Source organism: Leifsonia sp. C5G2, from assembly GCF_013359685.1.
Classification (GTDB): Bacteria; Actinomycetota; Actinomycetes; order Actinomycetales; family Microbacteriaceae; genus Leifsonia.
Genome location: NZ_JABFMV010000019.1, coordinates 1 through 55,463, shown reverse-complemented (window position 1 = coordinate 55,463; position 55,463 = coordinate 1). Strand labels below are relative to the sequence as shown.

Here is a 55,463-nt window from a genome sequence, read left to right as displayed (position 1 = left end):
ACAAGCCCTACGGCGAAACCGCCATCTACTGGCTCTCCCCCTCCTGACCCGCTTTCCCGCCCCGCCCCGCCCCGCCACCGAGTCCTCGAAGAGTGCAGGCGACACGCCGTGCGGGCGTGGAGTCTTCGAGGACTCGATGGCGGGGGTCAGCCGGCGCGGCCGGACCAGTCCTGGTAGGGGTCCCAGCCGCCGCGGTCCGTGAAGGGGCGGCCGTCGATGAGGAGGAGGCCGTCGCCTTCGCGGACCTCGCCGACTCGGCGGAAGCCGCCGGGCAGGGCAGTGCCCGGCGGGAACGCGGCGAGCAGGCCGTGGTCCTCTCCCCCGGTCAGCGCTGTGCGCAGGTCCGGGCCGAGAGTGGATGTGTCGAGGTCGATGGCGACGCCGCTCGCCTCGGCGACCCGGCGGGCGTCGAGGGCCAGACCGTCGCTGAGGTCGAGCATGGCCGTGGCGCCCGCCTCTGCGGCGAGCGGGCCGTCGGCGATCGGGGGACGCGGGCGCAGCTGTGCGCGGACGAGTTCCGGATGCTCGGCGACGACGGCGGCGAAGCGTTCCGCGTCCGGCTCGCCCGCCGCATCCACCGCCCGGCCGAACAGCAGGCCGAGCCCGGCCGCCGCGGCCCCGAGCGGCCCGGACACCGCCACGACATCGCCCGGGCGCGCGCCGCTGCGCAGCACGGGCGCGCGGCCCTCCAGATCGCCGAACGCCGTCACGGCGAAGGTCAGCGTGGCCGACACGGACAGGTCGCCGCCGACGACGCCGCAGCCCGGCTGCAGGGCCTCGCAGGCCAGCCGGAAGCCGTCGGCGACCGCCTCCAGCCACGCCACCGGCGTCTCGGGCGGCGCGGCGATCGCCACCACGAGCGCCGTCGGGACGGCGCCCATGGCGGCCACGTCGGAGAGGTTCGTCACCGCGGCCTTCCAGCCGAGGTCCTCCGGGCCCGACCAGGCGAGCCGGAAGTCCGGGCCGTGCACCATCATGTCCGTCGTCACCACGAACCGGCCGTCGGGCGCCGCCAGGACCGCGGCATCGTCCCCGGGGCCGACCAGGGTCGCGCGCGACTCCGGGAGCCGGGGGAAGATGCGCCGCAGCGCCTCCCGCTCCGACGCCTCGCCGATGGTGAGGCCGGACCCGTCGCTCCCAGAGATTCCCATGTACTGAAACGGTAGCCTGAATCCGATGAAGTCCCGTCGCGCCCTCCCGGTCGTCCTGCTCGCCTCCGCCGCCGTCCTGCTCGCGGGGTGCGCCCCGACCGTGTCCCTCGACCCGGCCGCGAACGCCAACGCCCCCGGCTGCGCCGAGATCAGCGTGCGCCTGCCCGACTCGGTCGCCGACAAGGCGAAGCGGGAGACGGACGCGCAGGCGACGGGCGCGTGGGGCGACCCGGCCGTGGTCATCCTGCGCTGCGGGGTGCCGCCGATCGGCCCGACAACGAAACCGTGCGTCAACGTGAACGGGGTCGACTGGGTGCTGATGACCGACCCGGCGGCCAAGACGATCGTCTACCAGACCTTCGGTCGGACGCCGGCGACCGAGGTCATCATCGACCACGTCTCCGGGGTCTCCGACTCCTCGGTGCTGCCGGAGTTCGCCAGCGCGGTGTCGACCGTGAAGCAGACGCAGAAGTGCCTCTCGACGCTCGACACCGACCCGACGGCCGCACCCACTCCGACGCCGAGCCCCTGACCGCCGAGCCCCTGACCGCCCAGTGGTGACATCTTGTCGCCACTCGGCCACGGGTGGCGACAAGATGTCACCACTCAGCGCGAGTCAGGCGGCGGCGCGCGCCAGGGCGACCTGGATGAGCTCGTCGATCAGCGCGGGATACGGGAGGCCGCTCTCCTGCCAGCAGCGCGGGAACATCGAGATCGGCGTGAAGCCGGGCATCGTGTTGATCTCGTTGATGACGAACCCGTGGTCGGTCAGGAAGAAGTCGACCCTGGCGAGACCCTCGCCCCCGATCGCGTCGAAGCCGCGGATCGCCAGGTCGGCCATCTCGGCCAGCTGCGCCTCGGAGAGGTCGGCCGGGCAGACCAGGTCGATGCCCGGCGCGTCGAGGTACTTCGCCGCGAAGTCGTAGAAGTCGCGGCCGCTGACCACGATCTCCCCCGCGACGGACGCCCGAGCGGGCTCGCCCGGCCGGCCGCCGAGCACGGCGATCTCGACCTCGCGGCCGGTCACCATCGACTCGATGAGCACGCGGTCGTCCTCTGCCAAGGCGGTCTCCATCGCGGCGCCGAGCTCCGACCAGTCCTTCACCTTGGTGACGCCGACGCTCGATCCGGCCCGGGCGGGCTTCACGAAGGCGGGGAGCCCGAGGTCGGCGGCGGCGGTGCGGACCGCGTCCGCATCCTGCCGCCACTCGTACGCCGTCACCGTGCGCCACGGCGCGACCGGGATGCCCGCCTGCTGCAGCACGGTCTTCGTGAAGTGCTTGTCCATGCCGAGCGCGCTCGCCAGCACGCCGCTTCCGACGTACGGGAGGCCGACGAGCTCGAGCAGGCCCTGCAGGGTGCCGTCCTCGCCCCAGGGGCCGTGCAGGATCGGGAACACGATGTCGACCTCGCCGAGCGACCGGCGGCCGCCGTCGGCGTCCACGACGGTCAGCTCGCGCGTGGCGACGCTGTCCGGCCACAGCACGCGCGTGCCGTTGTCCTCGACCTCCGGGAGGTGCTCGGCGTCCAGCGCGAAGCGTGCCGCGTCGTCCGGCTGCAGTGTGAACGCGCCGTCGTGCGCGATCCCGATCGGGATGACGTCGTACCGGTCGCGGTCGATCGCCTCAAGGACGCCGGCCGCCGTCGCGCAGCTGATCGAATGCTCGCTTGAGCGACCCCCAAACAGAAGTGCGACCGTGACCTTGTCCGTCATCCGTTGTCCTTTCGCCCTGCGGCTCGTCCGAATCCGTCGTGAGATGCGGAGCGATGTCTTTCGGATCGAGCGTACCGGCGAGCACCTGGCTCACCTGACGGACGATCGGCATGTCCACCCCACGTGCCTCGGCGAGGCTCAGGATGGGCGCGACGGAGGCGAGACCCTCCGCCGTCTGGTTCATCTGCTTCACCACGTCGTGGAAGCCGTAGCCCTGGCCGAGCAGGCGCCCGGCGGTGTTGTTGCGGCTGAGCGAGGACTCGCAGGTGGCGATGAGGTCGCCGAGCCCGGCCAGCCCGGACAGCGTCTCGGCCTGCGCGCCGTACGCCACCGCGAAGTCGGTCATCTCGACCAGCCCGCGAGTGATGATCGAGGCCTTCGTGTTCTCGCCGTAGCCGACGCCGTCGACGATGCCGATCGCGACGGCGATGAGGTTCTTCAGGACGCCGCCGAACTCGGTGCCGATGACGTCGGTGTTGACGAAGCTCCGGAAGTAGCGGTTCGTCGCCGAGATCGCGACCGCCTGTGCGGTCTCCAGGCTCGCCGACGAGACGACGGCGGCGGTCGGCTGCTCCCGGGCGATCTCGAGCGCGAGGTTGGGCCCGGAGGCGACGGCGATGCGCTCCTGCTCGATCGGGAGGCCCTGGGCGATCACCTCGCTCATCCGCAGGCCGGTGCCCTTCTCGACGCCCTTCATGAGGCTGACGACGATCGTCTCCGGCCCGAGGAACGGGATCATCGCCTCCAGGTTCGAGCGGAGGGTCTGGCTCGGGATCGACACGAACACCTGCTCCGCGTCCCGCATCGCCTCACCGAGCCGGGAGGTCGCGCGCAGGTTGCGCGGGAGGTTGATGCCCTCCAGGTAGTCGCTGTTGCGCTTGACCTCGTTGATCTCGCGCGCCAGCTCCGGGCGCCGCGCCCACAGGACGACGTCGGAGCCGCCGTCGGCGAGGATCTTCGCGAACGTCGTGCCCCAGCTGCCCGCGCCGAGCACGGCGATCCGGCGGGGACGCGGGACGGGAGCCTTCACTGCCTTAGCCATCGAAGCGTCCGGTCTCCTTCTGGTTGTGCTGCGTCGGGTCCCACCGCTCGGCGGGGGCCTTCTCGCCGCGCAGGTCCTCGAGCAGGCGCGTGATCGCGTCCATGATCACCGCCGTCGCCTCCGTGAGGGTCGCGTTGTCGAGCGGGCGGTCCCGGAACGCCGACAGGTCGACCGGGTCGCCGACCTTCACGTCGATGGTCTTCCGCGGGAACCAGCTGATCTTCTTGGAGTAGCGGGCCATGACCTGCTGCGTGCCCCAGTGGGCGATCGGGATGACGGGGAGCCCGTTCTCCAGGGCCATGCGGGCGGCGCCGGTCTTGCCGCGCATCGGCCACATGTCGGGGTCGCGGGTCAGCGAGCCCTCCGGGTAGATGATGACGATGCGGCCCTCTTCTGCGATCTTGCGCGCCGCGTCGAGGGGCGCTGCTCCGCGGGCGCTGCCGCCGCGGGAGACGGGCACCTGACCGGACCGGCGAAGGAACCAGCCGAGGACCGGGACAGAGAACAGGCTCTCCTTGGCGAGGAACCGTGGCAGCCGGCCGAGCTTCCAGGAGACCATCCCCATCATGACGGGGTCGATCTCGCTGTAGTGGTTGGGCGTCAGGATGAAGGCGCCGGTGCGCGGGAGCTTGCCGGCGTCCACCACCCGGAACCGGGCGAGCAGGGACCCGATCGGGATCACGAGGGCCGCCAGCACCCAGAACACCGACGGACGGCTCTTCTCGGATCGCTGCTTCTTCACGGGCGAGGTCGAATCGGGCACCGTCCCATTATCCGCGACCCGGGATGGTGCACGGCGCATACGCGCGGGGTCACGCCGACCGGCCGACCACGGAGACCGGCCGCAGGTCGAGCCCGGGGATGCCGTCGAAGTCGGACGGGTTGCACGTGTACAGCGGGAGGTCGCGTGAGATCGCCGTCGCCGCGATGAGGGCGTCGAACGCGCGCGCAGACGGCTTCCGCCCCGCCTCGCGCAGCGACTGGGCGACCCGGCCGAAGGCGCGGGCGGCCGCCGAATCGAACGGGATCGGGTCGAAGTCGGCCTCGGCCAGCTGGAGGTGCGCCTGACGCGCCGCCTGCTCCTCGGCCGAGCGCGCGACCAGAGGGCCGACCGTCAATTCAGCCATGGTGACCGCGCTGATCGACGGGATGTCGGGCAGCTGGGCCGGATCGGCGACCCGGCCCAGCAGGATCAGCGTCGACGTGTCGAGCAGGCCGGGCCGCATCACCATGACGGGTCGACGATCTCGTCGATGTCGGCGCGCAGCGCGTGCGGGTCGACGGCCGGGATCGCACGCCGCGCCTCGAGCAGCACGGACAGGGCGCGCCCGGGGGGCGACAGTGGCGACAGCTCGGCCACCGCCGCCCCATCACGCGTGATGGTCAGGTGTTCTCCGCGGGCCACCCTGTCGAGGATGTCGCCGCCGTGGTTGCGTAGATCTCTCACGCTGACAGTCTCCATGAAGGGACTGTATCACGGGTGAGACACCGGTGGATCTGTGGATAAGTCGGGTTCAGCTCTCGAGGACGAAGTCGGCACCGAGCAGCTGCAGCTTGGTGATGAAGTTCTCGTAGCCGCGGCTGATGATGCCCACGTTGCTCACGGTCGAACGGCCCTCGGCGGTCAGCGCCGCGATGAGGTGGCTGAAGCCGCCGCGCAGGTCCGGGACCTCGATGTCGGCGCCCTTCAGCTCGGTCGGGCCCATGATGACCGCCGAATGGTTGAAGTTGCGCTGGCCGAAGCGGCACGGGTGGCCGCCGAGGCACTCCTTGTGCACCTGGATCTTCGCGCCCATGTCGTTGAGCGCCTCCGTGAAGCCGAAACGCTGCTCGTAGACCGTCTCATGCACGATCGACACTCCCTCGGCCTTGGCGAGGGCGACGACGAGCGGCTGCTGCCAGTCGGTCATGAAGCCGGGGTGCACGTCGGTCTCGATGATGACCGGCTTGAGGGGGCCGCCCGGGTGGTAGAACCGGATGCCGTCGTCGTGGATCTCGAACGCGCCGCCGACCTTGCGGAAGACGTTGAGGAAGGTCAGCATCTCGGGCTGGCGTGCGCCGCCGACGTAGATGTCGCCGCCGGTCGCGAGCGCGGCAGCGGCCCAGCTCGCGGCCTCGTTGCGGTCGAACAGCGCGGTGTGGCTGTAGCCGACCAGCTTGTCGACACCCTCGATGCGGATCACGCGGTCGGTGTCGACCGAGATGATCGCGCCCATCTTCTGGAGCACGTTGATGAGATCCATGATCTCCGGCTCGATGGCCGCACCCTTGAGCTCGGTGATGCCCTCGGCTCGCACGGCGGTGAGGAGCACCTGCTCGGTGGCTCCGACGCTCGGGTACGGCAGCTCCAGCTTGGCGCCCTTGAGGCGGCTCGGGGCCGTGATGCGGATGCCGCTCGGCAGCTTGTCGACGACGGCGCCGAACTTGCGCAGCACCTCGAGGTGGTAGTCGATCGGGCGGTCGCCGATGCGGCAGCCGCCGAGGTCGGGGATGAAGGCCTCGCCCAGCCGGTGCAGCAGCGGCCCGCAGAACAGGATCGGGATGCGGCTCGAGCCCGCATGCGCGTCGATGTCGGCCATGTGGGCCGACTCGACCGCGCTCGGGTCGAGGAGCAGCTCGCCTTCCTCCGCGCCGTCGGTCACCTTGACGCCGTGCACCTCCAGGAGCCCGCGCACCACGCGGACGTCGGAGATGTCCGGCACGTTCCGGAGGACGCTCGGGCTCTCACCGAGGATGGCCGCGACCATGGCCTTGGTGACGAAGTTCTTGGCGCCGCGGACCTCGATGCGGCCCTGGAGCGGGCGGCCGCCGTTGATCGTGATGCGGTCGCCCTTGAGGCCCACGCGGGCTCCTGCTGCCTGTGCGTCCTGAAGAAGTGAGTTCAAAGTTTCACCGGGAGGGTCGTGGGCCGCCAGCTCGCGCGGCCCGATTCGTATTCTGAGATGCGCGCCTCATCGCGCAGGGTCAGGGCGATGTCGTCCAGCCCTTCGAGCAAACGCCAGCGAGTGTAGTCGTCGATGTCGAAAGACACCTGGACCTCACCGACGGTCGCAGTCTTGGCAACCAGATCGACGGTCGCCGCTATTCCCGGCTGCGCCTCGATCGCCTCCCAGAGCCGCTCGGCGTCCTCCTCGGAGACGACGCCCGTCAGCAGCCCCTGCTTGCCCGAGTTCCCTCGGAAGATGTCGGCGAACCGGGGGCTCAGCACCACCCGGAAACCGTAGTCGCGGAGCGCCCAGACGGCATGTTCGCGTGACGAACCCGTGCCGAAATCGGGGCCCGCGACCAGCACGGTCGCCCCCTGGTACTCGGGACGGTTGAGGATGAAGTCGGGGTCCTGGCGCCACGCGTGGAACAGCGCGTCGTCGAAGCCCGTCTTGGTGACGCGCTTGAGGAACACCGCCGGGATGATCTGGTCGGTGTCCACGTTGGAGCGGCGGAACGGCACGGCCGTCCCCGTCACGGTCTCGAACTTCTCCATCAGGCGCCCACCTTCTCCCCGATCCGGGTGTCCGTGCCGCCATCGCGCGGCGTGTCGTCGCCTTCGTGCTCCAGGTCCCACGGGCTGGACAGCGTTCCGCGGATCGCGGTCGCGGCCGCCACGAGTGGAGAGACCAGGTGCGTCCGGCCGCCCTTGCCCTGGCGTCCCTCGAAGTTGCGGTTCGAGGTGGAGGCGCAGCGCTCCCCCGGCGCCAGCTGGTCCGGGTTCATTCCGAGGCACATCGAGCAGCCGGCGAAGCGCCACTCGGCGCCGAACTCCTCGACGATCTTGTCGATGCCCTCCGCCTCGGCCTCGATGCGCACGCGCGCCGAGCCGGGGACGACCATGACGCGGACGCCGTCCGCCTTCTTGCGCCCCTTGATGATGGAGGCGAAGGCGCGGAGGTCCTCGATGCGGCTGTTCGTGCACGACCCCATGAACACGGCGTCTACAGGGATGCTCTTCATCGGAGTGCCCGGCGCGAGGTCCATGTACTCCAGCGCCCGCTCTGCGGCGGCCCGCTGGTTGGGGTCGGCGATGGCGGCGGGGTCGGGAACGGGCTGGCTCAGCGAGACGCCCTGGCCCGGGTTGGTGCCCCAGGTGACGAACGGCTCGATGTCGGCCGCGTCGAGGTACACCTCGGCGTCGAACACCGCGTCGTCGTCGGTCTGGAGGGTCTTCCAGTAGGCGACGGCCTCATCCCAGTCGGCGCCCTCCGGCGCGTGCGGGCGGCCCTTCAGGTAGGCGAAGGTGGTCTCGTCCGGTGCGACCATGCCGGCGCGGGCGCCCGCCTCGATCGACATGTTGCAGATCGTCATCCGGCCCTCCATGGAGAGCGAGCGGATGGCGCTGCCGCGGTACTCGAGGACGTAGCCCTGCCCGCCGCCCGTGCCGATCTTGGCGATCACGGCGAGGATGATGTCCTTCGCGGTCACGCCGGGCCGCAGCTCGCCCTCGACGGTGATCGCCATCGTCTTGAACGGCTTGAGCGGCAGCGTCTGGGTGGCGAGCACGTGCTCCACCTCGCTGGTGCCGATGCCGAACGCCATCGCGCCGAAGGCGCCGTGCGTGGAGGTGTGCGAGTCGCCGCAGACGACGGTGATGCCCGGCATGGTGAGGCCGAGCTGCGGGCCGACGACGTGGACGATGCCCTGCTCGACGTCGCCGAGGGAGTGCAGGCGGATGCCGAACTCCTCCGCGTTCCGCCGGAGCGTCTCGATCTGCGTGCGGCTGGTCAGATCGGCGATCGGCTTGTCGATGCCGATCGTCGGCGTGTTGTGGTCCTCCGTCGCGATCGTCAGATCGGGTCGGCGGACCGGACGGCCGGCCATGCGCAGGCCGTCGAAGGCCTGGGGGCTGGTCACCTCGTGCACCAGGTGCAGGTCGATGTAGATGAGGTCGGGCGAGCCGTCCTCGCCCTTGGCGACCAGGTGGTCGTTCCAGACCTTCTCGGCGAGGGTCAGCGGACCGGCCGGATTCTGGGAAATCGGGGTGCTCATTCTCTTACGAACTCCTTAGCGTGTGAACGGATCAGCCGTCGACGGACTCCGCGGCGAGGGTGGCCTGAGACTAGGACTCGCCGCGGCGGCTAAGGAGAAGAAGACCCGCGTACACGAAGGAAAGGGTATCACCCGGGCCCGGCGGCCCCGCGTCAGGAGAGCTCGACGTGGACGCGCAGGTCGCCCAGCCGGAGTTCGGAGCCGGCAGGGACCTCGGTCTCCACGCCCGGCTGCACCCGCTCGCCGCCGATCACGACACCGTTGGTGGAGTACAGGTCGGTCACCCGCAGCGCGTCGCCATCCGGGATCAGCACGGCGTGGGTCTTGGACACCGTCGAGGTCGGGTCTTCCAGCGCGATCGCGTCCGCATCGGCGGTGTGGGTGGACGGGGACGGATTCCGGCCCAGCAGCACCGGCCGGGTGACCGGGACGCCGCGCCCGCCGGGGAGCAGCAGTCGCCAGACCGGCCGGTACGGTGCGGCGGGACCCGCCGGCCCTGCGGGCGGCGTGAACGTGGGAAGGGGACGCACCGGCGCGGGCGCGTGCTCCCCCGAGCCGGCGTCCGCCGGCGGCCGGGAGGGGATGAGTCCGGGCGGCGGGACGATGAATCCGCTGTCGTCCATGCCGCCCACTATACGGACGCGGGTGACGGGACGCCGCTACCGGCGGGCGCGCCGGTAGCGGAACGCCGCCAGCCGGGCACGGAGCGGGCCCGCGGCCTTCGTCGCCTCGGCGAGGGTCTCGTCGGCGGTGCTCCAGGCGTGGGCGATCCGCTCCTCGGTGACCACGCTCCCGTCGAAGACGGCCGCGTCGACATGCCGGGCGAGGTCATGGAGGGTGTCCCCTGGGGCCGGCAGGTTCTGAGCCGCCGACTGCTGCGCCAGGGCGGACGCCGTCTGCAGCCGGGTCGCCCGGTCCGGCGGCGCCAGGCCCAGCTCGGCGTACCCGTCCGTGAGCTCATCCCACGCCCCGGCCGCCCGGCGGTCCGGAGGGCCGGTCGTCTCGCGCCTCTTCCGCCGCCGCCGTTTCAGGGCGCCGATCAGGAGCAGGGGCACGAAGTAGGCGATGAGCGGGATGCCGACCACACCGAGCACGACCCACGCCCACGCCGGCAGCTGGAAGGCCGCGGTCTTGTCCTTCGGGTCGTTGTCCTTGGTCTTGACCGGGGTGAGCAGGTCGTCCGCGCGCGGATCGGCGGGCGGCGGCTGGCGCACCTGGGGCTGGGGCTCCAGCTTCGGCTTGGTGGTCTGGTTCTTCGGCGCGTCGGTCTTCGTGGGCGTCGGGAAGAACGGCACCCAGCCGACGCCCTCGAAGGCGACCTCGTCCCACGCGGTCACGTCGTCGCCGGTGACCGTCGTCGTGCTGCCGGTGACCTTCGGGGCGAAGCCCATCACGACCCGGGTCGGGTAGCCGAGGCGGCGGGCCATCAGGGCGAAGGCGCTGGCGTACTGCTCCTGGTCGCCGACCATCGGCGACTTGGACAGCAGGTCGGTCATCCGGTCGGCTCCCTGGCCGGCTCGGGAGGGCACGGGATCGGACGCCCGCCCGTGGCTCAGATAGCCGAGGGACTTCAGCGAGCGCTCGATGTTCCTCAGCTTCTGGATGGCGGTGTCCGCCGACCCGGCGTACTCCTCCGCCTTCGCCGACACGACATCCGGGACGTTCGTGACCGGCGGGAGCGTGAGCTTCGCCGGAGGGACCTTCGCGAGCGAGCGGTCGTTCGGCACCTTCTGCGCCGTCGCGCCGACCGTGTACGACAGGCCGTCGCGCACACCGCTGGTGACGGCCGCGGTTCCCGTGGCGGTGTTGACCCGGACCGTGCTCCGGGGGTCCTGGCCGTGGAAGGAGTCGAAGGTCAGCGTGCTGGTGTAGCCGAGGGTGGGCAGCCACACGTCCGAGTAGCCGAGGACGTCGATCGACGCGGTCGAGGTCCCACCAGCGGTGAACAGCGGAGGCCGCGGGATGGTGCTGCCGAGGAGCTCGAACGCGCCGGAGGCGTCCGTGTCCGTGCCCGGTGCCGCGACCGACCAGACGATGCCGTCGTAGCTGTCCATCGTGGCCAGCCGGACGACCTGGCCCTGCTTGAGGCCGGTGACGGCGAAGAGCTTGGTCTTCTGCAGGTCCTTCGTATACTTGCGGAACCCGGCGAGCGGGCTCGGATAGTCGAGCGGATCGAACGGCGGCGTGATCTCGTCGCGCACGACGAAGCGGGAGGCGGCGGGCGGCGCGAGCAGCGAGCCGGCCAGCGCGCCGACGACGACCGCGCCGAGGACGACGGCCGCGCCTCCCAGCAGTCGCCTCCGCCGCACGCCGGCGTCGGTCTCCACGCGATCGCGGGCGAACCGTCCCCGGCGCCAGGAGAGCCAGACGAGCGCGACGCCCGCGAACAGCACACCGCGAACGCCCGCGAAGAACGGATCGCGCGTGCCGAGCAGGATCGCCGCGAGCAGCAGTGCCGCGGGCCCCGCCAGCAGCACGGCGGCCCGGCCGGCGGAGCGGCGCCGCAGCCACGGCAGCCACCGGACCGCGAGCGTCACCGAGACGAGCGAGACCAGCCAGCCCGCGACGTAGGGGACGACGGCGACGTACGGGGGCGCCTCCAGCGGAGCCTGCAGGGTCACGGCATCCGACCAGCCGAACACCGCCCCCAGCACGAGTCCGGAGAGGCTGTCGAGCGTGGGGAGCACCCCGTAGAGCGCCTGCCCGGGGAGCGCGAGCGGCGTCCCGAGCAGGAAGTAGGCGGCGAGGGCGAGGACGACCGTGAGCGGCCAGGAGAGCCGGAACAGCCTGCCGAGCAGGGCGACTCCCCCGCCGACGACGATGCCGCCGACGGCCGCCGCGGCGAAGGCGTAGTGGCCGAACGCCGGTTCGAACCCGGCGACGGCGACGAGGCTCAGGGCGGTCAGCACGGCGACGTCGACCCACGTGGTGGCGCTCAGCCGGTCGAACAGCGGCGCGGCGGTGGCGGCGGCGCGGCGGCCGGTCCCCCCGGTCGCCCCCGTCGCGGCGGTCATCGCCCCGCCCGCTTCAGCAGGGCCGGCAGCTCCGGCAGAGCGGACACGGTCAGGAGCATGGACCGGCCGAGGCGGGTCAGCCGCGGCTCGGCCGCCTCGTCCACGCGGATGACGATGGTCTCGGTGTCGAGGCCCCAGAGCGCCGCCGCTCCGCGCAGCTCGGCCGGGTCGACCTGCGAGCCGACGACCGTGACGGCGAGGCTGGGCGCTGCGATCCGGAGGGTCGCCTGCCGCAGGAACTCGCGCAGGGTCGGGTTCGCGCCCTCCACCGGCTGGATGCGGCAGGAGTCGTCGAGCAGGGCCGTCGGAGTGGTGACGCGCATCGGGCCGCCCTGCCAGAGCGCGCGGATCTCGGTCTCCTCGCGGATCACCTGGCAGCCGACCGACGCCAGGACGGACACGCCGAGCTCGAACTCCTCGTCGGAGGCGAAGTGCGAGCGCTCCGCGTCGAACGCGAGCAGCAGCTGCGAGCGCCGGGTCTCCTGGTACTGCCGGACCATCAGCTGCCCGGTGCGTGCCGACGTGCGCCAGTGCACGTTCCGGATGTCGTCTCCCGGCTCGTAGGTGCGGAGCGCGTGGAACGCCAGGTCGCTGTCGGTGATGACCTTGGTGGTCTGGCCCTCGAGGTCGCGCACGAGGCCACGCGCCGTGGCGGCGAGCCGCGCCGTCTTGGGGTGCACGAACAGCTCGATCTGGTCGGTCCAGCGGTGGGTGCGGCGGAGCAGGCCGAGCTGGTCGCCGCGCACCGACAGCGCGGGCCCGGCGAGGATGAGGGCGCGCCGCGCGGTCGGCACCGCGAAGAGCTCCTCGGTCTCGGCGCCGGGGGCGAGCCGCGGGATGGTGAAGTCGGCCTGGCCGTCGCCGACCGGGAGCTCCATCCGGGTCGGGAGCACCGGCCGAGAGCCGCTGTTGGCGACCGTGAGGCGGCCGAGGGCCCGATCGCCGGCGACGACGCGCCGCGGGTTGAGCTCGATCCCGACCCGATAGGTGGAGCGGCCGAAGACGAAGCCGGCCGCGATCGCCAGCGCGGCGATCAGCGTCGCGGCGACGAAGGCGAACTCCGCCCAGCCGAGCCAGACGGCGAGCACCAGCGACACGACGGACGAGGCCAGCACGATCCAGCCCAGGGTGCTCACCACGCGGACGACGGGAGCGACGCGCGCGAGGACGGCCCGGCCGGCGGGCGCGACCCGCGCGCCGATGCGTCGGGACGCCCCCGCGACGGCACCGCCGACGAGACCGACGGCGATGCGCGCCTGGTCGCCGGCGGACACGCGCCTGCGCCGTCCGCGAGCGGGGCTGTCGGTGGTCATCGGGGATCCTGTCGGTCGGGTCGGCGGGAGGACGTAGCGGGCGGGCTCAGGCCGCGCGGTAGGCCGGCGGGTTCGCCGAGGCGACCGCCCGCTCCACGATGTCGGTGGCCGTCACGCCCGCGAACTCCGACTCCGGGTCCACGATCACGCGGTGGGCGAGCACCGGCTGGGCGAGGTCGCGCACGTCGTCCGGCGTGACGAAGGTGCGCCCGGCGGCGATGGCCCACGTCTTGGCCGCGCGGGCGAGCGCCAGTGCGCCGCGGATGCTCACGCCGAGCGCCGAATCCCTGTCGTCGCGCGTCGCCGTGACGATCTCGCTCAGGTATCCCATGACGCTCGCGTCGGTGTGCACCTCCGACGCCAGCTGCGCGAGCGTCGACACCGAGTCGGAGGCGATGATCGGCCGCACGGTCGACGCCCGCGACCGGTTGGACGAATCGAGCAGCAGGTCGACGGTGGTCGCGTGGTCCGGGTAGCCGAGCGAGGTCTTGATCAGGAAGCGGTCGAGCTGCGCCTCCGGCAGCGAGTAGGTGCCCGCCTGCTCCACCGGGTTCTGGGTGGCGATGACGACGAACGGCGTGCCCACCGGGTGCCCGACGCCGTCGACCGTGACCACGCCCTCCTCCATGACCTCGAGCAGGGCGGACTGCGTCTTCGGGCTGGCGCGGTTGATCTCGTCGGCAAGGACCACCGAGGCGAAGATCGGGCCGGGGTGGAACTCGAACCGCCCGCTCGACTGGTCGTAGATCGTCACGCCGGTGACGTCGGAGGGCAGCAGGTCGGGCGTGAACTGGATGCGCGACTGGGTGCCCTCGATGGTGTTGGCGAGCGCCTTGGCGAGCACGGTCTTGCCCGTACCCGGCACATCCTCGAGCAGGACGTGCCCGCCGGAGAGCATCGCGGTGATGACCAGGCGGATGCTGTGCTCCTTGCCCAGGATCGCCTTGTCCACGTTCGCCACCAGCTGCGAGAACGCCCCGGCGAACCAGTCCGCCTGCTCCTGTGTCACTGCCACTGCTGCTTCTCCCTCATCGTTACTTGGACCAGTCCTGCACGCTGCTCTGCACGCCGTTCACGACCACGTACGCGCCCGGGTACCCGCACCACGGATCGAGGTCGCTGTTCGGGTTGCCGCGGTAGTGGCCGTAGCCGTTCCCGTCGGTCGAGATCGACTTCGACGACAACGTCCCTCCATTGCAGTGCACCTGCATCGTGAAGGGCTTGTTCGCCGGGAAGTCGTGGAGAGTCACGTCGTACGTGTAGCTGTGGACCCATCCCGGCTTCAGGTCGCCCTTGTTCAGGTCGATCGAGGGCGACGGGGGCGGCGGGTCGTTCACCTGCACCGACCCGGAGCTCGCGGTCGGGCCCTGGTTGCCGCCCGGGTTGGTGGCGTACACGTCGAACGAGTACGTCCCCTTCCCCACGTTGCCCTGGCTCGCGCTGGTGCCGGTCGTCGTCTTCCACGCGCCGTTGTTGAGGCGGTAGTGATAGGTGGCCTTGCCGCCGCCCGTCCCGCTCGGGTCGGACAAGGCGTCCCAGCTCATCGTGATGGTGCTCGGTGCGTTGCCGCTGCTGCGGATGGTCGCTCCGCCCACCCGCGCCGGCGTGCCGTACGGGATGACGCTCTGGCTCGCCGCCGACGTCTCGGACCAGCCGTCCGCGTTGTGCGCGGCGACCGTGAACGAGTACGACTTGCCGTTCGTCAGCCCGGTGATCGTCACGGTCCCGATGCTCGACGTCGTGACATCGTTCGGGCCGCCGCTGACGCGGTACTGGTCGATGCGCTTGCCGTTGTCGGCAGGCGCCTTGATGGTGACCGTCGCCTGACCGTCCGTGGCCTTCGCGTTCGACGGAGCGCTCGGCTTCGACGGCACATCGTGGATGGTGACCTGCAGCTGGCCGACGGCCGCCGCCGTCCGCTTCGGGTCCTTCGTGGCGTCCTCCACGTGGTAGACGACGTTGACCGTCCCGATCGCGGCGCCGGAGGCGGCGCTCACGCTGATGGACGAGCCGGTGTGCGTGACCGTCACGCCCGACGGCGCGGTCTGCGCCCTGGCGTCGACGATCGTCAGCGGCTGGCCGGGGAACGGGTTGACCCACTGCGCGTCGCTGGAGGCGCCTTCCAGGGTGGCCGTGCTGCCGCGCTTGACCTCGTCCTTCTGGGGCGGGTTCTTCTGCGTCGCCACCGGACGGCTCGAGCTCACCACCTGCACGTTCACGGTGCCCTGGACGGTGTGCGTGCCGGAGCTGATGGTCACCGGGATCGCGGCCGACTCCCCCGCCTGGACGCCGAGCGGCGCCGACAGCGTGAGGGTCGAACCGCTCAGCGACGACTGGATCTTCGGGTTCGGCGAGGTGCCGCCCGAGTAGGTGAGAGCGTTCAGGATCGCCGGGTTGGGGTGGAAGCTCGACGCCCGCAGGTCGACGGTCAGGGCGGCCTCCCCGGGCTCGATCTTCTCGCTCGGGGAGGTGAACGTGGGCGCGACGTCCGACTGGTCGGGCTCGCCGACCGTGATCGGAAGCACCAGAGTGGTGACCCGGTCGGAGTCCTGGCCCGCGTCCCTGCCGTCGTTGACCTTGAACGTGATCGCGGCCGGCCCCCGGTAGCCCTTCGCGGCGGTGAAGGTGAGCGTCTGGTCGTCGCCGTAGGGCGACGCGCCCGAGCTGTTGGTCGCGCTGACGCCGGAGGCTCCGGTGAGCTTCACGCCGCGTCCGGACGGGACGGTCAGGATGTCGGACAGCTTCCAGCTCTTGGAGCCGTCCGCCTGCACGATCTGCTGCGGCAGCCCGTCCTTGATCCGCGGCGGGGCGGTCGCGTCGCCCTTCGGCGGGACCACGATGAACGCGGTCCCGGTGAGGCCGGTCACGCTGTCGGTGAGCCGGTAGGCGATGGCGACCCGGCGCTCCCCCGGCTTCACGGTGACCGTGCCGTCCTGGCCGACGTCGGCGAGCGACGCGTTCGGGCCCGTGACGTCGACCTTCAGGTCGTCGGCGAGGCCGGACGGGTTGGTGGCGCCCTGGAGCGCGTTCACCTTCACCGCGGTCCTGTTCGCGACCTCGTCCGGCTCGAGCACGTGGTCGATCGCGGTCGGCGGCACATCCTTGGCATTCGGCGTCACGGTCACCTGGATGAAGGCGCTGGCGACACCGCCCTGCCCGTTCGTGATCTGGTAGCGCACCACGAACGAGCCCTCGGTCTTCGGCGCCGTGACGAGCACGATCTTGCCGTGGACGGAGGCCTTCAGCCCGTCGTCCACCTGGAGGAGCTTGCGCTGCAGCGCGATCGCGTACCCGTTCGGGTCGGAGTCGTTGTCGAGCACCGGCACGGCGATGGTCCGCCCCGGTTTCACCTGCACCGGATCGTTGACGGCGATCGGCGGCCGCACCTGGCCCGGGCGCGGGATGACGGCGATCGACACCGTGCCGGTCGCGGCCTTCCCGTAGGTGTCCTTCACCTGGTACGTGAAGGTGTCGGTGCCGGCCGAGTCGGGGTACGCCTCGTAGGTGAAGGACCGGCTGGTCGAGTCGGAGATCCGCCCGAGCGTCGGCTGGGTGGCGAGGCCCGACAGGGTGACCGAGTCGCCGTCCGGGTCGATGCCGTCGAGCGGCACTTCCACGGGGACCGACGATCCGGCGAAGGCCCTGACCGTCAGGGGCTGCGGCTGCGGCGCACGATCGGAGCCCTTGTCGGGCGCTCCGACGACGAAGGTCACGGTCGCCTGGGCCTTCTGCCCGTACTTGTCGGTGATGCCGTAGACGACGTTGTACTGGCCCGGCGCGCTCGGCGCCTGGTAGCGGACCGTCTCGCCGCTGACGAACGCGGTCGCGCCGTCGCCGGCCGCGCTCGTGTCTCGGAGCTGCGGGTCCAGCGTGAAGGGCGCGTTGTCGGGCGAGTAGTCGTTGGCCAGCACGCTGACGGTCGCCACATCGCCCGCTCGCACCGGAACCTGGTCGTCGACCGCGATCGGCGGCTGGTGCTGCACGAGCGGCGGGACGGGGACGACGGTGATGCCCGCCGTCGCCTCCGCGATGCCGTCGGACACCACGTAGCTGAGCTGCACCTGCTGGGTAAGGACGGTCGGCGCGGTGATCTTCACGACCGCGTTGTCGAGCACCTCCACATTGAGGTCCTCTGCGCCCTTCCCGACCGTGACCGAGCGCACCGCGAGCACCCGGCCCGACGGCGACACATCGTTGTCGAGCACGGCGACCGAGGTCGGCTCGCCCGGCCGCACGTACGCCTTGTCGGTCACCGCGATCGGCGGAGCGTCGCTCGCGCCCTGCGCCGCGATGTCGACGCGGGCGAGGCCGGTCGTCGTCTTCGGGCCGGCTCCGAGCGTGTACGCGATGTAGTACGCCCCCGGGGAGTTGCTCTTGACGGTGATGGTGGCGCGCGTCGCATCCGCGGCGACCTGCGCGCCCCCGCTCCCGCCGTCGAGGTTCGCGCCGACCAGGGTCAGCGGCTCGCCCGAAGGAGACTGGTCGTTGTCGAGCGGGTGCAGCACCACCGGGCGGCCCGTGAAGCCGTCGCCGAAGTCGGTGACCGCGACCGGGTCGAGCGTTCCGGCGGGCTTCACGGTCACGATGAGGGTGCCGGTGGTCGAGGCGCGGCCGTCCGAGACGGTGACCCGCACCTCCTTCGAGCCGGCCTGGCCGGTCTTGCTGGTGAAGGTGACGTCGCCGTTCGGCTTGAACCGCACGTCGTCCTCGGTCGTCGCGGTCGCGGCGACCAGGCTCAGGTCGTCGCCGTCGGGGTCGGCCCAGTCGTTCAGCACGTTGTAGGTGACCGACTGCCCGACCTCGGTCTGGGCCGTGCTCGACCGGGTGGAGGCGGGGGCCGTGTTCTCCTGCGGCTGCTTCAGCGTCGCATCCACCTGGGCGGAGGCGGTGCCCCCGCGGCCGTCCTCCACCGAGTACCGGAAGGTGATCGTGCCGGAGAGGCCCTCCTTCGGAGTGAACTGCAGCGCACGGCCGCCCTCGACCGGCTGCAGCACGCCCTGATCCGCGGGGATCGCCGACACATCGGAGATGGTGAGCACGTCGCCGTCGGGGTCGGTGTCGTTCGACAGCACGTGCAGCACCGTGGAGCGGCCGGGACGGACGCCGTAGCTGTCGTTCACCGCGATCGGCGGCCGGTTCACCGGCGTGCGCTGCGCGAGCGTGTCCGCGAACGACTGCACGACCGGCTTCTCCTCGCCGGTGTCGCCCTGGACGGTCGTGTCGTTGGGCTTCAGCTGCGCCCAGTTTTGCACCAGCCGCATGTTCGACGAGACGACCCAGGCGTTGCCGTCGCGCAGGTTGTTGAGCGCGATGACGTCGTGGTTGACGCGGAACTCGAGGTCGTCGCCCTTCACCGGCTGGTCGATGTCGAGGGCGACCGGCTTCTTGCCGTCGCAGGCGTAGAGGTAGCGGGCGGAGCCGGACCAGGCGCCGTAGGAGCACGAGCCGAGGCGCACCGGCGCCGAGACCGAGCGGGTGCTTCCGTCGGACGTCGCGCCGGCCGGGGTGGAGGTGACGGTCCCGCCGCCGAGCGGCACGCTCAGCAGGCTGCTCGCCGTCGCCACGAGCGCAGCGCCGTCGTCCTGGCCGGGCTGCTGGAGCCTGATCCCCTTCGCCGGCAGATCGATCGCCTTCCCGTCGCCGGCCAGCAGGCGGTTGCGCTGCGTGTCGAGCACGACCGGCTGGTCGCCGACCGCGCTCACCTGGAAGGCCCCGGGCACCGGGAAGTCGCGCGTCTGCGGCGTCGCGCCCGGACGCTCGACCGTGACGAGGCGCTTGCCCTTCGGCGCGACCGCGAACGTCATCCCGGATTTCGCCACCGCCAGCTTCGCGCCCTGGCCGAGCTTGGCGACCGGCTTCGTCTTGGAGCGGTCGAAATCGAGCCGGCCGGAGGCGTCGAGCACCCACAGGGAGCCGTCCGGCGAGAGCACCGAGAGCGTGTTGCCGCCGTAGCCGACCTGGGAGTCCTGCGGCACCTGGATGCGGCCGCCGAGCGACACGAACGCCGGGTCGATCTTGTCGACCGTCCCGTGCGGGAGGTCGGTCAGGAAGTACGAGGAGCCGTCCTGCAGCACATCGAGGTCGGAGCTCGCGCCGGTCACCGCGGCATCCAGCTCATCGATCTGGTGGTTGAGACGGCCGCCGAGGAGCTTCTCGCCGTTGGTGACCCAGACGTCGCGGGTGTCGAGGTCGACCGCGTTGACGGGGAAGCCCTTGTGGAGCACCGCGATGGTCAGGGGGACGCCGGCGACGATCGCGAGTGCGGTGATCATCGCGACCGTCTTGCGTTCGCGGAACCACGTACTCATCGAAACCAAAATCCTGATATCCCCCGGGCCGGAAACGCGTCAACGCTAACACGACCCCCCGGCGGGGGTGGAATGGGGAGCACTCCCCATTCCCCGCCGGGCCACGCGCCACCGCGTCAGTCGTCCGCCCCACCATCGACTGGATCCGGGGTCTGGTCAAGGCGCGCAGCCACCCCCTCAAGGAGGGGCAGGTCCTCGACGCCGACCAGACGCGTGGTCACCGCGTACTCCACCAGCCGTGCCCGGCGGTTCGTCGCGAGCTTCCCCCGGCCGCCGCGCAGCCCGGCGACGCCGAGCTTGTCGAGCTTGTCGCAGACGTTGTCGAGCTTGCGGTTGAAGGTGGTCATGCTCCACCCCAGCCGCTCCGCGGCCTCCGCCGACGTCGGGATCGTGCCGCGCCCCGGCACCGCCTGGGTCAGCACGCCCTCCGCCAGCGCGACGATGAGCTGCCGCTGGCTGGTGGTGAGCGTGACCGGGAGCACCGTCGTCGAGCCGCCGGACGAGTCCACCTTGACGGTGGTGTCGAAGTAGTCCTCGTCGCTGGCGATGGTGAAGTCGTAGGTCGTCGCGCCCGCGCTGAACATGACGTGCATGGTCTGGAAGACGATCGGCAGCTTGGCGCCGGGAGCGAGCCAGGCCTGCATGGTCCCGGTCGCATCGGTCACGGTGGCGGTCAGGAGGGTGCCGACGTTGCTCAGCCACCACATCCCGAAGTCGCGGCTGACCGTGAGGAACCGGCGGTGCAGGTACGGGTTGTCGTCGATCGTCAGCTCGGCCTCGCGGCCGATGCCGAACTCGATATCGGGCTCCACCCGGTACAGCTCGCCGCAGTACTCCACGGTGAGCGGGGCCGCCGTGCCCTCGGTCGCGCCGGTCATGGGGCGCACGCCTTCAGCTGCTCGGACGTGCGGCCGGCCCGCACCGTCGCGACGTCGATGCACACCGGGGCGCCGGGGGCGATGCCCGTGACGGTGACCGTCGGCTGGTCGGTGACGGCCGGCCCGTTCGTCGTGCCCTCCTGCAGCCAGGTGAAGCGGTCGTCCTTGCGCGGGTCCTTCGTCTTCCAGGTGAAGGTGGCGCTCGTGCCGTCCGGCGCGCGGACGGCGGAGACCAGCACGGGAGGCGGCACGACGGTGACCGCGATGCCGCCGTCGCCGTCGCCTCCGCCGTTCCCGGCCTGCTGGGTGCCCGGGGTCTGGGCCGGTGCGAGGACACCGGCCAGGACGGCCGCACCGACGCCCAGCACGATGACGGCGGCGGCGCCTGCGCCGATCCAGCCGAGGAGGCGCCGGCGCGGGTCGCGGGCGGTCTCCGCGTCCGTCTCGGTCCCCTCGTCGTGCTCCTCGGCCGGCGCGGGACGCTGCCGGAGCAGGGTGTGCTCGGGGACGTCCGCTGCGGTGTCCGACGCCCGGGGCGTCACCGGCACCACGCCGCGGACGCGGGTCGGCTCCGGCGCGGGCGCGGACGGCGCGTCCGTCGCGTCGGGGACAGGAGCCGAGGGTGCGGGCGACGGCGGAGCCTCCGGGGCGGGCGCCTGGGCGCGGATGGTCGCCACGGACCGCGCGCGGGTCTCCTGCTCCCCGCCGCCGTCGGCCGCCGGCGCCGGGCGGGCGTCGCCGAGGCTCAGATTCGGGACGTCGATGCTGGTGGGCGCGAGGCCCAGCTCCAGCTCGACCCGCTGCAGGGCGCGGGCGAAGTCCACCGCCGACTGGTAGCGGTCCTCCCGCCGCGTCGCCATTCCCCGCCGCAGCGCCCCGGTGAGCGAGGCGGGCACGTCCGTGCGGTCGAGCGGGGTGATCATCCCGCGCTCGATGCGTCCCATCAGGTCGAGCGTGCCGTTGGAGCGGCCGGGGACCTCGAACGGCGTGCGCCCGGCGAGCAGCGTGTACACGGTCGCCGAGAGCGAGAAGATGTCGCTGCGCACATCCGGGTCGGGATCGTCGGAGAACATCTCCGGCGGCGACCACGGCACGCTCAGCCCGACGCTGCGGCTGCCGGAGGTTGCGGTGTCCGACGGCTCGCGGCGCAGCTCCGAGAGCGTCGTGGTGTGCACCGGGAGCTCCTCGAGCGCCGACGCGATGCCGAAGTCGGTGAGAGCGGGCCAGCCGAGCGCGTTCGTCAGCACGTTCGCCGGCTTGATGTCGCGGTGCAGGATGCCCGCGGCGTGGGCAGTGGCGACCGCGCTGGAGAGCCGCACTCCGGTGCGCAGCGCATCCTCCACGCCGATCCGCTCCCGCTTCAGGCGGTCGGCGAGCGACGGGCCGGAGCAGTACTCCATGACCAGGTACGGCCGGTCGTCGCCCGCCACCCCGGCGTGGAAGATCGTCACGATGTAGGGATGCGCGGAGAGCCGGGCCATCACGTTCGCCTCGGCGACGAACCGGGCGCGGGCGGTCTCGTCCACGCCGTCCGTCAGCAGCACCTTCACGGCGACGCTGCGCCGGGGCAGGTCCTGCTCGTAGAGGAAGACGTCGGAGAACCCGCCCGACCCGAGCAGGCGGATGAAGTGGAAGCCGCCGAGCTCGGGCGGCTGCGAGGCCATGCGCCTCATCCGGCTGCCTCGACGGTCAGCGTCGCGCCGCTCCCCAGGTCGATGACGGTGCCGAGCACCACGGTGGTCGGCTCGCCGCTGCGCAGCTTCTGCGGAGACTTGCCGGGCAGGACGATCATCGTGCCGTTGCGCGAGTGCAGGTCGGTGACGACCACGCTGTCGCCTTCGACGGCGACGGCCACATGCGATCGGGAGATGTCGTCCTCGGCGCTCGTCAGCGTGACCGGCCGGGCCCCGCGCAGCGACGGGACGGCCGTCACGCTCGGGGCGCGGCCGACGACGACCGGGGCGGACAGCGGCTCCCGCCGGCCGTCGGAGAGCAGGACCGAGAAGGCCTGCGGCGCCGGGACCGGCGCGACGTCGGGCTCGTCGGCTGCCGCGAACGCGGGACGCTCCGGGAGGTCGCCGCTCATCACGGTCAGGCCGTCGTGATCGCCGGCGAGGCGATTCGCAGCGGACGGGAACGAGTCGGTGATGAAGCCGGGGAGGTCGATCCGCGCCGGAGACGCCGCGTCCTCATCCGCGTCCGCCTCGGCGGGGCGGACCGCGGCCTCCTCGACGCTGCGGACCATGGTCGCGCCGAACAGGTGGTCGTACCCGGCCGGCTCCTCCTCTGCGCCCGGCGCGGCGCCCGCGGCGTCCGGGACATCCGCGATGGTGGCCTCCGGGATCCGCGTGTGCGGGTCGGGTTCGGCGGGAGCCTCCGGCTCCGGAAGGGGCGCGTCCGCGAAGGGCTCGACGGCGGGACCCGCCACGATCTCGACGGGCTCAGGCTCGGGCGCGGCCACCCGCGCTGCGGCGGCTGGAACGGCCTCCACGGGGCCGGTGTCGCGCTCGCGCTTCGGCGGCGCGGCGACGGTCGCGCCCACGTCCTCCGCCAGGGCCGCCGGCGCCCAGCTCAGGCTCGCCGACCGCACCACGCCCTCGGTCAGCGGCAGCGTGGCCGCAGTGGGCGCCGGCCCGAGGGTGGCGGACTCGACCCCGGGCAGCTGCAGCTCCACCCAGGACGACACCCCGGAAGCCGCGACGACCCGCTCCCGGCCGCCCTCGGAGACCGAGGCCAGGCCCGTCCCGCGGACGGCGAGCAGAGCGGTCTCGGCAGAGACGTCGATCAAGGCGAAGGACGGCGTGCGGCTCAGTCCGTGCGCCACCAGGGCGTCCAGGGTCTCGGCGAAACCTGCGCGCACCGCCGGGAGGAGGTCGCGGAGCCGTGCGGCATCCGTCTCGGCCACCAGGAGCGCCCGCCCGCCGCCCGCGACGACCGCCCACTCCCCTGCTGCCGGCTGCTGAACCTCGAACACGGACGAACTTCTCCCTCGGCTGCGTCTGTCCGACCCGCCGCCGTCGCACCTCGATGGCGCCCACGATCCGGTCGGAGTCTCTTCCCCGCCGACGATTCAACCACGTCCTGCGCCGGGAGGTCGACGCGTGGGCCTGCGGTCAGCCGCGCGGGCGGGTGTCCTCGAGGTCGCGGCGGCCGTCGTCGTCCGCCCGTTCGCGGGTGTCGACAGGCGGGGCCGCATCCTCCCCGGTGGTGGACTCCAGCACGATCACGGTGATGTTGTCGTGGCCGCCCGCCTCGTTCGCGGCGTCCACCAGGGCCGACGCGGGGTCGGCGGGGCTCGTGGCCAGGATCTCCGCGATGCGGCGGTCGTCCAGCTCGCGGGTGAGCCCGTCGGAGCAGACCAAGAAGATCTGCCGCCCCTCCTCCGGGAGGAGCGTGCTGTCGGTGTCGACGAAGTCCTCGGCGCCGAGGGCCCGCGTGATGACGTTCCGCTCGGGGTGCACGGCGGCCTGCGCCTCCGAGATGAGGCCCGCGTCCACCAGCTCCTGCACGGCCGAGTGGTCGACGGTGAGCTGACGGAGCTCGCGGCCGTCCCAGGAGTAGACGCGCGAGTCGCCGACGTTGACGACCATCCACTGCTCCGCCGCGAGCTCGGGAACCCGCACGCGGACGACTCCGGTGAGGGTCGTGCCGGCGACCGCCGCCCCCGACTCGTCGGCGCCGGAGAGCGCACGGACCGCCGCGTTGGCCTCGTCGATGGCCCTGATGACCTCGTCCGGGGTCGGGCGCGAGCCGGCCTGCAGCGTGCGGGCCAGGCTCTCGACGGCCGTGCGGCTCGCCAGGTCGCCCCGGGCGTGCCCGCCCATGCCGTCGGCCACCACGAACACCGGATCCTGCGCGAGAGCGCTGTCCTCGTTGACGTGCCGGACCGCGCCCGTGTCGCTGCGCACCGTCACGCCGACGAGAGAGCTCATGTTCGGGGGTCCTCCTGCGTGCCGTCGGCGGCCGCGTTCTCGGCCTCGACCTCATCCGGGTCATCGCCGTGGATGGCCTCGGCGACGCTGGTTCCGCTCATGCGCAGCTTCACCAGACTTGCAATCGTAGCGACAAGCATGGCACCCACGATGACGGCCAGCGACGTCCAGGTGCTGATATCGGGCGCCCACTCGATGTGCTGGCCGCCGTTGATGAACGGCAGCTCGTTCTCGTGCATGGCGTGGAAGATCAGCTTCACGCCGATGAACGCGAGGATGAAGGCGATGCCGTACTTGAGGTACACCAGCTTGTCCAGCAGGTGGCCCAGCAGGAAGTAGAGCTGCCGAAGGCCCATCAGGGCGAAGACGTTCGCGGTGAACACGATGAACGGGCTCTGCGTGATGCCGAAGATGGCCGGGATCGAGTCGAGCGCGAACAGCAGGTCGGTCGTCCCGAGCGCGAGGAACACGATGATCAGCGGCGTGAACATGCGCCGGCCGTCCACCGTCGTGCGCAACCGGTTGCCCTCGTACTGGCCCGACACCTTCAGGTGCTTGCGGGCGAACCGGATGAACCAGGAGTCCTCCTCGCCCTCGTCGTCGTGGCTGCGGAAGGCCTGGTTGAACGCCGTCCACAGCAGGAACGCGCCGAACAGGTAGAAGATCGAGCTGAAGCTGGCGATCAGTCCGGCGCCGAGCAGGATGAAGACGCCGCGGAAGATCAGCGCGAGGATGATGCCCACCATGAGCACCTCCTGCTGGTACTTCCTGGGCACCTGGAACCTCGCCATGATGATGACGAAGACGAAGAGGTTGTCGATGCTGAGGCTGTACTCGGTCAGCCAGCCGGCGAGGAACTGCCCGGCGTGCTCCGCATCCCCGATCAGCAGCATCAGCAGGGCGAACAGCAGCGCCAGCGCGATGTAGAACGTGACCCACAGCGCCGACTCCTTCGGGCTCGGGATGTGCGGCCGCTTGAAGATGATCAGAAGATCGAAGGCGAGGATCAGCAGCAGGACGACGAACGAGCCGATCTCGAACCAGAGGGGCAAAGCGACGGTCACGGAGGAACCTTTCGAAGGGCAGGGGGAACCGGCCGAAAGTCTCTCCCGCACCTCGCGGTGCCCCTGCGCCCGGGACCTCGCCGTTGGGATCCGTGATGACGTGCGCAGCGCCGGCCGTGATGCGGTCACCCGCAGCCGGCCGTCCGGGATACTCCCCTTCGCTTCCCACATCCTAGTCGCCCGCGGCGGCGCGGCCGGGACGGGTCTCATCCACGGGACGCGACACGCCGTGAGCGGGCGCCCGCGAGCGGCGTGTTGCGTCCCCTGGATCGGCGCGGCGTAGGGTGCGGGGGTGGAACGGGACGGATTCGCGAGCTCGGTGATCGCGTCGGCGGGCTACGACGCGGACGTGCAGACGCTCGAGGTCGAGTTCGTCTCCGGGGAGGTCTACCGGTACCTGCTCGTCCCGCGGCGGGTGTGGCGCGAACTGCGCGCGGCGGACTCGGCCGGAGCCTACTTCTCGGCGGAGATCCGCGGCCGCTACCCCGAGGAGTGGATGCCGCGCGGCGGCACCGTCTGAGCCGGTCCGGGCAAGCGAGAAGAGGCAAGCGAGAAGCCCTCCCGGACAGGTGTCTGGGAGGGCTTCTCGTGGTGTTGTGACCCCAGCGGGATTTGAACCCGCGTTACCGCCGTGAGAGGGCGACGTCCTAGGCCGCTAGACGATGGGGCCGTCTGGCAACTAGAAGATCATGCCACAGATGGGGGTCGGGTGCCAAAACGAGCCGTGCGCCCCGGGCGCGTCGTGGGACCCCCGTCACACGAGCACCCGGAGGACGCCGGGAGCGACGGCGACGTCGATCGGGAGCGGGCCGATCCGCTCGCCGTCGGCGTACGCGACGATCCCCTCCGCATCCACCCGCACCGCGCTGACGGGCAGGATCGTGACCTCCGGGAGGCCGGTGTGCTCGCCGCGGAAGACCGACGGGAAGACCCGCAGGAATCTGAGCCGCGACATCCGCCCGACGATGAACAGGTCGAGCAGGCCGTCGGAGAGGTCCGCGTCGGGCACGATCCGCATCCCGCCGCCCAGGGAGCGGTTGTTGGCGACCGACACCAGCATGGCGTCCACCTCGATCAGCCGGCCGTCGGCGTGGATGCGGTAGCGGCGCGCCTTCAGCGTCGCCAGCTCGCGCAGCAGGGCGACGACGTAGCGGCTGCGCCCGCGGGGCCGGGTCATCCGGTTGGCCCGTTCGTTGACGATCGCGTCGAAGCCGGCCGACACCACGCAGCCGAACCAGGTGGTGAGCTCGCCGTGCCGGATGGTGCCCGCGTCGATGACGCGTGGCTCGCGCTGCAGGGCGGCGAGCAGGAGGTCGATGGCGGCCTCGGTGTCGCGGATCGGGATCCCGAGGCCGTCGGCGAGGTCGTTCCCGGTCCCGCTGGGGACGATGCCGAGCGGGGTGCCGGTGCCTGCGACCAGGTCGATCCCCAGGTTGGCCATGCCGTCGCCGCCCACCACCACCAGCGCGTCGGGCCGGTCCCCGTCGTCGCTCAGGGCGCGGGCGGTCTCACGCCGCAGCAGCTCGATGTTGGCCTCGTCCATGGCGATGACGTGGTGCCCCGCCTCCCGCAGCCGTTCGACGACCCGGGGGCCGACGTCGCGGCGGTGCCCGAACGACGCCATGGGGTTGACCGCGACGACGACGGTCCGCGCAGCAGCGGTCACAGCCACGATGATGGCATACCCGCCGCCCGCCGCTGGACTTCTCAGAGGCGGAGGCGGCGGAGCAGCTGGGCGTTGAGGGCCACGACGATCGTGGAGACCGACATCAGGACGGCGCCGAACGCCGGGGAGACCACGATGCCGAGGCCGATCGCGACGCCCGCGGCGAGGGGCAGCGCGATGACGTTGTAGCCGGTCGCCCAGCCGAGGTTCTGGAGCATCTTGCGGTAGGTGGCGCGCGACAGGGTGATGACGGCCGCGACCCCGCGCGGATCGCTGGAGGCGAGGACGACGCCGGCGGACTCGATCGCCACGTCGGTTCCCGCGCCGATGGCGATGCCGACGTCCGCCTGCGCGAGGGCCGGGGCGTCGTTCACCCCGTCTCCCACCATGGCGACCCGGGAGCCGTCCGCCTGCAGGTTCGACACCGTCGTGGACTTGTCGCCGGGCAGGACCTCGGCGAACACCTCGGCGATGCCCAGCTCCGCCGCGACGGCGTCGGCCACCGCACGCGAGTCGCCGGTCAGCATGGCGACCCGGACGCCACGGTCGCGCAGCGACCGGACGGCCTCCTTCGACTCCGGCCGGATGACGTCGGCGAGTGCGATCGCCCCGGCGACGGCGTCGCCGCGGACGACGTAGACCACCGTCTGGCCGGCTGCGGCCGCACGCTCGGCGGCGTCCCGGATGCGCGGCGGCGCGGTCAGCGACCGTTCCGTCAGCAGGCGCGGCGCGCCGACGACGACCGTCTCGCCCGCGACCTCGGCGGACGCCCCGCGCCCTCCGAGCGCCTCGAAGCCGGACACGGGCTGCACCACGAGTCCGCGCTCCCGGGCGGCGCGCACGATGGCCGCTCCGATCGGGTGCTCGGCCGGAGCCTCCACGGCGGCGGCGAGCGCCAGCACCGCGTCGTCGTCGCCGTCGGTCGCGGCGACGGCGGCGACGCCCTGGCGCCCCTCGGTGAGCGTGCCGGTCTTGTCGAACAGGACAACGTCGACCCGGCGGGCGTCCTCCATGGCGTGGCGGTCGCGGATGAGGAGGCCGTTGCGCGCCCCGAGGGCGGTCGAGATCTGAGCGACGAGCGGGATGGCCAGGCCCAGTGCATGCGGGCAGGCGATGACCAGGACGGTGACCACGCGTTCGAGGACGAACCCGGGGTCGCCCGGACGGAGGATCGCCCAGACGATCAGCGTCAGGGTCGCGACGGCGAGCGCGACGTAGAAGAGCCACGCCGCCGCACGGTCGGCGAGCACCTGCGCGCCCGACTTGCTCGCCTGAGCATCGGCGACCAGCTTCATGATGCCGGCGAGGGCGGTGTCCCCGCCGGTGCGGCCGACGCGGACCACGAGCGACCCGCTTCCGGAGATGCTTCCGGCGACGACCGGCTCCCCCGGTCCGCGCGTGACCGGCTTCGACTCGCCGGTGAGGAGGGACTCGTCCAGCTCGCTCCGCCCGTCGACGATCTCGCCGTCCGCGGGCACGGCCGAGCCGGGACGCACCCGGACCAGGTCGTCGACGCGCAGGTCGGACACCGCAACGGTCTCCGGCTCGCCGTGCACGTCGGGCACCCGCTCCGCGGTGTCCGGCAGGAGCTTGGCCAGCTCGCCGAGCGCATCCTGTGCACCCATGACCGCGGACATCTCGATCCAGTGCCCGAGCAGCATGATCAGGATGAGGGTCGCCAGCTCCCACCAGAAGTCCATCCCGGGAAGTCCGAGCGTCACGGCGAGGCTGTACCCGAAGGCGACGACGATCGCCAGCGAGATCAGCGTCATCATGCCGGGCTGCTTGGCACGCAGCTCGTCGACCGCGCCGCGCAGGAAGACGAGGCCGCCGTAGAAGAAGATCGCGATGCCGAACGCCGCCGGGATGAACTGGCTGCCGGGGAACCGCGGGCCGGACAACCCCAGGATCTCCTGCAGCCCCGTCGAGAAGACCAGCGTCGGGATCGTCAGGGCGAGCGTCAGCCAGAACTTCCGCCGGAAGACCGCCGGGTCGTGCCCGGCGTGCCCCGAATGGTCGCCGTGGCCCGCGTGCCCGGCGTGCTCGGCGTGCTCGGCGTGCTGCGAATGGTCCGTGACCGCAGCCTGCTCTCCGTGGGTCGCGTGGTCGTGCGCCTCGGCGCCTCGGGCGGTGGTCGTCCGCTCTTCGTTCTCGTCCATATCGGCTGCAACAGTACCCCTAGGGGGTATATTCCGCAATGGCGCGCTGCTTGCATGTCGATCCCTTCCGGTATTTCCTAAGAGCCATGAGACTCACCAAGTTCGAGCACGCGGGCCTGCAGCTGGAGCAGGACGGACGGAAGCTGTTCATCGACCCGGGAAGCTTCACCTCGCCGCTCACCGATACCGCGAACACCGTCGCCGTCGTGATCACCCACGAGCACGCCGACCACTGGACCCCCGAGCAGCTCAGCCGGGTGCTCGACCTCTCCCCCGACGCCACGATCTACGGCCCGGAAGGCGTGGCCGCCGCAGCTGCCGACTTCGACATCCACGTCGTGCACCCCGGCGACAGCGTGGAGGCCGGCCCCTTCTCGCTGCGCTTCTTCGGCGGACGTCACGCGGTCATCCACGAGAGCATCCCGGTCGTCGACAACGTGGGCGTGCTCGTGAACGACACCCTGTACTACGCAGGCGACTCGTTCTCCATCCCGGACGGCGTGGAGGTGGACGTGCTCGCTGCCCCGGCCGGAGCTCCCTGGATGAAGGTCTCCGAGACCATGGACTACGTTCTCGCGGTGAAGCCGAAGCGCGCCTTCCCCATCCACGAGATGGTGCTCTCCCGCGCGGGCAAGGACATGTCGAACGGCCGCCTGCAGTGGTCGACGGAGCAGAACGGCGGCACCTTCTACCCGCTGGAGCCCGGCGACTCCCTCGATCTGTGAGCCCTCGATCCGCGAACGCTGAGAAGGGCGGAGCCGGCCCTGCGGTGGTGTGGTTCCGCGACGACCTGAGGATCGCCGACAACCCGGCGCTGTACGCCGCCTCGCGGTCGGGGGCGCCCGTGCTGTGCGTCTACGTCTGGGATGACGAAACTCCCGGCCTGCGCGCTCCTGGCGGGGCCGGACGGTGGTGGCTGCACCACAGCCTCACGGAGCTCGCGGCCTCTCTGGAGCGTCTCGGAGCCGCCCTCACCGTGCTGCGCGGCCGGAGCGAGAAGGTGATCGGCGACCTGCTGCGCGAGACGGACGCTTCTGCGATCTTCTGGAACCGCCGCTACGGCGGCCCGGAGCGGCGCATCGACGAGGCCATAAAGGCGAGCGCGCGGGAGGCGGAAGTCGAGGCGACCAGCTTCGGCGCCTCCCTGCTCTTCGAACCGTGGACCATCCGAACGGGCCAGGGCACCGCCTTCTCGGTCTACACCCCGTTCTGGCGCGCCTGCCTCGCGGCTCCCCCGCCGCGGACGCCCGGCCCCGCTCCGCGCTCCCTGAACGGCGCGCAGGCCCCGCGTTCTGCTCATGCGGTGACTCTCGACGAGCTCGGACTGCTGCCGACCCATCCCGACTGGGCCGGCGGCCTGCGCGAGGCGTGGGTGCCCGGCGAGGCCGCGGCGCACGAGCAGCTCGCTCGATTCGTCGAGGGCGACATCGCGTCGTACGCCGAGGACCGCGACATCCCCGGCGTGGACGCCACCTCGCGGCTGTCGCCGCGACTGCGCTGGGGCGAGCTGAGCCCGCACCAGGTGTGGCACGCCGCCCGCGAGAGGCGCGACCGCCACGCCGATCCGGCGACCGCCAAGAGCGCCACCACCTTCCTCAGTGAATTGGGCTGGCGCGAATTCGCCTACCACACGCTCTTCGAGCACCCCGACATCGCGACCGTGAACATCCATCGCCAGTACGACTCCTTTCCGTGGGCCCGCCTGCACCCGAGTGTGCTGGAGGCCTGGCAACAGGGTCGCACCGGCATCCCGCTCGTGGACGCGGGGATGCGAGAACTGTGGACAACCGGGGTTATGCACAACCGGGTGCGCATGGTCGCGGCGTCGTTCCTCATCAAGAACCTGCTCATCGACTGGCGCCGCGGCGAGCAGTGGTTCTGGGACACGCTGGTGGACGCCGATCCCGCGAACAACCCGTTCAACTGGCAGTGGGTCGCCGGGAGCGGCGCGGACGCCGCACCCTACTTCCGCGTCTTCAACCCCGAACTGCAGCGGGAGAAGTTCGATCCGCACGGCGATTACGTACGCCGCTGGGTGCCGGAGTGGGACACCGGGGAGTACCCGGAACCGCTGGTCGACCTCAAGGAGTCCCGGCAGGCCGCGCTCGCGGCCTACGACGTCGTCAAGGCGTCGCGCTAGCCGTCAGCGCCCGTGCTCCGCCAGGATCTGGTCCACGTCGATGCGGCGGAGCAGGGCCTCCCAGTCGAGGTCCCTCGCTACATCGGCCACCTCCTCCTCGGCGAACACGCGCCCGCTCCGCTCGACCACGACGCCGGACGGCAGCATCCGGTTGAGTTCGGCGAGGATGGCGTCGTCGACGGCCTCGGTGTCGAAGTCGGCGCCGACGCGGGCGAGGTAGTCGCCGGAGAGGGTGTAGGAGACGATCCCGGTTTCGATGCGGCTCATGTGCCGCATGGTAGTCCGTCGCCCGCCCACCTCGCACACGGCGGCCCGGCGCGTACAGTGCACGGCATGAGCGACCAACCGGATGACACCCCCGCACCCGACGCAGAGACGCCCGTCGCGGAGCCCCGCGACGCCGACGACCTCACCGCCGCCGTCAGCGACCTCGGCGAGACCGACACCGACCGGCTGGACGCCGTCCAGGAGCACAACGAGTCCCTCGAGGATCGCCTGCCGTCGCCGGACGACCTCCCGCGCACCCACGGGACCCCCGCCCAGGGGTAGTCGCCGCCGGCTGTCCCCGGCTGGGGACTGGGACGGGCCTCGCAGGCTCTGTACGGTTGCCGGGTGAGCGGAGAGCGGATGCGCGACCGGGCCCCCGGGGCAGCGGTGATGGAGCAGGTCGTGCGGCTGCAGGCGTCTTCGCCCCCGCGCTCTCCCCTGGCCAGGGCGTTCGGCGTCCGGCCGCTCGCGGACGAGGCCGAGTCGTGGTTCTCCGGCGCGCTGGGCGAGCGCGAGGTCGGAGCCGCCCTGGCGCGGCTGCCCGAGGGCTGGAGCGTGTTCCACGCTGTCCCGGTCGGCTCGGGCGAGGCGGATGTGGACCACCTCGTCGTCGGCCCGGGCGGCGTCTTCGTGATCAACACGAAGCGGCATCCGGGCGCCTCCCTCGCGATCTACGAGCGCGCCGTGCTGGTCAACGGCGTCAAGCAGCCGTACCTCCGCAACTCGGACCTGGAGGCGTCGCGGGTGCGCGGGCTGTTACTGCGCGCGGGCATCGAGGCGCCCGTCCACCCGGTGATCGCGGTGACCGGCGCGAAGGAGGTCCGCACCTACCACCAGCCTCTGCGTGCCGCGGTGCTGCGGGCCGAGACCCTGGTGCGCTGGCTGGCGCGCCGACCGGCCGTTCTGGATGCGGACACCGTCGAGCGGGCCGCCCGGCTGTTCGACGATCCCGCGACCTGGCGCCCGCTCCCCGCCCCGTCCGACACCGCCGAGCGCTTCGTGGAGATCGAGCGCGAGGTGCGCAGTGCGCGACTGGTGCGCGCCGGGTGGGCCCTCGCGGGCGGGCTCGGCGCGGTGGCGGTGGCGCTGCCGTTCGTGACCCGCTGACCCCACCCCGCCGCTCGCCGGGTCAGGCGCGCTCGGCCGTCGTGTGCATCGTGAGCACGAGCGCGCCGTCGGCGTCGGCGAGGTCGAGGCGCACGGTCACGCCGGCGAGCTCTCCGAGCGAACGCAGGTGCGTGCCGCCGCACGGGATCTCGACCGCCCCCTCCGGCAGCTCTGCGCGCCAGTGCCGGCGGTCGCCGAGCCCCGACGCCTCCCGGACGATCGACACCGCACCGCCGGAGGCGACCCAGCCGGCCAGCAGCTCGGACGCGCGCGCCGCCACCTCGTCCAGCCGCGGACCCAGCTCCGCCGCGGCGAAGCCCTTCTTGCGCAGGCTCTTGCCGATCCGGTACTCATCGATCGACCCGCCCTCCAGGATGCGCGAGCTGACGATCGCGAGCTGGTCGAAGTTCGGGTTGCCGCGGCCGTCCAGCACGACCTCCTTGGCCCACAGGCCCGCGAGCGCTTCGTTCAGCGCTAACGACGCGAGGTGGCACGCCGTGTGCCCGGCCGACAGCGCCTGGCGACGGGACGCATCGACCGTGACCGCGACGGACGTCCCCTCCGCAAGGCCGGTGGCGTCGTCCACGAGGTGGCAGACGACGAACGCCCAGCCGTCGGTGCCGGTGCGGACCGGCGCATCGCCGACGTGGAGCACCGAGCCGTCCGTCGCGCCGACCACGGCATCCACGATCGGGTACGTCCGGTCGCCCGAGACGAGCTCACCGGCGTCCGCCGGCTGGTCGGGCCACACCGGGTCGACCGGGTGGAACGCCGTGCGGTCGAGGAGGACGGCGGTGCGCCCGTCAGCCAAGGGCTCGAGGTGCACGACGACGCCGGTCGAGGTGAGGTCGCCGTCCGGGTACGTGACGGCGGTGTCGATGCTCGGGAGACTCATCCCTCCAGCCTAAGCGGAGGACTGGGAGGGTCGCCGAGTGGCGACCGTGGCCGCCGGTGCGGCACGATGGCGTCATGGCGAACACCGGCGACCAGCCCTGGCAGCGCGTCCCGATCGATCCGCAGAGCGTCGACGCACCGCTGTCGCGCGCCGCGGTCTTCCTCGTGGTCACCGTCGGTGACAGTCCCGAAGCCCTCGCGACCGCGAAGGACGTGCTCAGCGGGATGACCGACCTGGTCAAGACCGTCGGCTTCCGCGACCTGGGCGCCCGGCTGTCGTGCAACGTCGGCATCGGCTTCGACCTCTGGCGCCGGCTCACGGACTCGCCGCCGCCTCGCGAGCTGCATCCGTTCCGGGAGATCGCGGGTCCGGTGCACACGGCGGTGTCGACCCCCGGCGATCTGCTCTTCCACATCCGGGCCGAGCGCGGCGACTTCACGTTCGAGCTCGAACGGCAGCTGCTCGATCTTCTCGGCGACGCGGTGCAGGTGGTCGACGAGGTGACCGGGTTCCGTTACTTCGACGCGCGCGACCTGCTCGGCTTCGTCGACGGCACCGCCAACCCGGCGGGCGGCGACATGGCGGGAGCCACCACGGTCGGCGACGAGGACCCGGAGCACGCCGGCGGAAGCTACGTCGTCGTGCAGAAGTACCTGCATGACCTGTCGTCGTGGAACCGCCTCCCGGTCCCGTCGCAGGAGGGCGTGATCGGCCGCACGAAGGTGGAGAACATCGAGCTGCCCGACGCCGAGCACGGCCAGAAGTCGCACAAGACGCTGGCGACGATCGTGGATGAGACGGGCGTCGAGCACGAGATCCTGCGCGACAACATGCCGTTCGGGCGACCTGGCCAGGCCGAGTTCGGCACATACTTCATCGGCTATTCGCGCGCGCTGTGGGTGATCGAGCGGATGCTGGAGCGCATGTTCGTGGGCGACCCGGAGGGCAGCTACGACCGGATCCTGGACTTCTCCACGGCTGCGACCGGGTCGACCTTCTTCGCGCCGACGCGCAGCTTCCTGGAGTCCCTCGGCGACTGACCGGCCCGGAGGCGCACGCATCCCGCGGCGATGCCCGCCAGCATCGAGCGTGTCTTACTGCGTTCATGCCGAACGCCCAATCGGATGTCTCGTCACGATCTAGCCGATGCCTCGTCGTCTTTGGATAACAGGGCATTTTTTCCCTGTACGGTCGCGAACCGCAGCGTCGCTTCCGGAAATCGGGTGAGGGCCACGAGGATCGCGCGTTCGAAGACGAACGGGAATGGACATTCAAATGAACCGTCTGACGAAGATGGCGTCGGCGAGCGGAGTTGCCGTCGGTTTGATCCTTGGAAGCGGGATCACCGCAGCGAATGCGGAGGAGGCGCCACGCTCGGCCGAGGCCGCATTCAGCGAGTTGGTGGATGCCTTGAAAGTAGACGCCAAGACGGATGCCGCGCTGACCGAGCGTTTCGAGGACCTGCCGTCGGCCGAGCAAGAGCGGATCGCGGATGCCATCGAGGAAAATCCCCTGTCTGTGATGGAGTTCCACGCTGGTGGGCCGACCCTGACCTCGGAAACCGGAACCAGCCCACAGTCAGCGCTGGCACGTACCGCCGCCACCGGACTCCATATTCAGGCCGCCGCATCCAACCCCCGCTACACGGCCACATACCCTGTGAACGCAAGCCTTTTCGGCATCACGACCGGTACGTTCAATATGCGGTATGTCTTCGAGGCGACCTCGACCAACGTCACCCGCAACCTGGAGTGCACGGGATGGTTCACCGGTGCAGCCGGAGTCTGGAACATCAGCACGAGCCAAAGCAACTACGTCTCCGGCGGTCAGGGTGCTTGTACGGTCACGTACCGGATGTCGCTCGCATTCAAGGGCTCCTTCTTCAGCGCAAACAAGCAGCAGCAGCTGGTCTACAAGGGCACCAGGCTCACCAGCGCGACTCTGAGGAACATTTAGCCATGACTGCCCCCGCCGTGGATCGGACCCACCCGGGCGTGACCGACCGCCGGCTGCTTGCCGCCTCCGTGGCAGTCAGCCTTCTGGCCCCGCTCGTGTGGCCCGCACTCATCGGTGCGGTCGCCCTCGTGATCTGGGTCTCGGTGCGGTTGGCCCGGCGGCGGCACCGTTCGGTGGCGATCCTCACCACCGCGATCGTCCTGCTCAGCCTGTCGATCGCGATCGCGGTGGCACTGGGCTGGGGCACTGCTGCAACCGTCTCCGACACAGGAGACGGAGCAGTGACCCTCACCCCGGGGTGACCTACGACCGGATCCTGGACTTCTCCACGGCTGCGACCGGGTCGACCTTCTTAGCGCCGACGCGCAGCTTCCTGGAGTCCCTCGGCGACTGACCGGCCCGGAGGCGCACGCGTCCCGCGGCGATGCCCGCCAGCACGATCGCGAGTCCGAGCAGCTGCCGGAGGGTGAGAACCTCCCCGGCGACGATGGCGCCGAGCACCACCCCGGTCACGGGATTGAGCAGGCCGACGAGCCCGACCGGCCCGGCCGGGAGGTGCCGGAGTCCTGCGAACCAGGCCACGTAGGCCAGGGCGGTCGCGATCACCGTGACGTAGGCGAAGCCGAGCAGGGCGGCGGCGTCGAGGGCGGGAGGCGCGCCTTCGACGACTAGGGCGAACGGCAGCATCAGAAGGCCGCCGGCGAGGAGCTGCCAGGACGTGGACGCCACCAGGTCGACGCCGCCCCACCGCGTCGCGAGGGCGAAGCCGGTGGAGGAGGCGACCAGGGCGACCACTGCGAGGAGCACGCCGACCGGGTCGATCGTGCCGTCGCCGCCGAACAGCATGAGCGCCACGCCCGCGATGCCGGCGACTCCCCCGGCGAGGGCGACGACCCGGGGCCGCTGGCCCAGCACGATCCGGGCGGCGGCCATCATCACGAGGGGCGATGCCGCCATCACCGTCGCCGCGATGCCGGACGGCAGCCGCTGGGCCACTGCGTACACGAGGGCGAAGAAGCCTCCCGTGTTGAGGACGCCGAGGACCGCCGAACGCCACCAGAAGGCGCCGCGCGGCCGTCTCCTGCTCAGCAGGAGCAGCAGCACCCCCGCCGGCAGCGCCCGGATGACGGCGCCCCACAGCGGCTCCGCCGGCAGGACGGCGCGGGTCACGACGTACGTCGAGCCCCAGGCGACGGGGGCGATGGCGGTGACGAGCATCCACCGCCAGGCGCCCTTCGATGAATTATCTTCCATGGAAGCTACTTTAGCTTCCATGGAAGGTACTGTGAAGGGCATGGAGACAGAACCCGACGCCGTCGCGCGCATCCAGTCGGAGTGGCGCCGCGAGCGACCCGACCTCGACAGCTCGCCCCAGGGCGTGATCGGGAGGCTGCACCGTGTCGCCGCGCGGCTCACGACCGAGCTCACCACGGTCTACGGCGCCCACGGGCTGGCCGAAGGCGACTTCGACGTGCTGGCCACGCTGCGACGCGCGGGCGCGCCCTACGAGCGCACGGCCGGCGAGCTGGCCGAGCACACGATGATCACCACCGGCGGCATGTCCAAGCGCCTCGACCGCCTGGAACGCGTCGGACTCGTCTCCCGCCGCTCCTCCGAGACCGACGGCCGCGGCCGCGTCATCCGGCTCACCGAACAGGGACGCGCGACGATCGATGCCGCCGTCACCGACCACCTGGCGAACGAGCGCCGGCTGCTGGACGAGCTCGACCCGGCCGACGCGGCGGCGCTGGAGCGCATCCTGACCGAGTGGCTGGCGCGTCTCGGCGGATGACGCTCGCAGGGCGGCGCCAGCGCAGGCTTTCGCAACAGGTCGTCATCTTCATGGCGACGGGATGCGGCCGCGCGGTACAAACGGTCGATCATGTCGCGCATCTTCACGAGCAAGTTCAACCCGGGGCGGGCCCGCTGGGAGCTGGTCGTCAGCCCCCAGGGAGACGTCTACGCGTTCCCGCTCACCCTCCCGATCGCCCAGCGGCAGGTGCTCGGCGGGCATCGTCGGTACCTCGTCGGCCGCGTCACCCGGGGTGGCCAGGCATGGACGGCCGCCGGCCCCTCCGGACTGGTCTACGGGACAACGTTCCCGTCCCTGCCGTCGGCCCTCGAGGCGATCGCCGACGAGGTCGACCTGGCGCCGGTCCCCTGACCCGGCTCCCGGACGCGCGCCGCGCGACTGCGACCCCTGGGGACGAGTGCGGCGGGTCGCGCGGGCGCACTCGTTCCGCGGGACCGCAGTCGCGGTCGGCTACGGCCGACGGAGCGGCGCGGGTCAGGCGGACTTGAGGAGCGCGTCCTCCAGGGCGACCCAGGGCAGCATGGCGCACTTCACGCGCGTGACGTACTTGGAGACGCCGGCCAGCGCGACCGCGTCGCCGAGCAGCTCCTCGTCGCCCTCCAGGGCGCCCTTCGAGTGCATCAGCTCGCGGAAGGCGGCGATGGAGGCGGCCAGCTGCTCGCGGTCGACGTGCTCGACGAGGTCGCTCAGCAGGGATGCGGAGGCAGTCGAGATCGAGCAGCCGTGACCCTCCCAGGCGATGGCGGCAATGCGGCCGTCCGCCTCGGTGCGGACGCCCACGGTGACCTCGTCGCCGCAGGTCGGGTTGTACTGGTGCGAGCTGGCCGCCTCGTCGCCGGCGAGCCCGTAGCCGTGCTTCTCCCTGGCGTGGTCGAGGATGACCTGCTGGTAGAGGTTCTGCAGGTCGCTCATCGGGCGCCTCCCGTTGTCGCGACACCGAAGAAGACGCGAGCGTCGGCGAGGGCGGCGACGGCCGCATCCACCTCGTCGGCGGTGTTGTAGAGGTAGGTGCTGATGCGCGTGCTCGCCGTCGCGTCGAACCGGCGGTGGACGGGCTGGGCGCAGTGGTGGCCGACGCGGACCGCGATGCCGCGGTCGTCGAGGAACTGGCCGACATCGTGCGCGTGGATGCCGTCCACGACGACGCTGGCGAGCCCGACCCGCGGGACGCCGGGGCCGGGACCGAGGATGCGGACGCCCTCCAGCTCGCCGAGCCCGGCGAGCAGCCGCTCGCCGAGCGCCTCCTCGTGCGCCGCGATCGCGGGCATGCCCACCGCGTCGAGGTAGTCGACCGCCGCGGCGAGGGCGACCGCCTGGGAGACCCGCTGCGTGCCGGCCTCGAAGCGCTGCGGTGCCGGAAGGTACTCGGCGCCCTCCAGCGTCACGTGCGTGATCATGGAGCCGCCGGTGAGGAACGGCGGCAGCGCGTTCAGGAGCTCGCTGCGGCCGTAGAGCGCTCCGATGCCCGTCGGCCCGAGCATCTTGTGGCCGGAGAAGACGGCGAAGTCGACATCGAGGGCCGGGAGGTCGACCGCGAGGTGCGGGACGGACTGGCAGGCGTCGAGAACGGCGACGGCGCCGTGCTCGTGCGCGAGGGCGACCAGCTCGGCCACCGGGTTGACGCCCCCGAGGACGTTGGAGACGTGCGCGAAGGCGACGACCTTGGTGCGCGGTCCGATCAGCTCGGCCGCCTGGTCGAGCCGCAGCCTGCCGTCGTCGGTCAGGCCGATGACCCGGAGCGTGGCACCGGTGCGGGCGGCCAGCTCCTGCCACGGGATGAGGTTGGCGTGGTGCTCGGCCTCCGTCACGACGATCTCGTCGCCGGCCCCGAGGCGGAAGCGCTCTGCGGCGGCCCCGCCGCGGCCGAGGGACGCGTTGGACATGGCGTACGCGAGCAGGTTGACGCCCTCCGTCGCGTTGGAGGTCCAGACCAGCTCCTCCGGCTGCGCGCCGACGAACCGGGCGACGCGGGCGCGGGCGTCCTCGAACAGCTCCGTCGCCTCGCCCGCCACGGTGTGGGCGCCGCGGTGCACGGCCGACGTGTACCGCTCGGCGAATGCACGCTCGGCGTCGAGCACCTGGCGCGGCTTCTGCGAGGTGGCCCCGGAGTCGAGGTAGACGAAGGGGTGCCCGTTCACCTCACGGGAGAGGATCGGGAAGTCCGCGCGGAGGGCGGCCGTGTCGAGGGTGTCGGTGCTCATACGGTGCACAACGCTACCGGGGTCCACTTCACTCCCGCTGAGTGTTGCGCTCCGCCGCGCTTTCGTTGCGACGGCTCTGTCGCTAGGCTGCCCCTGTCCCCCGAACAGGGGCAGACTCCTGCGAACGCAAAGGTGCGCCGATGTCTCACACCCCCGCCTCCCCCTCCCGCCTCCGTCGCGCGATCGTGGCCGCCGCCGGCGTCGCCGCGCTCGCGCTCGGCGTCGGACTCGCGGACGCCCCCGCCGCCGTCGCCTGGGATCCCGGCCACGGCGACGCCGCGCTGACGCCGCGCACGTCGTTCACGATGGCGCCGGACGGCTCCAGCGGCGCGACCCAGGGCGGTGAGGGCATCCCGAACATCGACTCGGTGAAGAAGACCATCGCCACCTACTACGGCGACCCCGGCACCGGCATCGCGAACAAGAGCGATTCGCCCTACATCCGCGAGCTGGGCGGCATCCTCGGCAAGGAGAAGTCGGAGCTGAAGCGGGACTACGACCGCGCCGTCCGCCACGGCCAGAAACCCGCGATCGTCTTCGACGCCGACGACACCACCCTTTGGACGTACGACATGGAGGTGGCGGACATGCACTTCACCTTCAACCCGACCGAGCAGAACGTCTGGGTGCAGGACCAGCGGTTCCCCGCGACGCCCGGGATGGTCGACTTCGTCAACCAGGCGCAGGCCATGGGTTACACGGTGTTCGGCCTGACCGGTCGCAACGACGGCCAGAAGGACGCCACCCTCGGCAACCTGGCGAAGGTCGGCTACACCGCGTTCACGGCGGACCGGTTCTACACCAAGTGGACGGGATCGGGCGCCTCCCAGCAGCCGTCGTACATCACCTGCGCTGCCGCGAGCTGCACGACCGTCGAGTACAAGGCTCTGACGCGGAAGCACATCCAGGACCTCGGCTACACGATCACGCTCAACGTCGGCGACCAGTGGTCCGACCTGCAGGGCGGCTACGCCGAGCAGGCGCTGAAGCTGCCGAACCCGACGTACTACCTGCCGTCGCCCGACCTGCCGGGGGTGAGCGAGCCGCAGCTGTCGCCGCGCACGCACTTCTCGATGGCGGCCGACGGCTCGAGCGGCGCCACCCAGGGAGGCGAGGGCATCCCGAACATCGACTCCGTAAAGAAGACCATCGCCACCTACTACGGCGACCCCGGCACCGGCATCGCGAACAAGAGCGACTCGCCCTATATCCGCGAGCTGCGCTCCATCGTGCAACGCCAGGCGCCGGTGGTGGCCGCGCAGTGCTTCGTCGGGAAGAAGCTGCACAAGAACCCGGCGATCGTGCTCGACACCGACGACACCACGCTCTGGACGTACGACATGGAGGTGGCGGACATGCACTTCACCTTCGACCCGGTCGAGCAGAACGTGTGGGTCCAGGATCAGCGCTTCCCCGCCACTCCGCACATGACCACGCTGGCGGCCGTCGCCCAGAAGGCGGGATGCACCCTCGTGGGGCTGACCGGCCGGAACGACGACCAGAAGGCTGCGACGCTCGGCAACCTGGCGAAGGTCGGGTACACCGGCTTCACCGCGCAGAACTTCTACACCAAGTGGACGGGCACGGGCGCCTCCCAGCAGCCGTCGTACATCGCCTGTGCCACGGCGAAGTGCACGACGATCGAGTACAAGTCGCAGACCCGCAAGCACATCGAGTCGGCTCAGGGAGGCGGCTACGACATCGTCGCGAACGTCGGCGACCAGTACAGCGACCTGATCGGCGGCTACGCCGACCGGACGGTCAAGCTGCCCAACCCGACCTACTACTTGCCGTGACGTCGCCGCTCGGCCGTGCCCGGCCCTCCGCTCGCCGGTAGGCTCGTGGCATGGTCGAGCGCACGAACGGGTCGCCGTGGTTCCTGGTCCTCGGCGTGCTGCTCGTGGTGGTGGGGCTGGGCGGCCCGCTCGCGGTGGATGCCGCCACGGGCGACGTGCAGTGGCTCGTGCGCGGGATCGGCGTGCTCGTCGCGATCGGCGGCGGCGTGCTGATCGGCTTCTGGGTCCGCCGTCGGCAGGGCCGCTGAACCCCGGGGAGGGGCCCGCGGCTACAGTGTCCGTCATGAGCACGGTCACCTCTTCAGACGGAACCTCCCTCGAGTACGAGATCGCGGGCGACGGCCCCGCGGTGATCCTCGTCGACGGCGCGATGTGCTTCCGCGACGCCGGCCCGATGCGGCCCATCGCTGACGCCCTCCGCGGCCGGCTCACGGTGGTGCTGTACGACCGCCGCGGGCGGGGCGGGAGCAGCGACGCCCTCGCCGATCCGTCCGCGCGCGCGGACGCGGTGGCCCGCGAGATCGACGACCTCTCCGCCCTGGTGGAGGCCGCGGGCGGCACAGCGGCGCTGTTCGGGATGTCGTCCGGCGGCGCGCTCGCCCTCGCCTCCGCCGTCGCGCTCGGCCCGGACCGCGTACCCCGCGTCGCCGTCTACGAGCCGCCGTACCTCCCCGACCCGATGCTGCCGTCCGCGCAGGCCTACACCCACGACCTGCTCGCCGCGCTCGCCTCGGGCGACCGAGCGGCGGCGGTCGAGCTCTTCCTCCGTCGCGTCGGCGTGCCGGAGGCGGGCATCGAGGGGATGCGCCGCTCCCCCGGCTGGGACGCGACGCTCGCCCTCGCCCCGACGCTCGCGTACGACGACGCCGCAATGGGCGACAGCCTCGTGCCCGACGACCTGCTGCAGGCGCTGACCGTCCCGGTGCTGGCGCTCGCGGGCGAGCAGACGCCCGATTTCCTGCGCCTCGGGGCCGAGGGGGTGGCGACCGGAGCGCAGGACGGGAGCGTCGAGGTCGTCGCGGGCCAGACCCACGACGTCGCCGCCGACGCCCTCGCCCCGCACCTGCTGCGGTTCCTGGCCGGCTGAGCTCCGCACCGGGCTCAGCCGCGCGCGGGCTCCGGCTCGCGGGAGAGTCCCCGGATGGGGCTGACCGCCTGCTCCGCCTCGTGGTCCGGACCGAGTGGGATGCCGGTGCGGTCGCGCAGGACGAGCGTCGCCAGCAGCCCGAGGACGGTCATCCCCGCGAGGTACCAGGTGACCGAGAGGGTGGTCCCCGTTGCCTGGACCAGGGCGGTGGCGATGGTCGGTGCGAACGCGCCGCCGAGGATCGCTCCGATCGCGTACGCGATCGAGACGCCGGAGAAGCGGATCGAGGCCGGGAACAGCTCCGAGTACAGCGCGGACTGCGGACCGTAGGTGAAGCCGAGGCCGATCGTCAGGATGGCGAGCCCGAGGAACAGCAGGCCGATGCTTCCCGTGTTCACCAGCGGGAAGAGGGTGAAGACTCCGACCAGCTGCAGGATCCAGCCCACGATGTACGTGGTGCGTCGGCCGATGCGGTCGCTCAGCCAGCCGGCGAACCAGGTCGCGAGCAGCCAGGTGACCGCCGAGGCCGCGACCGCCCACAGCACCGGGCCGCGGTCCAGCTTCAGCGGGCCCTCCGGGTTGGTCGAGTAGTTCTGGATGTAGCCGCCCGTCGTCATGTAGCCGACGGCGTTGTTGCCCGCGAAGACGAAGGCGGCCACGATCACCAGCAGCCAGTGCTTGCGGAACACCTGCACGATCGGCATGCGGGTGCGCTCGCGGCGCTCCGCGATCTCGGTGAACACCGGGCTCTCCTCCACCCGCCGGCGCACCCAGTAGCCGATCAGGATGAGGACGATCGAGAGCAGGAACGGCACGCGCCAGCCCCAGGCCAGGAACGCGTCACCCGGAGCGACCGCGGTCATGACGGCCATCGTGCCGGAGGCGAGCAGCAGTCCGAGCGGGACGCCGATCTGCGGGGACGCCCCGAACAGCCCGCGCTTCGCGGTGGGGGCGTGCTCGACGGCCATCAGCACGGCCCCGCCCCACTCCCCTCCCGCGGAGATGCCCTGCAGGACGCGCAGCAGCACGAGCAGGATGGGCGCGGCGATCCCGATCGCCTGGTAGGTCGGCAGCAGGCCGACGAGCGCGGTCGACGCCCCCATGAGGATCAGGGTCGCGACGAGAACGACGCGACGCCCGTAGCGGTCGCCGATGTGGCCCGCGAGGAAAGCCCCGAGGGGACGGAAGAGGAAGCTCACGCCCACCGTCAGGAACGACAGCACGGTCGCGAACTGGGGGCCCGCCGGCGCGAAGAACAGCTCGCCGAAGACGAGCCCGGCGGCCGAGGCGTAGATGAAGAAGTCGTACCACTCGACGGTGGTGCCGATCACCGTGGCGAAGACGACCCGGCGGCGGTCCGTCTGCGAACGGATGCTTCCCGTCGGGGTGAAAGGGGATGTGCTCATCGTTGTGTACTCCCGGAATGCTGCGACATCGTTGTCCGGAGCGGCGCTCCGATCCGGCAATGATATACGATTTCGCATCCGACGCAACGGCCGGTGTTCGGACGCCGACGACGGCGGCGGCGCCCGCGCCGCTCAGCCGCGGAACGGGTCCGGCGTGAGGGTGTACTTGGTGTTCAGGTACTCGTGGATCCCCTCCAGCCCGCCCTCGCGGCCGAGACCGGACTGCTTCACACCGCCGAACGGTGCAGCCGCATTGGAGACGACGCCGACGTTCAGGCCCATCATCCCGGTGTGGAGGCGTTCGATCATCCGCTGGCCGCGGGCGAGGTCCCTCGTGAAGACGTAGGAGACGAGGCCGTACTCGGTGTCGTTGGCCAGACGCACGGCGTCGTCCTCGTCGGCGAACGTGGCGATCGCGAGCACCGGGCCGAAGATCTCCTGGCGCAGGATCTCGCTTCCCGGCTGCACGCCGGACAGCACCGTCGGCTGGTAGAACGTGCCGTCGCCCTCCACCGCCGAGCCGCCGGTGCGCAGCGCGGCGCCGCGCCGCACCGCGTCCGCGACGAGCTCCTCCGCCTTCGCCACAGCGTCCTCATCGATGAGGGGGCCGATCGCCACGCCCTCCTCCGTGCCGCGGCCGACCTTCATGCCCTGCACGCGCTCGGTGACGCGCCGGGCGAACTCCTCCGCCACGGCCTCGTGCACGATGAACCGGTTCGCGGCCGTGCAGGCCTGGCCCACGTTCCGGAACTTGGCCAGCAGCGCACCCTCGACGGCCGCCTCGAGATCGGCGTCGTCGAACACGACGAACGGGGCGTTGCCGCCGAGCTCCATGGAGGTGCGGAGCACGTTCTGCGCCGACTGCTCGATCAGACGCTGTCCGACCGAGGTGGAGCCGGTGAACGAGAGTTTGCGCAGCCGAGGGTCCGAGAGGATCCCGGCCGAGACCGCACCGGAGCGCGTCGTGGTGATCACGTTGACGACGCCGGCGGGGAGCCCCGCGTCCTCCAGCAGCTTCGCGAAGTACAGGGTCGTCAGGGGCGTGAGGGCCGCCGGCTTGATGACGACCGTGCAGCCCGCGGCGAGCGCCGGCGCGATCTTGCGGGTGGCCATGGCGAGCGGGAAGTTCCACGGCGTGATCAGGTAGCAGGGGCCGACCGGCGATTGACTGACGATCATCCGCCCGGTGCCCTCGGGGCTCGTCGCGTAACGGCCGGAGATGCGCACGGCCTCCTCGGAGAACCAGCGGAGGAACTCGCCACCGTAGGCGACCTCGCCTCGCGCCTCGGCGAGCGGCTTGCCCATCTCCAGCGTCATCAGCAGGGCGAAGTCGTCGCGACGCTCCTGCAGCAGGTCGAATGCGCGGCGGAGGATCTCGGCGCGGACGCGCGGCGCGGTGGCCGCCCAGCCGTCGGCGGCGGCGACCGCGGCGTCGAGGGCCTGGCGGCCGTCGTCGACGGTCGCGTCCGCGATCCGCACCAGCTCGCGCCCGGTGGCGGGGTCGTGGACCGCGAACGTGGCACCGGAGGCGGATGCGCGCCAGGCACCCCCGATGGCAAGGTCCGTGGGCACACGCTCGAGCAGGTCGGTCTCAGCGGCGGCGGTCATGGCGTTCTCCTCAGGTTGCGGCGGCGCCCGGGGGCGTGCGCGACCGACGATATCGACGGGCGTCGGCGCGCGCAGGGCGCCCGGCGGCATCCCGCACGCCGGGCACAGCGGCGTGCGGGGACGGACAAGTCCGGGGGCGCCGTCAGCCCACGAGCATGTGCGCCGTCATCCCGCACATCGCGGCGGCGGAGACGCACGAGAGCACGGCGGCCGGCGCCGACGGCCGCCGTCGGGCGCGGGAGGGACGGCGGTCCTGGGGCGCGTGCGCCCGCCGCGGCCGCAGCCGGAGGACGTGGACGAGCGCGGAGCCGAGGCACAGGACGGAGAGGACGACGACCGCCAGTGTGAGTGCCGGGAGCACCCATCCCGGCCCGTAGCCGTGGTCGTGGCCGTGCGGCGCCAGGGCCGTCGTCTCGCCGCGGCCGTGGAGGGCGGCGAGGACCAGCATGAAGGCCATCCCGAGCGGTTCGACGGCCAGGTGGGCGGGTCCGCCCCGCCGGCCGGAGGCGGCCGCGAGCGCGACGAGCCCGCCGGCGGCGGCGATGGCCGGGAGCAGCGCGACGGCGGACGTGGCCATGCCCGCCGTCGCGGCCAGGGAGGTCGCCGGCACCAGCACGGGCAGGAGCCTGTCGGGGACGGCGACGCTCATGCTGTCACCGTAGGAGGCAGTGCGGCCGCGAGGATTGGCGCGCCGCGCAGCGTGCTTGCCGGTCCGCGAACGACGATCGCGGCGGATCGCTGGCCGCGGCGCGGAAGCGGATGCTACGATCCACATCACGGATCGTATACAACGTCGTCCGATCCCCTCAGTGAGGTGAAGCCCGTGCTCAGCATCCCCCAGCAGGCACGCGACAGCGACCGCGTGACCACCAATATCGCCCGAACCTTCAGCGAGTTCCGCACCGCGGTCTCGGAGTCGTTCGTGCCGCTCCATGTGACCAGCGACCGCCCGGACCCGTTCTGGGGCCGGATCCGTTCGGCCGCCGCCGACGAGGTGCACGTGTCGGAGGTCAGCGCCTCCGAGCACGTCGTCGAGCGCACGCCCGAGCTGATCGCCCGCGCCGACCGGCACTACTTCAAGCTCAGTCTCATGCTCTCGGGTACCGGGCTGCTCATCCAGGACAACCGGGAGGCCGTGCTGCAGCCCGGCGACCTGGCCGTGTACGACACCCACCGCCCCTACTCGCTCGTCTTCGACGACGACTTCCGCACCATGGTGGTGATGTTCCCCAAGCACCTGATCGACCTGCCGCCGGACGTCGTGGCGCAGCTCACGGCCGTGCGCATGAGCGGCCGCCAGGGCATCGGCGGGATCATCGTCCCGTTCCTCGCCCAGCTGGTCGGCAACCTCGACCAGCTGAACGGCGCGACCGGCGCCCGGCTGGCGCACAGCGCGCTGGACCTCGTGACGACGATGTTCGCCAGCGAACTGGACGTGACCCGCGGCCCCGTCGACCCGCACCACCAGCTCATGCAGCGCATCCGCGGCTACATCGACGCCAACCTGGCCTCGACGGATCTCGGCCCCGGGCAGATCGCGGCCGCGCACTTCATCTCCACCCGGCACCTGCACGGGCTGTTCCGCGAGCAGGGCACGACGGTGTCGTCGTGGATCCGCTCCCGCCGGCTGGAGCGCTGCCGGCGCGACCTGCTCAACCCGCTGTACGCCGACCGGCCGGTCGCCGCGATCGCCGCCCGCTGGGGTTTCGTCGACGCGGCCCACTTCAGCCGGGTCTTCAAGGCCGCCTACGCCGAATCCCCGTCGGAGCTGCGCGCCTCCTCCCGCTGACCCGGAGACGGGGCCGCATCCGTGGGGCGCAACACGCCGCAGTCCCGACGCGGATACGGCGTGCCGCGACCCAGGGATCGGACCGGGCCTCTCGTCCGGGCGACTTGTGCGGGAGGGAACGGGCGTTGGACGTGGGCGTAGGGATGCCGCACGCCCGTTGAGGGGGCGGGACCGAGCCGCGGAGGATGGGTCCGCCCGGGCGGAGCTGCCCGGGCGGAACGGAGGCCCGATGTCCGCATCACCCTCGCCCGCCGCGCCGACGGCCGCCCCGACGGCAGCGACGGGCTCCGCGCCGGGCGAACGGCGGGAGCGCACGGCGGACCTCCCCGCGACGACCCACCAGGTGGTGTTCCCCCGCGCCGGTGCGATCGAGCTGCGCGAGGCGCCCCTCCCGCAGCCGGGTCCCGGCGACCTTCTCCTCCGCGTCGCCCTGGTCGGGGTCTGCGCGACCGACCTGCACCTCCTCGCCGGTCACATCGGCGACCCCTTCCCCCTGGTGCCCGGCCACGAGTTCGTCGGCGAGGTCGCCGCGATCGGGCGCGACGCGGCAGAGCGGCGCGGCCTCGCGGTCGGCGACGCCGTGGCGGTGGAGATGCTGCTCCCCTGCCGCTCCTGCGCCCGCTGCCGGGAGGGACGCTACAACCTGTGCGAGGCGGACGACCCCGCGACCGTCTCGGGGCCGGGCCGCCAACTGGGCGTCAACATCCCGGCGACGGTGGAGCCGGGGCTCTGGGGCGGCTACGCCGAGCACCTGTGGGTGCCCGCGGAGGCGGTGGTGCACCGTCTGCCCGACGGACTCCCGTGGCGCCGCGCGGTCCTGGTCGAGCCGCTCGCCGTCGCGTGCCGCGCCCTCGGGCGCGGCCGCCTGGCCCCGGGCGAGGACGTCGTCGTCATCGGTCCCGGCCCGGTCGGGCTGCTGGCGGCGGCCGCGGCCCGCTCGGCGGGCGCAGGCGGGGTCGTCGTGGTCGGCACCCGCGAGAACCGGCTGGCGCTCGCGCGCCGCTTCGGCGCCGATGCGACCGTCAACCTCCGCGAGGCGGGAACCGCGGAGGCAGTGGACGCCGCCGTGCGGCGGGTACTCGGCGGCAGGCGACCCGACCTGGTCCTGGAGATCGCGGGAACTCCCGCCGCCCAGCAGCAGGCCGTGCGCCTGGTGCGCCGCGGCGGCCGGGTGGTGCTCGCCGGCGCCTGCGGCGCGGCCGCCCCCGTCACCTTCCTCGCGGACGAGGACCTGCTGACCAGGGAGATCGACCTGCTGCCGTCGTTCCTGTCGGCCGGAGGGTTCGAGCCGGCGATCCGCCTGCTGGAGCGGGGCGAGCATCCCTTCGAGGAGCTGGTCACGCACCGGGTCGCGCTCGCGGGCGTCGCGTCGGCCTACGACCTGATCGAGAGCCGCGCCGACGACGTCGTCAAGGTCGTCGTCGACCCCTGGGCCGCCGCGTGAACGGCGGGCCCGGCCCCGGCCGCTTCGGCGGCCGCGTCGCCGTCGTGACGGGGACGACCAGCGGCATCGGCCGCGGGATCGCCTCCCGGCTGGAGGCGGAGGGGGCGCAGGTCTTCGGGCTGGACCTCGGGCCGGGAGGAGTCGGCGAGCATGTTCCGTGCGACGTCTCCGACGCGGACTCGGTCGCCCGGGCGGCGGCGGATGTCCTGTCGCTGAGCGGCGGCCGGGTGGATCACGTCGTCGCCAATGCGGGCATCCGCGGGGCCGACACCCCCGCTGAGGATCTCGCCGTCGCCGACTTCGACGCCGTCATCGCGGTGAACCTGCGGGGCGTGTTCCTGACACTGCGCGCGTTCGCCCGGCCGATGCTCGCGGCGGGTCGCGGCAGCATGGTCGCCATCGCCTCGATGTCGGGGAACCGGGTGGTCAACGTGCCGCAGCGCACCGTCGCGTACAACACAGCCAAGGCCGGCGTGACGGCGCTCGTGCGCGACCTCGCCGTGGAGTGGGGCGGACGCGGCGTGCGGGTCAACACCGTCTCCCCCGGCTACGTCTCCACGCCGTTCCTCGAAGCCGACGCGGGGATGCATCCCGCCTGGCTGCCCGGGACCGTCGCCGGACGCTTCGCCTCGATCGAGGAGATCGCGGCCGGCACCCTCTACCTGCTCTCCGACGAGGCGGGCTACTGCCACGGCACCGACCTGCTCATCGACGGCGGCTACTCGCTGCGCTGAGCCCCTGCACCACGAAAGGAACGAGATGTCCGACACCACCACCGATCCGGCCGCCGACGAGTGGCGCACCTACGACGAGTTCGCCGCGGGGATCGACACCTACCGCCTCCCCGGCGCCCACCTCACCGGGACGCGCATCGCACTGACCCTGGACGACGGTTCCCGGCTCGACCTCGCCTTCGACGCCGACGAGGTCGTCTGGAACGGGGTCCGCGACCCGTACGACGCCGTCGCCGTGCGCGACGATGTCGTGTTCGTGAATCTGCCGCTGACCAGCCGCGAGCGCGAGGCGGTCACCATCGTCTACTCCACCTCCACCCACCGCGCGCTGGTCACGTTCTCCCGCATCGGCGAGGAGGAGGTGGAGGGCGAGCCGCGCGTGAGGCAGGAGTTCCACGCGGCCGTCACCGACGGCGGCGAGCCGACCGGCGAAGTGCCCGCCCCCTCTCGCGACCTGATCGGCAAGCGCAACATCTATCGCTACAGCCCGCACCACCTGTACGAGCACGTGTACGTCTCCAGCCGGCGCTACGCCTGGCAGTGCCTCGAAGGAGTGCAGCGCGGCCACGGCGACATGGACCTGTCCACCGTGTGGAAGTTCCAGGACGGCCTGTACCTGTTCTGCTTCCGCGAGTTCCGCATCGCGGTCGCCAGCGTCTGGCTGCACGACCTGGGGTACGCACTGCGCACCACGGGCATCTTCCTCGGCCTGAACGGCGCAGGCGAGTCGGAGCACTCCCGCGCCGGCGGCCACATCTACCCGCTCGGCTCGGTGTCGTATCCCGACGCCCAGCCCGTCTGAACGGAGAACACATTGCCCAGCAATCACGAGATCATCCGCGATCACTACGCCGCGAGCGATCGCGGGGACATCGACGGGATGCTCGCCCCACTCGCCCCCGACGCACGCTGGACCGAGATGGCCGGATTCCCCTACGCCGGCACCTACATCGGGCCGGAGGAGGTCCGCCGCGGCGTCTTCGAGCGCATCGGCGCGGAGTGGGACGGCTACACCGCCGCCATCGACGAACTGATCGACGGCGGCGACACCGTCATCGGGATCGGCACGTACAGCGGCACCCACCGCGCCACCGGCCGCTTCTTCGAAGCACGCGTCGCGCACGTCTGGCGACTCGCCGGTGGCCGCGTCGTGGCCTTCGAGCAATTCACCGACACCGCGCTCGTGCGCGCCGCCCTCACGTGACAGGCGCGGGCGGACAAGAGGGATGCGGGCACAGTCAACAGGCGGAGAGCGCCACGGCCCTACCGTCGGAACACCGAAAGCCACGACGGAGTGGTCGTGGCGCACCTTCAGAGGCAGGGAAGCGCACATGAGGAAGCACATTCTTTACGCGGCGGCCGCGGTCGCCGCATCCGCAGCACTCGTCCTGAGCGGCTGTTCCGGCGGCGGCGGAGGCGGCGCGGACGCGCCGATCGTCGTCGGCTCCGTGAACACCAAGAGCGGCGCGGCGACGTTCCCGGAGGCGTCGCAGGCGGCCGCCGCCGTCTTCGCCGACCAGAACGCCAAGGGCGGCATCGACGGGCGCAAGATCGACTACAAGGCGCTCGACGACAAGGGCGACCCGGCGACCGCTTCCGCGAACGCCCGCGAGCTGGTCGGCAGCGACGAGGCCGTCACCATGGTCGGCTCCGCGAGCCTGATCGAGTGCGAGATCAACGCCAAGTACTACGAGCAGCAGAAGATCCTCTCGGTGCCGGGAATCGGCGTCGACACGGGATGCTTCAACAGCCCCAACATCGCCCCGGCGAACGTCGGGCCGTTCAACGACATGACCCTCACCCTGTACTGGGGCTCGGAGGTCGCGAAGCTCGACGACATCTGCGTGCTGCTCGAGATCGCCGGCTCCACCCGCCCCGCCTACCAGAAGGCGATCGACCGCTGGACGGAGATCACGGGCAAGAAGCCGCTCTACGTCGACGACACCGTGCCGTACGGCGCGAGCGACTACACGCCCTACATCGTCAAGGCGAAGGACGCCGGCTGCAAGGCGCTGGCGATCAACCCCGTCGAGCCGGACGCGATCGCGCAGGTCAAGGCCGCGAACGCGCAGGGCTGGAAGGACGTCAACTGGCTCTACCTGACCAGCGTCTACTCCGACAACTTCGCCAAGGCGGTCAGCGACGCGGGCGCCGGCATCTACGTGCCGGCCGAGTTCTACCCGTTCACGGACGCGTCGAGCGACATCAACAAGGACTGGCGCGACCTGATGACGAAGAACGACATCCCGCTCACCTCCTTCTCGCAGGGCGGCTACCTCGCCGCGAAGTACTTCATCCAGGTGGCTCAGGGCATCAAGGGCGACATCACCCGCGAGTCCGTCACCAAGGCGCTGCACGAGATGAAGGAGATCACCAACCCGATGGTGGGAACGCCGTACGTCTTCGGCACCGGCAAGACCCACGCGGACAACACCGCGGGCTGGCCGATCAAGCTCACCACCGGGACCAATAAATGGGAGCTCAACGGGCAGGACTGGATCCGCATCCCCCAGAAGTAGCCCGCACGACCGGGCGCCCGGGCGGCGGAAGCTGCTGCCGCCGGCCGGGCGCCCACATCCCGATCCCCTCGAAAGGAGCCGCCCATGCTGCAGGGCGCCCTCGCCGGCCTGGCCGCCGGCGGACTGTACGCCGTGCTGGCGGTGTGCCTGACCCTGATGAGCCGCCTGGTGCGGGTCGTCAACTTCGCGCAGGCCGCGACCGGCATGTTCGGCGGCTTCGTCGCCGTGTGGCTGGTGAGCCATGCCGGGTGGCCGATCTGGGTCGCCTCGACCCTCGGCGTGCTGCTCGGCGGCGCGCTGAGCGCCGTCATCGGGCTCATCGTCGCGACCTGGCTCGCCGAGGCGGACACCACCACCCGCTCGGCGGTGACCGTCGGACCGCTGCTGCTGCTCATCTCGCTCTCATTCATCTTGTTCGGCAACAAGCCGCAGCCGTTCGCGCCGATCATCGCCGGTCCCGCATTCAGCGTCGGCGGCGTCGTGATCTCGCAGGTCACGGTCGTGACCGTCACGCTCGCGATCGTGGTCGCCGTCGGCTGCCGGCTGATGCTCACCCGCACGTCGATCGGCACGAAGCTGCGGGCCCTCTCCGAGCGGCCGACGACGGCGGAGCTCATCGGCATCCCGTCGAAGCCCCTCAGCGTCTCGGTCTGGGCGGTGACCGGGGTCATCTCGGCACTCGCGATCGTCATCGTCGCGCCCTCCCAGTCGAACGACGCCACCAGCCTGTCGATGCTCATCGTCCCCGCCTCGGCCGCCGCCCTCCTCGGCGCGTTCCGCCGGCTCGACCTCGCGGTCGTCGGCGGCCTGGTGCTCGGCCTCCTCAGCGGGCTGGTCGCGCAGATCGACCAGGTGTCGTTCGTGCGCAACTTCCTCCCGTTCCTCTTCATCGTCGTCTTCCTTCTGTGGACCCAGCGCAAGGAGGTGTGGGATGCAGCGCGCTAGCTCCTCCCGCGCGGTCAGGATCGCGTTCCCCTTCGCCGCCGGGCTTCTCGCCCTCGGCGTCGGCTACCTGCTGAGCGAGTCGCTCTCCGGCTACTTCGTCTTCCTCGCCGTGAGCGCCGTGGTCGCGGCGATCGCCATCCTGGGACTCGGCATCGTCACCGGCAGCGCCGGGATGATCGCCCTCTGCCAGCTGACCTTCGCGGCGGTCGGCGCCTGGGTGGTCTCGCTCCTCAACGTGCTCCAGGCACCCGGAGGCTTCATCGTCTGGCTGATCCTGGGCGCCGCCGCCGCCGGCATCGTCGGCGTGCTGGTGGGCCTCCCCGCTCTGCGGCTGCGCGGGGTCAACCTCGCGGTGGTCACCCTCGGCTTCGCCGCCGCCGCGGATGTCACGCTGGTGCAGATCCAGTTCCCCGGCTCGACCGACGGGATCCCGGTGCTCCGGCCCGACGCGTTCAGCGACGACCGCTCGTACTTCTTCTTCAGCGTGCTCGTGCTCGTCGTGTGCGGCATCGCCGTGTACTTCCTGCAGAGCGGCCGCTGGGGCTCCAGCTGGAAGTCGGTCGCGTTCTCGGAGCGCGGCACGGCGTCCGTCGGCGCGAGCGTGCGCGGAGCGAAGCTGACCGCGTTCGCGGTGAGCGCCACGCTCGCCGGCATCAGCGGCGGTCTCATCGCCGGGCAGGTCGGCCTGCCGTTCGCCAGCTCGTTCACGCCCATCCAGTCGCTCGCGCTGTACGTGCTCGCGGTGATGTCCGGCGCCTACCTGATCGACATGGCGGTCTTCGGCGGGATCCTCTGGGTCGCGGTGCCGGAGCTGCTCAAGCGCTGGGGCATCCCGCAGGACTGGGCCTTCGTCATCTTCGGCGTGCTCGGCGTGCAGGCGCTCACCAGCGGCAGCAACCTCGGCCAGGGCATCCGCAACGCCTGGTGGAAGCGGCAGGCGAGGAGGACGCCGCCGCGGCCGACGGCGCCGCTCGACGCCGACGTCGCCCTCGGCGCCGCCGAGAGCCCCGCCGCGGCACCTGCCGGTGCGCCCGTCCTGGTCGTCGACGACCTCGGCGTCGCCTTCGGGCAGGTGAAGGCGCTGGACGGCGTCAGCCTGGTCGTGCCGGAGCGGACCATCGTCGGCCTCATCGGGCCCAACGGCGCAGGGAAGTCGACGTTCACCGACGCGGTCACCGGTTTCCTCCCCCAGCACACCGGCTCCGTCTCGCTGGACGGCCGGCCGCTGCAGGGCTTGTCGCCCGCCAAGCGCGCGCGGCTCGGGCTGCGGCGCACCTTCCAGCAGGACCGCGTGCCCCCGACCCTGACCATCGAGGCGTACGTGCGGTTCGTCGCCCGGCGCCGTGTCGCCCTCGGCGAGGTCGAGGAGACCCTCGCCTTCTTCGGCTGCCCGCCCGCCCGCACGCGCCTGCAGAGCGTGGATGTGGGCACCCGCCGCCTGGTGGAGGTGGCCGCGAACGTGCTGTCGCGTCCCCGGGTGCTCATCCTCGACGAGCCGGCCGCCGGTCTGTCGCATGAGGAGCACGTCGAGCTCGGGGAGCGACTGCTGCGGGCCCCGGCGCGGTTCGGAGTGTCGATCATCCTGATCGAGCACGACCTCGATCTGGTGCGGTCGGTGTGCGGCACGATCACCGTGCTCGACTTCGGCCAGGTGCTCGCCAGCGGCCCGCAGGAGCAGGTGCTGGCCGACCCGGCCGTCGTGAAGGCCTACATGGGTGAAACGGAGATGCTGTGAACGCCGACGCGCTCGTCCTCGACTCGGTCACGGTGAGCCGTGGCGCCGGTCCCGTCATCAGCGATGTCAGCCTCGCGGTCGAACCGGGGCGCATCACCGCCCTCGTCGGCCCGAACGGCGCGGGGAAGACGAGCCTGCTGGAGGCCGTCTCCGGCATCGTCGCCCCGAGCGGGGGCACGATCACCGCAGACGGCACGGCCATCGGGAGACTGTCGCGGGTGCAGCGGGCGCGCCGCGGGATCGTGCACATCGAGCAGGGGCGGGCGGTGTTCCCGTCGCTGACGGTCCAGGAGAACATCCGTCTCACCGCCGGCTCGGCGGACGCGACGGAGGAGGCGCTCGCGCGTTTCCCGGAGCTGGAGAAGCGGCGCGGAAGCGCGGCGGGCCTCCTGTCGGGCGGCGAGCAGCAGATGGTGGTGCTCGCACGCGCGTTCGCGTCGCGGCCGCGCTACCTGCTGATCGACGAGATGTCGCTCGGACTCGCTCCGGTGGTGTTCATGCGGCTGCTGCCGGTGATCGAGCAGTTCGCGCAGTCGGGCGTCGGCGTGCTCCTGGTGGAGCAGTTCACGCACCTGGCCCTCTCTGTCGCGACCGACGCTCTCGTCGTGTCCTCCGGCCGCGTCACCTACGCCGGCGCCGCCGCCGACCTCGCCGCCTCCCCCGACGTGCTCCACGCCGCCTACCTCGGCGCCTGACCCCGCCCCAGCCATCAGCTCCTGAGTTGTTCGACCGCGCGACGGCGTGTCGCTCGAACAACTCAGGAGCTGATGGCCGGGGCGGGGGCAGGCGCCGAGGTAGGC

The 55,463-nt window shown here is 71.7% G+C and carries 52 protein-coding genes and 1 tRNA gene; 23 read left to right on the top strand and 30 right to left on the bottom strand.

Annotation, left to right across the window (positions count from 1 at the left end):
* Positions 1–146: 146 nt before the first annotated feature.
* Positions 147–1,151, bottom strand: a complete 1,005-nt coding sequence (locus HNO83_RS18640) for a thiamine-phosphate kinase (protein ID WP_175339029.1) — start codon at positions 1,149–1,151, stop codon at positions 147–149.
* A gap of 25 nt (positions 1,152–1,176) precedes the next feature.
* Here HNO83_RS18640 and HNO83_RS18635 point away from each other — a divergent pair, with 25 nt between their 5' ends.
* The gene (locus HNO83_RS18635; RefSeq protein ID WP_175339028.1) at positions 1,177–1,683 is read left to right on the top strand and encodes a DUF3515 family protein; all 507 of its coding nucleotides are present in this window, start codon (positions 1,177–1,179) and stop codon (positions 1,681–1,683) included.
* A gap of 84 nt (positions 1,684–1,767) precedes the next feature.
* On the opposite strand, the gene HNO83_RS18630 is transcribed toward HNO83_RS18635, so the two are convergent.
* The 18 genes from HNO83_RS18630 to HNO83_RS18545 all read right to left on the bottom strand — a co-directional run bounded on the left by HNO83_RS18630 (position 1,768) and on the right by HNO83_RS18545 (position 25,396).
* Positions 1,768–2,865: a D-alanine--D-alanine ligase family protein gene (locus HNO83_RS18630; protein ID WP_175339027.1), complete on the bottom strand. Its 1,098-nt coding sequence runs from the start codon at positions 2,863–2,865 to the stop codon at positions 1,768–1,770.
* Positions 2,777–3,907, bottom strand: coding sequence for an NAD(P)H-dependent glycerol-3-phosphate dehydrogenase (locus tag HNO83_RS18625; protein WP_175339026.1), 1,131 nt, complete (start codon positions 3,905–3,907; stop codon positions 2,777–2,779). Before HNO83_RS18625 ends, HNO83_RS18630 begins: the two co-directional genes overlap by 89 nt.
* A complete protein-coding gene (locus tag HNO83_RS18620) occupies positions 3,900–4,709 on the bottom strand; it encodes a lysophospholipid acyltransferase family protein (protein WP_217499234.1) in 810 nt (269 codons plus the stop codon). Before HNO83_RS18620 ends, HNO83_RS18625 begins: the two co-directional genes overlap by 8 nt.
* Positions 4,710–4,719: 10 nt before the next feature.
* Positions 4,720–5,139, bottom strand: a complete 420-nt coding sequence (locus HNO83_RS18615) for a type II toxin-antitoxin system VapC family toxin (RefSeq protein ID WP_175339025.1) — start codon at positions 5,137–5,139, stop codon at positions 4,720–4,722.
* On the bottom strand, positions 5,133–5,369 hold the full coding sequence (locus HNO83_RS18610; RefSeq protein WP_175339024.1) for a type II toxin-antitoxin system Phd/YefM family antitoxin: 237 nt from the start codon (positions 5,367–5,369) through the stop codon (positions 5,133–5,135). Before HNO83_RS18610 ends, HNO83_RS18615 begins: the two co-directional genes overlap by 7 nt.
* Before the next feature lie 52 nt (positions 5,370–5,421).
* Entirely contained in the window at positions 5,422–6,750 is a 1,329-nt protein-coding gene (murA, locus tag HNO83_RS18605; protein ID WP_349627300.1) for a UDP-N-acetylglucosamine 1-carboxyvinyltransferase, read from the bottom strand.
* Between the two features lie 38 nt (positions 6,751–6,788).
* Positions 6,789–7,388, bottom strand: a complete 600-nt coding sequence (gene leuD, locus HNO83_RS18600) for a 3-isopropylmalate dehydratase small subunit (protein WP_175339022.1) — start codon at positions 7,386–7,388, stop codon at positions 6,789–6,791.
* Positions 7,388–8,887, bottom strand: coding sequence for a 3-isopropylmalate dehydratase large subunit (gene leuC / locus HNO83_RS18595; protein ID WP_175339021.1), 1,500 nt, complete (start codon positions 8,885–8,887; stop codon positions 7,388–7,390). The genes leuD and leuC overlap by 1 nt, the downstream gene beginning before the upstream one ends.
* A gap of 152 nt (positions 8,888–9,039) precedes the next feature.
* A complete protein-coding gene (locus HNO83_RS18590) occupies positions 9,040–9,510 on the bottom strand; it encodes an FHA domain-containing protein (protein ID WP_175339020.1) in 471 nt (156 codons plus the stop codon).
* Between the two features lie 36 nt (positions 9,511–9,546).
* Positions 9,547–11,901: a transglutaminase-like domain-containing protein gene (locus HNO83_RS18585; RefSeq protein WP_175339019.1), complete on the bottom strand. Its 2,355-nt coding sequence runs from the start codon at positions 11,899–11,901 to the stop codon at positions 9,547–9,549.
* The gene (locus HNO83_RS18580; protein ID WP_175339018.1) at positions 11,898–13,214 is read right to left on the bottom strand and encodes a DUF58 domain-containing protein; all 1,317 of its coding nucleotides are present in this window, start codon (positions 13,212–13,214) and stop codon (positions 11,898–11,900) included. Before HNO83_RS18580 ends, HNO83_RS18585 begins: the two co-directional genes overlap by 4 nt.
* A gap of 46 nt (positions 13,215–13,260) precedes the next feature.
* Positions 13,261–14,223: an AAA family ATPase gene (locus HNO83_RS18575; protein WP_175339034.1), complete on the bottom strand. Its 963-nt coding sequence runs from the start codon at positions 14,221–14,223 to the stop codon at positions 13,261–13,263.
* A 25-nt stretch (positions 14,224–14,248) separates the two neighbouring features.
* The gene (locus tag HNO83_RS18570) at positions 14,249–19,522 is read right to left on the bottom strand and encodes an Ig-like domain-containing protein (protein WP_175339017.1); all 5,274 of its coding nucleotides are present in this window, start codon (positions 19,520–19,522) and stop codon (positions 14,249–14,251) included.
* 116 nt (positions 19,523–19,638) lie between these two features.
* Positions 19,639–20,400: an FHA domain-containing protein gene (locus HNO83_RS18565; RefSeq protein WP_175339016.1), complete on the bottom strand. Its 762-nt coding sequence runs from the start codon at positions 20,398–20,400 to the stop codon at positions 19,639–19,641.
* Entirely contained in the window at positions 20,397–22,064 is a 1,668-nt protein-coding gene (locus tag HNO83_RS18560) for a serine/threonine-protein kinase (RefSeq protein WP_175339015.1), read from the bottom strand. Before HNO83_RS18560 ends, HNO83_RS18565 begins: the two co-directional genes overlap by 4 nt.
* A 5-nt stretch (positions 22,065–22,069) precedes the next feature.
* A complete protein-coding gene (locus HNO83_RS20830; RefSeq protein ID WP_175339014.1) occupies positions 22,070–23,374 on the bottom strand; it encodes an FHA domain-containing protein in 1,305 nt (434 codons plus the stop codon).
* Positions 23,375–23,513: 139 nt separating this feature from the next.
* Complete coding sequence (locus HNO83_RS18550; protein ID WP_175339013.1) at positions 23,514–24,332, bottom strand: PP2C family protein-serine/threonine phosphatase; 819 nt, start codon at positions 24,330–24,332, stop codon at positions 23,514–23,516.
* The gene (locus HNO83_RS18545) at positions 24,329–25,396 is read right to left on the bottom strand and encodes a TerC family protein (RefSeq protein WP_175339012.1); all 1,068 of its coding nucleotides are present in this window, start codon (positions 25,394–25,396) and stop codon (positions 24,329–24,331) included. The genes HNO83_RS18550 and HNO83_RS18545 overlap by 4 nt, the downstream gene beginning before the upstream one ends.
* A 292-nt stretch (positions 25,397–25,688) precedes the next feature.
* Between HNO83_RS18545 and HNO83_RS18540 the strand changes: the two genes are divergently transcribed.
* Positions 25,689–25,916, top strand: coding sequence for a KTSC domain-containing protein (locus tag HNO83_RS18540; protein WP_175339011.1), 228 nt, complete (start codon positions 25,689–25,691; stop codon positions 25,914–25,916).
* A gap of 77 nt (positions 25,917–25,993) precedes the next feature.
* Here the strand turns inward: HNO83_RS18540 and HNO83_RS18535 are convergent.
* From HNO83_RS18535 to HNO83_RS18525, 3 genes are all read right to left on the bottom strand, one after another.
* Positions 25,994–26,066 (bottom strand) — tRNA-Glu (locus HNO83_RS18535).
* Between the two features lie 84 nt (positions 26,067–26,150).
* Entirely contained in the window at positions 26,151–27,068 is a 918-nt protein-coding gene (locus HNO83_RS18530) for a diacylglycerol kinase family protein (protein WP_349627296.1), read from the bottom strand.
* Positions 27,069–27,103: 35 nt separating this feature from the next.
* Positions 27,104–29,221 carry a copper-translocating P-type ATPase gene (locus tag HNO83_RS18525; RefSeq protein ID WP_175339010.1) on the bottom strand — a complete coding sequence of 706 codons (2,118 nt, stop codon included), beginning with the start codon at positions 29,219–29,221 and terminating at the stop codon, positions 27,104–27,106.
* 86 nt (positions 29,222–29,307) lie between these two features.
* Between HNO83_RS18525 and HNO83_RS18520 the strand changes: the two genes are divergently transcribed.
* Both HNO83_RS18520 and HNO83_RS18515 read left to right on the top strand, forming a co-directional pair.
* On the top strand, positions 29,308–29,946 hold the full coding sequence (locus tag HNO83_RS18520; protein ID WP_175339009.1) for an MBL fold metallo-hydrolase: 639 nt from the start codon (positions 29,308–29,310) through the stop codon (positions 29,944–29,946).
* Positions 29,943–31,361 carry a cryptochrome/photolyase family protein gene (locus HNO83_RS18515; protein ID WP_175339008.1) on the top strand — a complete coding sequence of 473 codons (1,419 nt, stop codon included), beginning with the start codon at positions 29,943–29,945 and terminating at the stop codon, positions 31,359–31,361. Before HNO83_RS18520 ends, HNO83_RS18515 begins: the two co-directional genes overlap by 4 nt.
* 3 nt (positions 31,362–31,364) lie before the next feature.
* On the opposite strand, the gene HNO83_RS18510 is transcribed toward HNO83_RS18515, so the two are convergent.
* Positions 31,365–31,628 (bottom strand): hypothetical protein, encoded by a 264-nt coding sequence (locus HNO83_RS18510; RefSeq protein WP_249776850.1) that lies wholly within the window; start codon positions 31,626–31,628, stop codon positions 31,365–31,367.
* Positions 31,629–31,694: 66 nt separating this feature from the next.
* Here HNO83_RS18510 and HNO83_RS18505 point away from each other — a divergent pair, with 66 nt between their 5' ends.
* Together HNO83_RS18505 and HNO83_RS18500 are read left to right on the top strand one after the other, a co-directional pair.
* The gene (locus HNO83_RS18505) at positions 31,695–31,910 is read left to right on the top strand and encodes a hypothetical protein (protein WP_175339006.1); all 216 of its coding nucleotides are present in this window, start codon (positions 31,695–31,697) and stop codon (positions 31,908–31,910) included.
* A 63-nt stretch (positions 31,911–31,973) separates the two neighbouring features.
* Complete coding sequence (locus tag HNO83_RS18500; RefSeq protein WP_349627295.1) at positions 31,974–32,735, top strand: nuclease-related domain-containing protein; 762 nt, start codon at positions 31,974–31,976, stop codon at positions 32,733–32,735.
* 22 nt (positions 32,736–32,757) lie between these two features.
* Here HNO83_RS18500 and HNO83_RS18495 read toward each other — a convergent pair whose 3' ends face one another.
* Entirely contained in the window at positions 32,758–33,630 is an 873-nt protein-coding gene (locus HNO83_RS18495; RefSeq protein WP_175339005.1) for an alanyl-tRNA editing protein, read from the bottom strand.
* Positions 33,631–33,704: 74 nt separating this feature from the next.
* On the opposite strand from HNO83_RS18495, the gene HNO83_RS18490 reads away from it, so the two are divergent.
* The 3 genes from HNO83_RS18490 to HNO83_RS18480 all read left to right on the top strand — a co-directional run bounded on the left by HNO83_RS18490 (position 33,705) and on the right by HNO83_RS18480 (position 35,888).
* Positions 33,705–34,670 carry a Dyp-type peroxidase gene (locus HNO83_RS18490; protein ID WP_175339004.1) on the top strand — a complete coding sequence of 322 codons (966 nt, stop codon included), beginning with the start codon at positions 33,705–33,707 and terminating at the stop codon, positions 34,668–34,670.
* 235 nt (positions 34,671–34,905) lie between these two features.
* Entirely contained in the window at positions 34,906–35,586 is a 681-nt protein-coding gene (locus HNO83_RS18485; RefSeq protein ID WP_175339003.1) for a hypothetical protein, read from the top strand.
* 2 nt (positions 35,587–35,588) lie between these two features.
* Positions 35,589–35,888 carry a hypothetical protein gene (locus HNO83_RS18480; RefSeq protein ID WP_175339002.1) on the top strand — a complete coding sequence of 100 codons (300 nt, stop codon included), beginning with the start codon at positions 35,589–35,591 and terminating at the stop codon, positions 35,886–35,888.
* Position 35,889: 1 nt separating this feature from the next.
* Here HNO83_RS18480 and HNO83_RS18475 read toward each other — a convergent pair whose 3' ends face one another.
* A complete protein-coding gene (locus HNO83_RS18475) occupies positions 35,890–36,804 on the bottom strand; it encodes an EamA family transporter (RefSeq protein WP_175339031.1) in 915 nt (304 codons plus the stop codon).
* Between the two features lie 76 nt (positions 36,805–36,880).
* On the opposite strand from HNO83_RS18475, the gene HNO83_RS18470 reads away from it, so the two are divergent.
* The gene (locus tag HNO83_RS18470) at positions 36,881–37,378 is read left to right on the top strand and encodes a MarR family winged helix-turn-helix transcriptional regulator (RefSeq protein ID WP_175339001.1); all 498 of its coding nucleotides are present in this window, start codon (positions 36,881–36,883) and stop codon (positions 37,376–37,378) included.
* A gap of 90 nt (positions 37,379–37,468) precedes the next feature.
* Complete coding sequence (locus HNO83_RS18465; RefSeq protein WP_175339000.1) at positions 37,469–37,750, top strand: hypothetical protein; 282 nt, start codon at positions 37,469–37,471, stop codon at positions 37,748–37,750.
* Positions 37,751–37,873: 123 nt separating this feature from the next.
* Here the strand turns inward: HNO83_RS18465 and sufU are convergent, their stop codons facing one another.
* Entirely contained in the window at positions 37,874–38,311 is a 438-nt protein-coding gene (sufU, locus tag HNO83_RS18460) for a Fe-S cluster assembly sulfur transfer protein SufU (protein WP_175338999.1), read from the bottom strand.
* Positions 38,308–39,600 (bottom strand): SufS family cysteine desulfurase, encoded by a 1,293-nt coding sequence (locus HNO83_RS18455; RefSeq protein ID WP_175338998.1) that lies wholly within the window; start codon positions 39,598–39,600, stop codon positions 38,308–38,310. The genes sufU and HNO83_RS18455 overlap by 4 nt, the downstream gene beginning before the upstream one ends.
* A 140-nt stretch (positions 39,601–39,740) precedes the next feature.
* Between HNO83_RS18455 and HNO83_RS18450 the strand changes: the two genes are divergently transcribed.
* The 3 genes from HNO83_RS18450 to HNO83_RS18440 are packed head-to-tail and all read left to right on the top strand — an operon-like array spanning position 39,741 to position 42,483.
* Positions 39,741–41,396 carry an HAD family acid phosphatase gene (locus HNO83_RS18450; protein WP_175338997.1) on the top strand — a complete coding sequence of 552 codons (1,656 nt, stop codon included), beginning with the start codon at positions 39,741–39,743 and terminating at the stop codon, positions 41,394–41,396.
* Positions 41,397–41,446: 50 nt separating this feature from the next.
* Complete coding sequence (locus HNO83_RS18445; RefSeq protein ID WP_175338996.1) at positions 41,447–41,644, top strand: hypothetical protein; 198 nt, start codon at positions 41,447–41,449, stop codon at positions 41,642–41,644.
* Positions 41,645–41,679: 35 nt separating this feature from the next.
* Entirely contained in the window at positions 41,680–42,483 is an 804-nt protein-coding gene (locus HNO83_RS18440; RefSeq protein WP_175338995.1) for an alpha/beta fold hydrolase, read from the top strand.
* A 14-nt stretch (positions 42,484–42,497) separates the two neighbouring features.
* Here the strand turns inward: HNO83_RS18440 and HNO83_RS18435 are convergent, their stop codons facing one another.
* The 3 genes from HNO83_RS18435 to HNO83_RS20485 form a co-directional block, all read right to left on the bottom strand.
* A complete protein-coding gene (locus HNO83_RS18435) occupies positions 42,498–43,889 on the bottom strand; it encodes an MFS transporter (RefSeq protein ID WP_175338994.1) in 1,392 nt (463 codons plus the stop codon).
* A 132-nt stretch (positions 43,890–44,021) separates the two neighbouring features.
* A complete protein-coding gene (locus tag HNO83_RS18430; protein WP_175338993.1) occupies positions 44,022–45,497 on the bottom strand; it encodes an NAD-dependent succinate-semialdehyde dehydrogenase in 1,476 nt (491 codons plus the stop codon).
* A 142-nt stretch (positions 45,498–45,639) separates the two neighbouring features.
* Positions 45,640–46,146 (bottom strand): hypothetical protein, encoded by a 507-nt coding sequence (locus HNO83_RS20485; RefSeq protein WP_175338992.1) that lies wholly within the window; start codon positions 46,144–46,146, stop codon positions 45,640–45,642.
* 183 nt (positions 46,147–46,329) lie between these two features.
* On the opposite strand from HNO83_RS20485, the gene HNO83_RS20480 reads away from it, so the two are divergent.
* The 9 genes from HNO83_RS20480 to HNO83_RS18380 all read left to right on the top strand — a co-directional run bounded on the left by HNO83_RS20480 (position 46,330) and on the right by HNO83_RS18380 (position 55,358).
* A complete protein-coding gene (locus tag HNO83_RS20480; RefSeq protein ID WP_175339030.1) occupies positions 46,330–47,286 on the top strand; it encodes an AraC-like ligand-binding domain-containing protein in 957 nt (318 codons plus the stop codon).
* 229 nt (positions 47,287–47,515) lie between these two features.
* Complete coding sequence (locus tag HNO83_RS18415; RefSeq protein WP_175338991.1) at positions 47,516–48,730, top strand: zinc-dependent alcohol dehydrogenase; 1,215 nt, start codon at positions 47,516–47,518, stop codon at positions 48,728–48,730.
* Positions 48,727–49,464, top strand: a complete 738-nt coding sequence (locus HNO83_RS18410; protein WP_175338990.1) for an SDR family NAD(P)-dependent oxidoreductase — start codon at positions 48,727–48,729, stop codon at positions 49,462–49,464. Before HNO83_RS18415 ends, HNO83_RS18410 begins: the two co-directional genes overlap by 4 nt.
* A gap of 25 nt (positions 49,465–49,489) precedes the next feature.
* Complete coding sequence (locus tag HNO83_RS18405; RefSeq protein ID WP_175338989.1) at positions 49,490–50,266, top strand: MoaF C-terminal domain-containing protein; 777 nt, start codon at positions 49,490–49,492, stop codon at positions 50,264–50,266.
* Between the two features lie 12 nt (positions 50,267–50,278).
* Positions 50,279–50,668, top strand: a complete 390-nt coding sequence (locus tag HNO83_RS18400) for a nuclear transport factor 2 family protein (RefSeq protein ID WP_175338988.1) — start codon at positions 50,279–50,281, stop codon at positions 50,666–50,668.
* A gap of 127 nt (positions 50,669–50,795) precedes the next feature.
* On the top strand, positions 50,796–51,983 hold the full coding sequence (locus tag HNO83_RS18395) for an ABC transporter substrate-binding protein (protein ID WP_175338987.1): 1,188 nt from the start codon (positions 50,796–50,798) through the stop codon (positions 51,981–51,983).
* Positions 51,984–52,067: 84 nt separating this feature from the next.
* Positions 52,068–52,928 carry a branched-chain amino acid ABC transporter permease gene (locus HNO83_RS18390; RefSeq protein ID WP_175338986.1) on the top strand — a complete coding sequence of 287 codons (861 nt, stop codon included), beginning with the start codon at positions 52,068–52,070 and terminating at the stop codon, positions 52,926–52,928.
* A complete protein-coding gene (locus tag HNO83_RS18385; RefSeq protein WP_175338985.1) occupies positions 52,915–54,663 on the top strand; it encodes a branched-chain amino acid ABC transporter ATP-binding protein/permease in 1,749 nt (582 codons plus the stop codon). The genes HNO83_RS18390 and HNO83_RS18385 overlap by 14 nt, the downstream gene beginning before the upstream one ends.
* A complete protein-coding gene (locus HNO83_RS18380; protein ID WP_175338984.1) occupies positions 54,660–55,358 on the top strand; it encodes an ABC transporter ATP-binding protein in 699 nt (232 codons plus the stop codon). The genes HNO83_RS18385 and HNO83_RS18380 overlap by 4 nt, the downstream gene beginning before the upstream one ends.
* The last annotated feature ends 105 nt before the right edge of the window (positions 55,359–55,463 follow it).

What these genes read in the sequence shown, in the direction of transcription:
- HNO83_RS18640 (WP_175339029.1), bottom strand. Translation starts at nt 1,151, where the DNA reads ATGGGAATCTCTGGGAGCGACGGGTCCGGCCTCACCATCGGCGAGGCG.
- HNO83_RS18635 (WP_175339028.1), top strand. Translation starts at nt 1,177, where the DNA reads ATGAAGTCCCGTCGCGCCCTCCCGGTCGTCCTGCTCGCCTCCGCCGCC.
- HNO83_RS18630 (WP_175339027.1), bottom strand. Translation starts at nt 2,865, where the DNA reads ATGACGGACAAGGTCACGGTCGCACTTCTGTTTGGGGGTCGCTCAAGC.
- HNO83_RS18625 (WP_175339026.1), bottom strand. Translation starts at nt 3,907, where the DNA reads ATGGCTAAGGCAGTGAAGGCTCCCGTCCCGCGTCCCCGCCGGATCGCC.
- HNO83_RS18620 (WP_217499234.1), bottom strand. Translation starts at nt 4,709, where the DNA reads ATGCGCCGTGCACCATCCCGGGTCGCGGATAATGGGACGGTGCCCGAT.
- HNO83_RS18615 (WP_175339025.1), bottom strand. Translation starts at nt 5,139, where the DNA reads ATGGTGATGCGGCCCGGCCTGCTCGACACGTCGACGCTGATCCTGCTG.
- HNO83_RS18610 (WP_175339024.1), bottom strand. Translation starts at nt 5,369, where the DNA reads ATGGAGACTGTCAGCGTGAGAGATCTACGCAACCACGGCGGCGACATC.
- leuD (WP_175339022.1), bottom strand. Translation starts at nt 7,388, where the DNA reads ATGGAGAAGTTCGAGACCGTGACGGGGACGGCCGTGCCGTTCCGCCGC.
- leuC (WP_175339021.1), bottom strand. Translation starts at nt 8,887, where the DNA reads ATGAGCACCCCGATTTCCCAGAATCCGGCCGGTCCGCTGACCCTCGCC.
- HNO83_RS18590 (WP_175339020.1), bottom strand. Translation starts at nt 9,510, where the DNA reads ATGGACGACAGCGGATTCATCGTCCCGCCGCCCGGACTCATCCCCTCC.
- HNO83_RS18585 (WP_175339019.1), bottom strand. Translation starts at nt 11,901, where the DNA reads ATGACCGCCGCGACGGGGGCGACCGGGGGGACCGGCCGCCGCGCCGCC.
- HNO83_RS18580 (WP_175339018.1), bottom strand. Translation starts at nt 13,214, where the DNA reads ATGACCACCGACAGCCCCGCTCGCGGACGGCGCAGGCGCGTGTCCGCC.
- HNO83_RS18570 (WP_175339017.1), bottom strand. Translation starts at nt 19,522, where the DNA reads ATGAGTACGTGGTTCCGCGAACGCAAGACGGTCGCGATGATCACCGCA.
- HNO83_RS18565 (WP_175339016.1), bottom strand. Translation starts at nt 20,400, where the DNA reads ATGACCGGCGCGACCGAGGGCACGGCGGCCCCGCTCACCGTGGAGTAC.
- HNO83_RS18560 (WP_175339015.1), bottom strand. Translation starts at nt 22,064, where the DNA reads ATGGCCTCGCAGCCGCCCGAGCTCGGCGGCTTCCACTTCATCCGCCTG.
- HNO83_RS18550 (WP_175339013.1), bottom strand. Translation starts at nt 24,332, where the DNA reads ATGAGCTCTCTCGTCGGCGTGACGGTGCGCAGCGACACGGGCGCGGTC.
- HNO83_RS18525 (WP_175339010.1), bottom strand. Translation starts at nt 29,221, where the DNA reads ATGGACGAGAACGAAGAGCGGACGACCACCGCCCGAGGCGCCGAGGCG.
- HNO83_RS18520 (WP_175339009.1), top strand. Translation starts at nt 29,308, where the DNA reads ATGAGACTCACCAAGTTCGAGCACGCGGGCCTGCAGCTGGAGCAGGAC.
- HNO83_RS18510 (WP_249776850.1), bottom strand. Translation starts at nt 31,628, where the DNA reads ATGAGCCGCATCGAAACCGGGATCGTCTCCTACACCCTCTCCGGCGAC.
- HNO83_RS18505 (WP_175339006.1), top strand. Translation starts at nt 31,695, where the DNA reads ATGAGCGACCAACCGGATGACACCCCCGCACCCGACGCAGAGACGCCC.
- HNO83_RS18495 (WP_175339005.1), bottom strand. Translation starts at nt 33,630, where the DNA reads ATGAGTCTCCCGAGCATCGACACCGCCGTCACGTACCCGGACGGCGAC.
- HNO83_RS18490 (WP_175339004.1), top strand. Translation starts at nt 33,705, where the DNA reads ATGGCGAACACCGGCGACCAGCCCTGGCAGCGCGTCCCGATCGATCCG.
- HNO83_RS18485 (WP_175339003.1), top strand. Translation starts at nt 34,906, where the DNA reads ATGAACCGTCTGACGAAGATGGCGTCGGCGAGCGGAGTTGCCGTCGGT.
- HNO83_RS18480 (WP_175339002.1), top strand. Translation starts at nt 35,589, where the DNA reads ATGACTGCCCCCGCCGTGGATCGGACCCACCCGGGCGTGACCGACCGC.
- HNO83_RS18475 (WP_175339031.1), bottom strand. Translation starts at nt 36,804, where the DNA reads ATGCTCGTCACCGCCATCGCCCCCGTCGCCTGGGGCTCGACGTACGTC.
- HNO83_RS18470 (WP_175339001.1), top strand. Translation starts at nt 36,881, where the DNA reads ATGGAGACAGAACCCGACGCCGTCGCGCGCATCCAGTCGGAGTGGCGC.
- HNO83_RS18465 (WP_175339000.1), top strand. Translation starts at nt 37,469, where the DNA reads ATGTCGCGCATCTTCACGAGCAAGTTCAACCCGGGGCGGGCCCGCTGG.
- sufU (WP_175338999.1), bottom strand. Translation starts at nt 38,311, where the DNA reads ATGAGCGACCTGCAGAACCTCTACCAGCAGGTCATCCTCGACCACGCC.
- HNO83_RS18455 (WP_175338998.1), bottom strand. Translation starts at nt 39,600, where the DNA reads ATGAGCACCGACACCCTCGACACGGCCGCCCTCCGCGCGGACTTCCCG.
- HNO83_RS18450 (WP_175338997.1), top strand. Translation starts at nt 39,741, where the DNA reads ATGTCTCACACCCCCGCCTCCCCCTCCCGCCTCCGTCGCGCGATCGTG.
- HNO83_RS18445 (WP_175338996.1), top strand. Translation starts at nt 41,447, where the DNA reads ATGGTCGAGCGCACGAACGGGTCGCCGTGGTTCCTGGTCCTCGGCGTG.
- HNO83_RS18440 (WP_175338995.1), top strand. Translation starts at nt 41,680, where the DNA reads ATGAGCACGGTCACCTCTTCAGACGGAACCTCCCTCGAGTACGAGATC.
- HNO83_RS18435 (WP_175338994.1), bottom strand. Translation starts at nt 43,889, where the DNA reads ATGAGCACATCCCCTTTCACCCCGACGGGAAGCATCCGTTCGCAGACG.
- HNO83_RS18430 (WP_175338993.1), bottom strand. Translation starts at nt 45,497, where the DNA reads ATGACCGCCGCCGCTGAGACCGACCTGCTCGAGCGTGTGCCCACGGAC.
- HNO83_RS20485 (WP_175338992.1), bottom strand. Translation starts at nt 46,146, where the DNA reads ATGAGCGTCGCCGTCCCCGACAGGCTCCTGCCCGTGCTGGTGCCGGCG.
- HNO83_RS18415 (WP_175338991.1), top strand. Translation starts at nt 47,516, where the DNA reads ATGTCCGCATCACCCTCGCCCGCCGCGCCGACGGCCGCCCCGACGGCA.
- HNO83_RS18405 (WP_175338989.1), top strand. Translation starts at nt 49,490, where the DNA reads ATGTCCGACACCACCACCGATCCGGCCGCCGACGAGTGGCGCACCTAC.
- HNO83_RS18395 (WP_175338987.1), top strand. Translation starts at nt 50,796, where the DNA reads ATGAGGAAGCACATTCTTTACGCGGCGGCCGCGGTCGCCGCATCCGCA.
- HNO83_RS18390 (WP_175338986.1), top strand. Translation starts at nt 52,068, where the DNA reads ATGCTGCAGGGCGCCCTCGCCGGCCTGGCCGCCGGCGGACTGTACGCC.
- HNO83_RS18385 (WP_175338985.1), top strand. Translation starts at nt 52,915, where the DNA reads ATGCAGCGCGCTAGCTCCTCCCGCGCGGTCAGGATCGCGTTCCCCTTC.